A 47253-nucleotide genomic window follows, 5' to 3' on the forward strand; every position below is an offset into this window, starting at 1 on the left:
CGTGACTGGTCTCCTTGATTCTCGGCGAGAGAATTCTGATCACCGCGACGTAGAACGGAATGACTATCAGCGAGATCCACGCCAGCCGCACGTTGAGGTAGAACAGCAGCCAAATCACGAAGCCCAGCGACACGCCGTCCATCCAGATGTTTATCATCGCCGAGCCGACGAAATTCTGCGCCATCGAGATGTCGGAAATGAAGCGCGAGACCACCGCACCCGACGCCGTGCGATCGAAAAACGAATGCGACAGGCGCTGCACATGCAGATACAGCGCGTAGCGCAAATCGAAGATCAGCCGATGGCCCGCCATGCTCGCCCAGTAGTTGCGGTAGTAAGTCGCAATCGCCTGAACGGCGAAGAGCGCGAACAGCGCCGCCGTCAGAGCTTCGAGCTTGGCCGCCGATCCCGCGCCGAGATGAAGCGTCAAAGCAAGCGAGCTGCACCATCGGTCAATCATCTGGTTCAAACGCTCAGGATGCGGCTGCGGAACCAGTAAAACGTCGAACACATATTTGAAGGCGAGCGGAAACGCGAGCGGCAGCGTGAATTTCAAAATGCCCATGACGGAGCCGCCCGCCACCAGCCGTAGATGCGGCCGGACGTAAGCGAGAAAGCGCACCAGCGCGGTACGCGGAACGATACGGTCGAAGAGTCGCCCGAGCGCGCCGCGGCTACCTTGGTCGGGTTCGTCAGGTGCGTCTTTCGACGCCCGCGAGGAACAGTCGGGCGTCTCCGGCGCGCCGGCTATCACTTCGGAACCACGATTTGGCATCCCGCTACTTTAGCAGCGCCGCCCGACGCAGAAAATATGCGCGCGCGATACTCTGTCCGGGTGTCTTAGCCGGCAGCTGAAATGCGATCGATCATGGCCGGGATGCGGCTGCGCCCGGCATGGCCCGCCAGCCCTGCCGCCGCGATTCGCTCCATGTACTCGCGCACCACCAGCCTGATGAACTTCGCCGTCGCAATGCGCCCCTTGTCCACATTGGCCTTTTCGAGTCCGCCTCCACAGATGATGATCATCGGCTCCAGCAGCTCGGGACTCCCAATCAATCCGAGCAGAACGTGCTCAGTGTGGTCGAGGTAACCCTCCATCGCGCTCACTTCGAGCGGGCGATGCTTCAGATGGTAGCGGAGCTGGCCGAGTCCGTAGGCGGTCTGACGGCCGGCGTCCTGCATCGCGTAGCGCATGATCGCGCGATCGACGTTGGTCGGTGCGAAGGCCGCCACTTGCCGATATAACACGAGCAGGAATCCGGCAAGCGAGAGGTTGATCGAAACCGAGCCTTGCGGAAACTGATCCGCCCACAGCCATTCCTTGAGCCCCTGCTCCGCCGTCACGCTGGCGCGCCCCAGTCCCGCCCCGCCGTAGAGCGCGCGCTTGCGAAACGCTTCGAACAGGCGTGACGCGTCGAGCATCTGCGCGCACAGCCAGCTCTTCTGTTCGAGGAAGTCCTGGTTGATCAACGCAACCCACTTCGAGGGAAAGTCCATCGACACCATCTGGCATTCCTGCAGGAAGGTGTAGAGCTGCGCACACGCCATCTCGAGTTCGGGCGCGAGCGGACGAGCGTGCAGTTCGTTCCATGGGATGTCGGCCGCCGGCACCCATCGCCGCGCCTTGTCTTCTTCGTAAAGATCGGCGACGTTGTCCGACCATACGTCGGACTTGCGATTCACGACGTAGCCCATGTCGGGCAGCTTGCCGACCTTCTCGCTTCCGCGCGACACCATCGACTGACTCTTGCGGACATCCTCGGGTATATTGGTGTAGCCGTAGCTGCCCACGTCGAGGTCCTGGTAGGTAAGTCCGCGCCGCGGATCCGACGGCCGGCCTGCTATGCGTTCGGTCTTGGCCTCGTACCAATGCAGGCCTAAGTGTCCCTGCATCACCTTTTGCGCGGCTTCCAGGACCGTTTCATCGACCGTGTAATCCTTGTCAGCGTAAAATGCCACTTGGTGCTGCCTGTCCTATCCTTGGAGCTTGATGTCCTTAGAGCTTGATTCCCGCGTTTTCGGCTGCGGCCCGGCCCATCTCATACATCTTATAGAGCTTCGAACGTTCCTTGCGCTCCGGCATCCCGCATTTGTCCAGACGCTCGAAATGCTCCTCCATCTGCTTGAGATTGAACTGAGTAGTCACTCGAACGCCCTGTTCGATGTTTTCCTTCTTGAGCCCGCCGCCGGCCAGGATGATGAACGACTCGGTCAGCTCGGTTGCCGCCGCGCCGGCGAATGAAATGTTCTCGGCTTCGTCCAGGTGCGCGTGCAGAACTTCGCGTTTCTCGGGAAAGTGCTCGAGTACGTATTTGAAATGCTGCATGCCGTAGCCGACGTGACGCGCTTCATCCTGCATCACCAGGCGGAAAATCTTCTTGTCCACGTCGGTGGGCGACAGATATTCGCTGAATCGGAACATGGTAAGAACGTTGCCCTCGGCTACCAGGTGCAGCGCAACCGACATCTCGCTGAACGAATCGGCGTCGCGCAGATGCTTCAGCGCCATCTCGTTGATCGGACTGGCCTGCATCAAGCCCCAACCCGTCGTAAGCGCGCGCTTGCGGAAGACCTCCGCATGGCGCGCCTCGTCCATCGCCTGCGCCGCGATGAACGAACGGACCTCGATAAAGTCGGGGTTGAGCCGCGGCAACCACATCGCAGGCGTATCGGTCGCGATCATTTCCACTTCGGTGAGGAAGGTCATCAACTGCGAGAGCGCCTTGCCCGTCACCTCGGGCAGCTCGACTCCCTCGAGGCGGTCCCAAGGAATGTCGGTGGTGGCGTTCCACTGGCGCGATACCGCTTCCTCGTAATAGCTCTCGGTGTTGAACGCCCACAGCTCGCTCTTGCGCGAGACCCATGGCTGCGCGTCGGGCACGCCGTCGGGAATCTCGGCGCCGCGCGGCGCATAGGATCGATTGGCGCGAACCTTTTCGGGTATGTCGGTATAGCCATAAGTCCCGAGGTTAAGGTCACGGTAGGTCAGTCCGCGGCGCGGGTTGGCTTCCTCGGGGCTGATCTTCTCGGTCGCCGACTTCATCCACGACAGGTCCATCTCGCCGGTCCTGATCGTGTATAGCCACTTGTCGATGAAGTCCTTGTCCTCGGTGAAGTTCGTGGTCGAAAGGTATGCCATCGTCGCCGCGCCTCCGCGCTCTGCTTGAAACCCTAGAAGCTCACTTCGAGCTTGCTCGACAGATCGAAAAATTCCTGGATCGATTCCATGAACCGGTAGAGTTTGTCATGACCGTCGGGATCGTCGTAAACAATCTTCAAGCGCTCGCCGAAATGCGCCAGCGTGTTGATGTCGTGCGCGGAGTCGGCCTCGCCGTTGCGCCGGATGTTTTCGATCATCTCGCGCCACACCCGCGAGTCGCCCTCGATCTGAAAATCGACTTTCTTCAGATCGATCGCCGGCACTTCGCTGACGCTCTTGAGATCGAAAACCTCGAACTCGAGGATGAAGTTGCGCGCCTTGCCGTTGACGCCGACGGTTACGCCGAAGGTCGTGTCGATAAACCCCAGCCGCCGGAATTTTTCCTCGTTCGCGGCCATCTGCGCCTTGAGCGCTTCGAAGTAATCAGTAGAAGGAAAGCTAATCGCCATAAATCGATGAACCCCGCCAGTCTCCCAATAAATTGATCGATGCTGAATAAATCTAGGATTAAACGACCCAATAAGGCAAGCAAACGCCCAAGACGGCGAGCCAGAGCGCGACTGGCCGCGCCTCCCGTCTCGACCCGAATGTTCCCCGTCTCACCCGGGGACGCTCACAATCGCTTTGCGCTAGGCGTGGATTCGCGGACGCCGGCCAGACCACGGTGCGGCTTGCTCGATTTGCGCGGCCAGCCGGAGCAGCAAATCTTCTCGGCCGTACGCAGCTACGAGCTGAACCCCGACCGGGAGGCCCTCGCGCGTCATGTGCAGCGGGAGCGAGATGGCCGGATTGCCTGCCACGTTCCATGGAATCGTGAACGGGCTGACCTCGGCCATCCGCCGTCCGATGTCGGCTGGATGCTCGCCCGGTCCGAGCTTGAAGAATCCGAGCGGCGGCGCGGGAGTGGCTAAAGTCGAAGTGATGAGGATGTCGAATCCGCCGCTCCACCATCGCGCGGTCGTCCGCGAGAATTCGTTGATCCATTCACGTGCGACGATCAATTCGAGCGCCGACACCTGGCGGCCACGCTCGACGAGAAACCAGGTCCACGGATCGAAATCTTCGGCGACGACGGAGCGCCCAAGTATCCTTTCCGCGTCCACCGCGTGGCCGGCTTCGCCGGATGCGATCAGAACGCCGACCGGGTCGCCGATGCGCTCGTCGTCGAGCGCGGCGGGATGATTTTGCTCCACCTTGTGGCCTAGCGACTCCAGCAGCTTCGCGCAGTTGCGAACCGCGGCCGCGCAATCGGCGTCGATGCCCGGATGGAATGACGGCGCGCGATCCATGAAGCCGATTCTAAGCGGGCCGGGCGGGAGCGCTGCTTCGTCGCGATACGGACGCGCAGGAGCCGGCGCCGTGTAGGGATCGCCGGGCATGTAGCCGCCGACCACGTCGAGCGCCGCCGCCGCATCGCGCACCGATCGGACTAGCGCGCCTTCCTCGCCGAGTCCGTGCCAGATGTCGGCGTGAAGCGGTCCGATCGAAGTCCGGCCGCGCGAAGGCTTGAGCCCGACGACTCCGCAGAATGACGCCGGAATGCGAATCGAGCCGCCCGCATCGTTGCCGTGGGCGATCGGAACTATCCCGGACCCAACCGCCGCGCCCGCGCCGCCGCTCGATCCACCGACACCGCGTTCGAGATTCCAGGGATTGCGAGTAGCTCCCCAGGCGCGAGTTTCAGTCGCGATCGACGGACCCCATTCAGGCACCGTAGTCTGTCCGATCGCAATCAGGCCGGCGGCGCGAAATTTCGCGGCGACATTGGAAGTGGATCGCGCCGTGACCCGCGCGTCCTTGAACGCTTTCCATCCCCAGCTAATCGGCTCGCCGGCCACCATCTCGGACAGATCTTTCAGCAGGAAGGGTACGCCGTGAAAAATACCCGGTGGATGCTTTTGCCCCGTGGCGGCCTCGGCGCGCGCCTTGTCGAAGCGCGGATAGATCACGCAATTCAGTTGCGGGTTGATGCGTTCGACGCGTTCGATTGCTGCGTCAACCAATTCGCGCGCCGTGGCCTTACCCGTCGCGACGAGATTGGCCTGCGCGGTCGCGTCCATCCAGGCGAGTTCGTCGCGATTGAGAGTTGTAGTCATGGCGCTAACCCTACCGCGACCCAGCTGTTTCGTCCATCACAGGTAGAACCACCCTGCCCCATCGCACCGGGGATTACGTTGCGTGCGGCACTCACGCCGCCAAAGCACCCCTGCAGTTCAGGGTGTCATAGTTCAGCCTGAATGGACGCCGACGATAGTGCTATTGGTCATTTTGGCCGCAATTTGCGGATGTTCGAGCGAAGGAGCTGACATGAAAATCGGGAACTTACTTTGCGGCATTCTACTCGCCGGCATATTAATTGCCGGCAGCGCGGCGCCGGGCCGCGCGCAACTCCAGGTGCGGCTGCGGCCGCCGAATGTGACGGCCTACTGTTCGCCGGTTGGCTCCGGCGGCGCGTCAGTCAGCACAAGCTGCCCCGCGGCCGCGGGACTGACGAACTATCTCTGGAAAATCGACGCGACTTGCAGCAGCCCCGCCTCGACCGTGAGCGGAGTTGTGACCGTGACGGGAACTCAGGGCGGAACCTTGTCATATGAATTTGACGAGGTCGGCGGCGGCGCGCCGGAGCTGGACGATGCGTTCCCGCCGATTCAGGCGAGCGCGACGAACACGGCTATCGTCGTGACCGTTCCCGCAATTAGCGGCGGAGGAGCATGCGTTGCCTGTGCATTCTGCTCACAGCAATAGGCGCGGGGGTCGCGACGGCGCAGTATTAAGAACGACGCGCTCCGTTGTCGCGCTCTTTCTCGTTTTAATACTCGGTGCAGGGGTCAGCCCCTGCCCGGCGCTGGCGCAACCGGGAATCGACGGGACGCCCACCAAAGGCGTTGTAACTACTACCACCAGCTTCGCCACCACCTATCCGACCGGCTTTGGCTCGGCGAACGCGGGCGATTGCTGCATCATCCAGTGGTGCGGAAATGAAGCCCTTTCCACTACGGCAGGATGCAACCAAAGCGGCTCAGGATGGACACCTATCTGGACGTCGGGCGACTATGCATGGGGATCGGGAAATAATCGCGAGGCGCAATGGCTCACGCACGTCTATACGAGCGGTGACACAGCGCCTACGTGCAACCTTGCGACCAGCGGCAGCGGCTCTTACAACCTGTTTTGTTACAAGACCGCAAACGGATGCACATTCAGGCCAGGCCCGACGAATCAAAACAGCGCAAGCGCGATGACCCTGATTTCGGGACCTGGGATCACCGGCACGGCTGGCGATGCTCACCTGTTCGGTGGATGCGCGGCGGGCGCAAACACCTTCACCAATTACAACGACAGTCTCACTCAAGAAGTGACGCAATCGGAGAGCATCGCATCGTCGCAGGAGGCGGATGCAGTCATCGCCAGTTCGGGGGCGCAGCCGACAGCGCAGGCTACAACCTCGCTGAGTGCGTTCAACACCGGCATTGAGGCCGACCTTGAAGCGAGCGCTGTCCCGACCGCGACCGCCACGTCGACCCCGACTGCCACCGCGACTTTAACGGCAACGCCAACTGCCACTCCTACGGTGACGGCAACGACCACCGTCACTGCAACACCATCGGCAACTCCGACGAAGACGGCCACCGCAACTGCGACGGCTACTTTGACAGCGACACCGACCGGCACTGCGACCAATACGGCCACTGCAACTGCGACGCCATCGGCGACGCCCACTGCCACGCCGACCGGCGCGAGATCTCCCGCATTGATGCAGCACCATCTCGGGCAAGCATGGTGGTGGGAATCACCTTGGGTAGGGCGGTGACCGATGGCAATCCGTGAGGCATGCGAACGCCCCGTAGATGCCGGACGCCGGACAGAAGAGCAATCCGCGCCCAAGCTGGCCGGCGTCCGCAATTATCTACGCCGTCGAGCATCCCGAATTCGGGGTGACGCCGCAAAAGCCCGTATCGATCCCGCGCCAAGTCCGAAGCCGGCGATCCGTACCGGTATCGCGAGCTAGCCGAGGCGATGGAAGAAAAAAACCTGCGCTATCTCTCCGTGCCCGGCACGCACTAACGTACCGACGCTTGCTTGTTGGCGCCGCCGGTAGCCAGCTCGTCGTCGATGATCTCTTCGAACTTCGAAGCCGGCTGCGCGCCCGTTAAAGGCCGGCCATCAATAAAAAACGCCGGGGTTCCGTCCACGCCGACCTTCTCGCCGGCGGCCTGGTCGCTTTTGACCTGGCTGTCGTACTTCGCCTTGTCAAGGCACGCGTCAAACTGACCGGTATTGAGTCCGAGCTTCTTGGCTGTCGCCTTCAGATCGGCGGGCGCCAGCTTGCTCTGATCGGCGAACAGCGCATCGCGGAACTGCCAGAACTTGCCCTGGTCGTTGGCACATCGCGCGCCCTTCGCGGCGTCAAGCGCGTGTGAATGGAACGGCAGCGGGAAGTCCATGTGTACGATGCGAATCTTGTCGCCATATTTCGCCCGCAACTGCTTCAGAGTGTCTTCCGTTTTTTTGCAGTACGGACACTGAAAGTCGGTGAACTCGACGATCGTGACAGGCGCATTCATGCCGCCGAGCGCGGGATGGCCGCTGCTGTTCAGCGCGACGCGCTGGGGCTCCAGTAAAATCTTCACCGGCGCTTCCTTGCGCAGGCGTTCGAGCAGCGCCTGGCGGTTCATCATTTCCATCAGCTGCGGTTTGAGCTTGTCGAACGGCGCGGTGCCTGCGGACTTGTTCTTGTCGTAAAACTTCTTCGCGTCAGCTTCGGTCACGGCCGATTTGCCCGCGTATTCTTTCTTGAGGTAGTCATCGGCGCTCAGCTTGTCGCGCTGGGCGGCCTGCTCGATCAGGTAGTCGTTAGTCATCGACTCAAGCGTCTGGCGCCTGAGATCGAAAGTCTTGTCGGCGATCAGTTGATCGACGCGCTTTTCGAGCGCCGCGCGCATCTGATCGAGCTGCGGTTTGACTTTTGCGTCGAGGTCCTTCTCGCTGATTTTGTGATCGCCAACCGTGGCAACCACCGCGTTGGGGTCGTCGGCCCATGCGGGATGCGGGCCGATGGCCGCGCACACGATTGCGACGGCGGCGGCAATAGCGGTAACAATACTCCGCGCGGACCTGGGGCGAATTCGCCTCGACTGATTCATGTTTAGCAGCATCGTATAATGTTCGAACTCCCTCGTTAGTGATAACCCGCAAATACTAGCATGCGACAAGGGTGCTGTCGCGATGCTGAAAACGATGCATTTGCCCAGATCGCCGCGACTCAGCTAACCTGACATTTGCTTTGAAACCGAATATAGCAGCCTCAATCGGAATGCTGGCCGCGGTCCTGCTGATCTTTCCCGCGCAGGCGCGAGCGGCAGGCAACGAAAACGAAACCCGACTCAGCGTCCTGGTGGACTGTCATTGCTCCGATCCGGCCGGCGAAAGCTTTTGCTCCGATTTCAAGGACAAAGTTCGCGATTCAGTCGCATATCGGCTCGTCGATCACGCCGACGCATATGGTATCGGAGTGCATCTCTGGTGTGTGGACTTGTTTGCGGGACTCCCGGGAGTCGATAGCAAGCTTTCCGGCACGATGTCCGCGGTATCGGTCGCATTCACAATCTATTCCGACAGGCTACCGGGCGAAGTGTACGAAGATTCCTCCGTGTTTCGAGTCGGCAAAGGCGCTGCCGACGAGATGTCGGGCAGAATCCTGGCCGCCGTCGGTCAGCTTGCCACCGCCAACAAGGCGGTATTCGAGCATATCCGCGCAACTCCTAAGCCCGCAGCGACGCCGACCCAGCGCATCATCGAGTAGCGCTTCAAAAAGCCCGGGTTTTCCAATACCTTTTTAGCTCGCGCGAGAGTGGCGGAATGGCAGACGCGCCGGACTTAGGATCCGGTGCCGCAAGGCGTGGGGGTTCAAGTCCCCCCTCTCGCATTTCTTCGATTCCCCGCGAGGCCGTGAAGGCGATGACACCAAGCGCCGCTAAAATCATTGGCAGCATCGAAGAGAAAGGCCGCATCCGATGTCCACAGCTAATCATTTGACCGTCGATCCTTCGACTCGCCAGCCTTTCAAGCACCGCGGCACGTCGCCTATTTGATTGCCGCCCATGCAGCGGAGGCGGCCTGGAACCAGGCGTCACCAAGCTCGCACGCGAGCGTGTCGGTATTCATGCGGATCGGCTGGTTTGGCGCTTGGCTTTTTAGCCATAGATCCGCATAGGCCGCGATCGCATTTACCTGGGACTGCTGGATCGCATCCATGTCCATATTCGCCAGATAGGTAAACTGGGCGGCGGTCATACCGCCAGGCGCCGTCCAAATGCCGGCGGGATCCTTTACCGGACTGATCAGCGGATTCATCCTCACGATCCGGCTTTTTATGGGGTCCTTAAGCCCCTTGCTGGCGCCAGTCATGGCATATGCGAGATAGGATGCGATATCAGGCGGGTCGTCGAGAATCGAAGTCGCCAGCTTGTGCAGATCCGCAACGAGTCCGGAATCTGCGGGTGGCCGCAGGTACGGTGATGATGCACCGCCAGGAGGCGGCGCCGGCAACGCGACCGATCCAGTCCCCAGACTCAGCGCGACAATGTCCGTTGGATTTTGCCCCAGCGCCAGGGCCTCGGTGACCGCCGCCAGCACCGGGTTGTTGCATCCAGCGATGGCGCCATCCCAATACCTTCCCGGCCGATCGGGAAATTGCGCCGGCCCGTCAAAGTAATTGACGGGCGCGTTGGTCGAGGCGTGGAGCGCCTCGGCCAGCGTCACGCTGGCGGCGTCGCCGGTGCCCCAGGCTGCGCCCGAGGCCGGCGCAGAGCGGAAAAACGTGGCACGGTTGCGATCGTAATCGAAGCCGGTGATCAGCAGATGTATGTCCGCCGATGCCCCCGTGCGGCGCACGGCTGCCGCTGCGGATACCAACGGAGACGTTCCGCGAGTTGGCAAAAACCCCTGAATCGCCGGAAGTTTGTTCGCGGCGCTGTATTTGGGCCCCATTCCGGTGAGATCTCGGAGCGCTCGATCTCCCCAGGAAGTCGTGGGCGAGAAAATCGACTCGCGGTTCTGCTGATTCTGAAAATATGAGAGTAGCGCGCCGAGCGTCAGGTTCTCGACGAGGCCGCCAAGCACCAGACTTCCGCCGGAGTTAGCAGCGACCAGGTCGAAATCAGCGAGCACGTCGTGTCCTGACTTCTGGTCACTGTAAAGCGCGCGCAGCGCCATTACTTCAATCAGCGCCCAACTGCCGCCGCCATCAAGCGTCAGAATTCGGTAGGCCATGCCGTCCTCCCCGCTTCCTATTCCACAAAAAGTGGACAGGTGCAAGCTATTTGTGTCTTTCTGTCGATGTCGCGCGGAACGCTAAATCCTGACCGCGCGAGGGAACGGCGGCGGGGCGCTCGCGAGATTGCGAGCGCCCCGTGGTATGCGTGCTTACTGTTCGGGCGCCAGTTCGACGCGGCGGTTTTGCGCGCGCCCATCGGCAGTGTCGTTGGTCGCCACGAAGTTGGTCTTGCCGTAGCCGTGTGGATGCAGCCGGCTTTCGGCGATTCCATCCTTGATAAGGTAATCGACGACCGCGTTCGCGCGCCGGTCGGATAACCTCAGGTTGTAGTCCTCGCCTCCGATCGCGTCGCAATATCCATTCACGTCAATGTCAACGCCGGGATTGGCCTTGAGAGTTGAGGCGGCCTCGTCCAGCACGGCGGCATCGCCGGGACGGATGTTCGATTTGTTGAAATCAAAATGCACGCCGCGCAGTACCAGCTTCTCCTTCAACGGCGGAGGTGGGGGCGGTGGTGGCGGAGGCGGCGGGGTCGGAGGAGGTGGTGGTGGCGGAGGCGGCGGTTGAACGATCGGATCGCAATAGTAATGGCCCGCGACTCCGCCTATTACCGCGCCGATTCCCGCACCGGCAACCGCACCCGTGATAGTTCGCGAGCTCTCGCCGGGATTGCCCGCGTTGTCGCCGACAGCATAGCCAACGCCGGTGCCAATCAGCGCGCCGGCGGCGGCGCCGTAAACAGTGCACCAACTTAACTCGCGTTGCTGCGCGCATCCGCTCAAGAGCAGCGCGATGCCGGCCACGGCCGGCAACAGAAACGACGATATACGCGATTGAATCTTCATGTCCCCTCCCACAGGCGATCTATGCCGTCGCTCAGCGCCGTCCGCTCGATCAGACACCCACGCGCCGCGAACGGCGTCACCCTAGTTCAGGGACATGTCGGAACAATTAGTCGCGGATTAACAGAATGTGACGTAAATGCGGGCTGGATCTCGATCAGATGGTCAGACTCTGCGCTTCCCATAGCGCGCGGAAACGGCCGTCGCGCAGCGCGCTGAGCGACGACCAATTGCCCGACTCGACCACCTTCCCGCCTTCGACGACGTAAATCAGATCGGCCCATCGGATGGTCGATAGGCGATGCGCGATCAGTACGACGGTGAGTTCGCCGCGGCGGCTTTCGATCGCATCGAGCACCCGTGCTTCGTTTTCGGAATCGAGGCTGTTGGTCGCCTCGTCCAGAATCAGCATCGAAGGGCGGCGCAGGAATGCGCGCGCCAGCGCGAGGCGTTGGCGCTCTCCCTGCGACAGCATCATTCCACGATCGCCGACGATAGTATCGAGCCCGCCGCTTAGTCCCGCGACGAAATCGAATGCGGACGCCTGTCGAAGCGCCGCGAGCATTTCCTCCTCGCTGGCTTCGGGGCGCGCCCATTTGAGGTTTGCACGAATCGTGTTGTGAAAGAGAAACGTGTCGGGCGCCACAAAGCCGATTTGATCGCGCCATCCGCGCATGCCTTCGGGTCCGAGCGGCCGGCCGTCGAGTCTGAGCGTGCCCGAGTCGGGCGCGACGAGGCCCATCAGAATGTCGGCGATGGTACTCTTGCCGGCTCCCGACGGCCCCACCAGCGCGACGATTTTCCCCGCCGGGATCACCAGGCTCAAATCGCTTACCGCGGGCACCCGTCCCTCACTGTAAGTAAACGATACGTTCTCAGCGGCAAGTTCGCGGGTGAGCGACTGCCGATCGTGCAGATGCACCGCCGGCTCAGCGGCCGCGGTGCATCGGGCTTCGATATCCAGCAGGTTGGCGAACGATGGCAGCGCGTTGACGAAGGCGCGGTAGTGGTACTGGCCGCTCATGATTCGCGGCATCACACGCATGAACAGCAGCAACAGGAGCAGAATTGACGCCGGCGGCACTGCCAGGATCTGAAGCGATGCGAACACCACCATCGCGAGGATTACCACCGTGCCGAGTTCGAACCACGTCGCGGCGATCGCCTGCTGACGCGTGCCGTCCACGTTGGCCCGGGCAACATCGGCGCTCAGCTCGGAGAAAATCGAAAAATTACGCGCTTCCGCGCCATAAGTTTTCGCCGCTTTGAGACTCTGTAAATGCTCGATGGTGGCGGCGTAGAGCGACTTGCTGGAAGCGGAGATCTCCTCGCCCTGCTTTTCGATCGCATGGGTGCGGCCGCGAAAAACAAACGCCAGAAACGCGCCGGAGATCAGCACCAATGCAGTCATCCCGGCCGACAGCGCAAACGCGATTGCCATGTAGAGCATTCCGATCGCGACTTCGCCGATGAATACCAGTGCAAGATTCGTGGCGTAGCCGATTCGGCTGACTTCTGCGGTCAGCGCGTGAGTGAAATCCGAAGTCCTGCTCCGGCATACGAACAGCCAGTTCGCATCCGCAATCGCGTGGTAGAGGCGACGGCGCAGATGATCCTCGACTTCCTGCTGAACCGCATAAGTCCACACGCCCTGCATCTGTCCCAGCACCGTTCGCGCGCCAACCAGGATCACGAATATGCCAAGCAGAAGAATCAGCGACGGGTGCAGCCCCACCGAAACGAATGCCTTCGAAACCATCGCCGCGTAACGTCCCGCCTCGCCCTGTCCGGCGAGATTGAAGCCCGCCACCTGCAGGGTCGGAAGCAGCAGCGCGAAGCCGACCCCCTCGGTCAGCGAAAACAGGACCATCACGATGAGCACGCTGATCAAATGCCAGCGCGAAACCCGCACCAGCATCTTGACGTACGTCGCAAGCGTGCCCTTCGTCGGTGGGTTTGCGGGACTATCGGCCAACGGAGTCCCGCCCGCCAAGCGGCATGTATCGATCAAGCTCGAAATCTCCGATCACCACGATGCCGCCGCTCTCGAGCCATGCGTGGGCGCCGAAATGCCCGTCGACCGGTTTCATGACCCCGATTTTGAGTTCGCTGGGATAGCGGTAGCGCTTGAGCACGATGCCGGTCGCGAGCGCGCGAACCAGGCAGTTGCCGCCGCTGGGGACGGCCCGGCTGGCGGTGGCGACTGCCCACGCGATTTTTTCAGGTGATGGACGCACGGAGCTGGAGTTTGCGCGCATCGGATGGCTCATCGCGTCAGCAAGCCGGCGCGCACGAGCAAACGGCAACATCCACAGGCCCGCACGCACCGCCAAAGTCGCCGCCAGCGACTGAAACAGAAGCATCCGATCCGGCGCGGGCAACGCGAGGAACTTAGCTACCTTCTTCATCCGATCCCCGACCGTCCGGCGCCGGCTCGTCCAGGACCTGAATCAGGCCATGCGCCTGGAGTTCGGCAAGCAGTTGCATCAAATCGCGGCTGCATCGCTCGGCTTCGACGTCGAATTGCTCGATCAATGCGTTGCGAATCTCGGCCACTCGGCGCGGTTGCACAATCAGGCTCCAAATCATGGCGCCTACCGGGTCCAGTCCGAAGTAGGTCCCGCTCTTGAGATTCAGAATGGCGGCCTCACCCTCGAGATCGCAGGAAATCTGGTCCTTGGATGCCACAACGATGGATCCTGGCGAGATTGTCTTTTCCACGAATTACAACCGTCCAAGCGGCACAAGCGATGCGATGATTGCTCTAAACGCGAGAACCCTTTACATCGCTAGTGAAAGCGACACGAGTTTACAGAGCGTTCGCGCTGCGGGCAAGTCGGCGGCACGCGGGCTTACATCCCCTCCATAGCGTCAGTGAAGGCGTGCCCCACGGCGTTGAATCTCGTGATTTGAAAAAAAGGATAGAACACCCAATATTCATCAGGATCTTCAGAATCTCTCTTCAGATTCAGCGGCAGAGATCCGCGTGAAGTTGTCAGCACCACGACATGGCTGATCGTTGGATGGGAGTGGTGTCCGATTGTTCCCTGCATGTTTCGCAGCGCGGCTACCAGCGGACCGCTATCGCCAATCTGAATTCCGTCGACCGTCACGGACTCAATCTCGCCGTACAGTTGCGGCACCATCTCGTGCCAGGCCTCGTGCTCCACGAAAGCAACCAGCGCGAACTCAGCTCCGACAATACCCAGGAAGACCGTCCCAGCCGCTGCGAGTCCGAGGTGATATTTTTGTGGGAAGAACTTCAGTCGACTCCTGACCCATGGGATTGCAGCGACGATCCATACGATCAAGGCAACCGGCACGATCAGCGGCTGAACCGGGAAAACCGTCTTGTCGAGCAGATGCGCCAGACCGTTCATCTTGTTTGACCCTACCGCATTATCGGGCAGCCGGCCTGAGCCCCGCTGCGGGCAATCGACTGCTTCGCTGACGCGAGCCTGGGGCAAACTTCGGCGTCGAAGCGATCGAGAAACTTCGCGAGCGGCTTCAGTCTGCTTCGTCACCCGCGAGGATCGCAACTATTTCGTGAGCGGTCTGAAAGTCAACGTGCAGGGTTTTCACGCACAGCGTCCACGCATCGGCATTATCGCGCTTGGCGATGAGCGCCAGCAGCTGCGACTTGAGCGGCTCCTGGACGCGCGCCGCATACCCCTTGGCCTGCTCGCGACCTTGAGCCCGCATCCGCTGCAGCTTGGCAAATCGCTGCATCCCAAGTTCCGTTGGGCATGGCTGTGCCTCGTACCAGCGGCCATTTTCCTGCCCGATCCATTCGTTCACCGTGATGGTGCCACTGTCCTCGGTGCCAAATGCGATTCCCAAATAATGAGTCGCCGGCATTGGGTAAGTGGCGTACTTGTCCGGCAGCATCACATTTGCCGGCTTCTCGGTAACCGTCACCTGGTAGTTCTTGCTGATTGGAAGGTCGAATTGCTTCCTTATCCGGTCGTCAAGAAAATTCTGGTTCTGGCCGATGCATTTCATCGTGGACGGCGCGATCAGCTGCTTGAGCGCGGCGAAATCTTTCGCGTACATGGCATAGACGATCTTGCGCGCCAATTCCCGCTGCTGCGGCGTGCCCTTCTCAGCCTCCTTCTCAGCCGCCACGGCCTGGGCCGAACGGGTCGCAGCACCGTGCGGCGCAGCATCCGGCGCACGCATCGCCCACGGCGATTGCTGTGGCGCGGCAGACTGCTGCGCGCTGGCCGGGGTGGCTAGCGCGGCGGCGGCCGCCAGCGCCAGCATCGCAAATATTGTTCCCGAAGCCTTTAGCATCTCACTCCCTCATCGCAGAGTGCACGCGGGGTGGCACTCGACATTCAAATCGTCGATCAATTTCACTTTCTCACTTTTCACTTTTTCACTGAATCGCCAAGCGCGTGCAAGCCGTCCGCGAAACCGATGGCGAGATTAATCTTTGTCGGGGATCGACTTCAATTGCTCGAGCCATGCGGTCGCTACGCTGTCCGAGGGCGCCCGATAGTCGCCGCGCGGCGACAGCGATCCGCCCGAACCGACCTTGGGCGCGTTCGGGATACAACTGCGCTTGAACTGGCTCAACTGAAAAAAGCGGTACAGAAATGTGTGCAGATGCCTCTTGATCGTCGCGATGTCGTATTGGTTGCGGCGCTCGCGCCCAATGTCCGGCCACTGGCCCGCGTCCTTGTCGCGCCACGCATTGTAAGCGAGGAACGCGACCTTCGGCGGTGGGTATCCGAAGCGCAGCGTGTAGTAGAGGAAGAAGTCGTGCAGCTCGTAGGGGCCAAGCGTCGCTTCGGTGTCGTGGCTGGAATGTCCGTCCTCCGACGTGCCGGGGATCAGCTCGGGGCTGATTGGAGTGGCAAGAATCTCGAGCAACGTCGTGCTGGTTTCGCGGCCCAGGCTCTCGGTTTGCGCGAGCCATCGGATTACGTGCTGGATCAATGTCTTCGGCACGCTCGCATTGACGCTGTAATGAGACATGTGATCGCCGACCCCGTAGGTACACCATCCCAGCGCCAGCTCGCTCAAGTCGCCGGTGCCGATCACCAGCCCGCCGCGCAGGTTCGCCAATCGGAAAAGGTGGCTGGTGCGCTCGCCCGCCTGTACGTTCTCGAACGTGACATCGTAAACTTTCTTGCCTTTGGCATAGGGATGCCCGATGTCCTTGAACATCTGCATGCAACTCGGGCGAATGTCTATTTCATCGGTCGAGCAGCCGAGCGACTTCATCAGCCGGCGCGCCTGCTCGAGCGTTCGCGCGCCGGTGGCAAAGCCGGGCATCGTGACGGCGAGAATATTTTTGCGCGGTAAGCCGAGCCGATCCATCGCACGCGCGCATACCAGCAGCGCGTGGGTGGAATCGATTCCGCCCGAGATTCCAATCACGACGCGTTCCAGACCGGTCGAGCGCAGTCGCGTAGCCAGGCCTTGAACCTGGATGTCGAAGACTTCGGCGCATCGCTCGTCGCGGGTTGCGGGATCCGAGGGCACGTAGGGGAACCGCTCGTAGCGCCTTTGCAGCAGCATCTTCGCGCGCCGCGGCAATTGCGTCGAAAATGAAATCCGCCGAAACCGCCGCACTCGCTCGCGCTCGCGCTGAGCCGTGTCGCCGAAGGTGTTTTGACGCATCCGTTCCTGCGACAGCCGTTCGAGATCGATTTCCGCCCAGACCACTTGCGGCCCATCCTTGAAGCGCTCGGACTCGGCGACCAGGTTGCCGTTCTCGGCGATCAACGCGTGTCCGTCCCAGGCCAGATCGGTCGTCGATTCACCCGTTCCGGCCGCGCTATATGCGTACGCCGCAATGCATCGCGCGGATTGGCCGATGACCAGCGAGCGCCGGTAGTCGGCCTTGCCGATCGTGATGTTCGACGCCGACAGGTTCAGCAGCACCGTCGCTCCCGCCAGCGCCGCGTATGACGACGGCGAAATCGGAACCCACAAGTCTTCGCAAATCTCGGCGTGAATCGTAAGCCCCGGCTGCTCCTCGTGCTGGAAGATGAGGTTGTTGCCGAACGGAACCGCGCGATTCCCGGCCAACTCGATTTCGTCGCGGGTCGCGGCGTCGGCCGAGGCGAATTGCCGCGGTTCGTAGAACTCGCGGTAGTTCGGGAGATTGGTCTTCGGCACGACGCCGAGAATCCGCCCGCGATGAATCACGATCGCGCAGTTATACAGATGATGATCGATCTGGAGCGGCGCTCCGACCACGCTGACGATCGAAAGCTTCGCCGTCGCCTCGGCCACCACCGCGATTGCGTCAAGGCATGCGTCGAGCAGCGCGCGCTGCTGAAACAGATCGTCGCACGAATACCCGGTCAGCCCCAATTCGGGAAACAGCGCGAGCACCGCCTTGCGCTCGGCGGCGTCGCGGATCAGCGCGACGGTATGTTCGGCGTTGTAAGCGGGATCCGCGACGCGAACCGACGGCACTCCAACCGCGATTCTGACGAAATCGTGATTGTAGAGATTGAAAAAGTTTCCGTTCCTGGTCACGTCGTTTCCCTTGGACGCCGCACGGCCTTCGACCCGCCGTCCGCCGCCCATGCCAGCGCCCGTCTTATGAAGACTGTGCCGATTACGGACGGCCGGTACAAGATTGCCCGATCCGGCCGTGAACACGCGCCGCCGGCCAAATGCCCCGCCGCGTAAGGAAGGATGGCCCCCGGCCCCGGATCTAGCCTCTCTCTGTCAGAGAGAGGCCGCGCCGAGTCGTCGAGGCGCGGGTGAGGGTCCAATTACAGAGATGTCCTTTCTCTTTGCTTCTCATGACTGGCAGCCGCGACTCCTTCCGTCATCCCGACCCATCCCGTCATCCTGAGCGAAGCGAAGGATCTCGCGCGCGCAAGCGCGTGCCCCGCCAACCCCACCCCGCCGCCCCCCTGAGACCCTCGCATCCCATTGTCTGGCGGGTCGATCATTGCAATAACGGCTGTAGTCGAATGAAGCTTGCGACATTCACCCATGGCGGCGCGACGCGAATCGGCGTCGTCGTCGAGGACTCGATCGTTGACCTTGCGGCTGCGGCGCCCGAGTTGCCGCGCGACATGACCGCCTTCATCGTGGCGGGGGCGCCGGCAGCCGAGCGCGCGATGCGCGCGGGGAAGAATTCTGTCCACCGGATTGCGCTGAAGAGCGTCAAGCTCGAGGCGCCGATCGCCCGCCCCCCGGAGTTTCTCGCCATCGGGCTCAACTACGCGGACCACGTCGAAGAAACCAAGATGAAGCGTCCCGAGTTTCCGATGTTCTTCAACAAACAATCGAGCTGTGTGACCGGGCCGTACGATCCGATTCATATCCCGCGCGCGTCATCGGCGCTGGATTACGAAGGCGAGCTCGGATTCGTCATCGGCCGGCGATGCCGTCACGTGCCGCGCGATCGCGCGCGCGAGGTAATCGCGGGTTACGTGATCGTAAACGACGTGAGCGTGCGCGATTGGCAGCGCCGCGCGCCGACGATGACGCTGGGCAAGTCGTTCGATACGCACGGGCCGGTTGGCCCATGGATCGTAACCCCGGATGAGATTGGCGATCCGCACAAGCTGGACCTGCGCACGTTCGTCAACGGCGAATCGCGCCAGCATTCCAATACCAGGCATCTGATCTTCGATTGCTTCGCACAGATCGAGACGCTGTCGACGGTCTTTACCTTGTTGCCGGGGACGATCGTTTCGACCGGCACCCCCGGCGGAGTGGCTGCCGCGATGAATCCTCCCAAATGGCTCAAGGCTGGCGACGTGGTCCGAATCGAGATCGAGAAAATCGGCCACCTCGAAAACCATGTTATCGAGGAACCGGCCAGCACCGATTTAATCTGAGCGGGCGGTCCGGCCCGCCCCTGATGATCGTCAGGCTTTTGGCATCACGGCAAAATCCCGTCGCGCGCGTGCCGCGGTCTCCGCTCGGAGCCGAGGCGCCGATCGATCCAAACGATCTTGATGCCGCGAGTGTGGCCTCGTTGATTCCTGGAGTCTTTGGAATCGACCGATTGGGCGGATGCGCGCCTATGTTAGTCCAGGGACGAAACAACGTCAGTGACAAATTGTTGCATCGATTCTACAATGTGTAGCTGTCGGTTGACTGATAGTAGGAGCGCGCCGCGTATTCGGGACGTTATTGATCAATCGCTCGTGGCACATTGATTGCTTGCCCTAGCGAAGGGGTGGTTCGGAGGAGCGGGATGGAGGCTATCAACGCACGGGGAGGGCGCGAAGATGCTGCCAATGACATCAAAGGGAATCCGCTACTCTGAACCTGAAAGAGCCCAGGAAAGATCCTCGCCCCCTGGAAAACTGAGCCGCTTCCTCCTTAAATTTCGCCCACTCTGGAACGGAAGCTACGCTCTCGAGAAGCCGCGCCGGTCAATCGACCGCGAACTGCAAGAGCGCGAGCCAATAGATTTGCTCTAGCTGCCCGGCCTCCATCCCTCCGCTCGATAATCTTGAGCGTGCACCCCGCGTCGGGTGCCGAGCTGTACTCTCAGGACGACTGCCCGAGTCCGGGCAGGACCAATGGCCCCGGTGTCTCGAAATCCGCGAGGTCAAGCGCTTGATCCTGGTGAGCGCTGGGCTCGCGATAGCTGGCGCGCCGGAGGATCGCCGTCAGCAGTACGATAATCACAATTGGGGCAATTGGGATTTTGGCGCTCTGACTGACGGGCAATGATACGCGGGGCACAATCCACGCGACCGCGAGCACGGCCTTCTCATAGGGCAGGAACCCCTTCTCCAAACCCTCCATTGCCAGCCACGCTATCGGCAGCGCGAGCAACACCAGCTCGTATTGCAGGAGGTACGGGGAAACCATCAAGGTGCCAACCGCCATGGTGGCGGCTTTGAGCGCGAACGGACGGCTGCTTTGCCAAACCCAAACCACCGCACACGCCGCGCATATCGCAACCAGCGCCTGAAACACATATGCAACCTCGACGCTGCCACCCCACATCCTGATTGCGCCAAAAATGGTTTGCATGGTCGCGAAACTGGTTCCACCCCCTTCCAGTCCCCGTTCCAGGACAGTTTTCTGTGTGAACGCCATACTGCCGATAAACGCACGCCAGGCTGGTATGCCAAAGACCGCGAGCGAAGCCGCCGCGAACAGAATCGTGCTGACGGCAGTGGCCATGAGCGCACGCCATCGGCGACCTGCGATCAGTGCGAGCGGAATCAATATCGCGAGATGCGGCTTGTAAGCCATCAAGCCAAACAGCAACCCGGCAAGCAGCGGCCGTCGGTCGAGAAGCAGCAGACCGCCCCCGATAAGCGCGGTGGTCAGGAAGCCGTTTTGTCCGCACATGAAGTTGATGATGACCGCCGGAAATGTGATCGCAAGCCAAAGTCCGACCGGAATGGGAGCGATGCGCCTGAGAACGACCAGATAGCCGGCAAGCGTCACGGTCTCGAACACGACCCATGACGCGATGAATGGCAGCATCGAAAGCGGCAGCACGATAAGCAGGTACATCGGCGGCTCCATGAAGGGTCCACCGAAATCCTTAGCCCCCATTACCGCCGCCTCCTGCAGGTACAGGCGATGAATGTCGTAAACAGAGGCCGCATCGCCTTTGAGCGCCGCGATCGAAGCCGCGTAGGGAACTACAAAATCGCCTCCAACGAATTTACCACTCGCAAATATCAGGTGATGAGAGTGGAAGAGTTGAGCTATCGCCGCAGCCAGGTATGCAAGCAGCAGAACGCCCGAATAAAATGTGACGCGTTGGACAGTGAGCCAGGAAGGGTCGCGAAGCCAGTTGGTGAACCGGTGCGCAGAACCCAAGCGACCGTCCGCGGCCAGGGTGGGCGGCGTTACCGTGGCGGATTCCCCGGCGATATCGATCTTCGCGCGATTGTCCATCGCCAACCTGTTCGGGACTTCCTCTAATCCCTTAATCCTTCTGAACCATAACCTCAGTCGATTCGTCCGCGTATTCCGCAACTCGGCGCGATACCGCTGCGCTCGTAATAGCGCTGGTGATTCTCCTCGGCGCGGTAGAACTCCGCGGCGGATACTATCTGCGTGACGACCGGGCGCGCGAGTTTGCCGGATTCATCGAGTCGCCGTTTCGATTCCTCGGCGGCCCTGCGCTCGTGGTCATCGGAATAAAAAATTATGGACCGGTATTGAGTGCCGACGTCGGGTCCCTGCCGGTTGAGCGTCGTCGGGTCATGAATCTGCCAAAAGACTTCCAGCAGTTGCTCGAACGATACCCGCGCCGGGTCGTACTCCACCTGCACGACTTCGGCGTGTCCCGTCTTGCCAGTGCAAACCGCTCGATAGTTGGGCTTTGGAACCGTGCCGCCCGCGTATCCTGCGGCCACATCGACGACGCCTTCGACCGCGCGAAAAGCTGATTCAACTCCCCAGAAGCATCCGGCGCCAAATGTCGCGATTTTGTTCTTGCTCGTCATTTGATTACTTAACGATGAGAGCCAGCCCGAATCAATGCTCGCCTGGCCCCGGTGAGACCGTCGCCGGCACTGTGCGAACGTCTGGCGCTGTGCCATTATTCAAGCGATATGACAAGTATTATGGCAGGAGCTTGAGATGCTTTCGCAATCGACAAACTGGAGGCGCCTCGTGAACCTGATCCTTGATCGCAAACGCGCGAAAGTCGTTTTGCGGGCGCTGTTCGCTCTCGCAACTCTTCTTTGCATGTGGCTCCCGGCCGCGGCCGGCGCCGCGGAAATCAAGGTCGCTGCGGCGGCGGATTTGACCTTCGCGTTCCAGGACGTTGCCGCCCGATTTCAGGAGCAAACCGGCAACAGTATCGAGCTCAGCTATGGATCATCGGGGAATTTTTTCGCCCAGATTCAAAATGGCGCGCCGTTCGATCTGTTCTTTTCGGCCGACGTTGGCTATCCGAAGAAGCTCGAGGCCGCGGGCTTGATTGAACCCGGCACTATCTACGAATATGCGAGCGGAAAACTCGTGATATGGGTTCCCAACGCGTCGAAGCTCGACTTAAACCGCGGTCTTGCGGAGTTGCTCGATCCGGGTATTCGAAAGATCGCGATCGCCAATCCGCAGCACGCGCCGTATGGAGTCGCAGCGGTTGCGGCGATGCGCCACGCGGCGGTCTATGACAAAATCAAAAGCAAGCTGGTGCTAGGCGAAAACATCTCGCAGACCGCCGAGTTTGTTCAATCCGGCAACGCCGACGCCGGCATCCTCGCGCTCTCGCTCGCGCTCGCGCCCGCGATGAAGGATAAGGGACGATACGTCGAAATCCCGGCGACGGACTATCCGCCGATCATCCAGGCCGCCGCGATTTTGAAATCGTCGCGCAACCAGCAACTGGCCAACCAGTTTATGAAATTCATCAAGCAGCCCGATACAATAGCGCTGATGGCGCGATATGGTTTCTCGATTCCCAAGAACTCCGCTGCGGAGCGCAACGAAAGCGCGACGTCCGCGCCGCGCTGACCACCGATGGACTGGAGCGCGATTTTCCTGACGATCCGGCTCGCGCTGGTCGTTTGCGCAGTTTTGCTGGTGGTCGGGACGCCGATCGCGTTGTGGCTCAGCTTCACGCGCTGGCGATGGAAATTTTTCGTAGAATCGATCGTCGCGCTGCCGCTGGTGCTCCCGCCAACCGTGCTCGGCTTTTACGTGCTGGTCGCGATGGGTTCGAACAGCCCGGTCGGGCGCTGGTATCAATCTTTAACCGGCCACGGATTGCCGTTCACGTTCGAAGGCCTGGCGATCGCGTCGGTCATCTATAGCCTGCCCTTTGCGGTCCAGCCGATGGCGGCGGCGTTCTCGCAGGTGGATCGCAACCTGATCAACGCGTCGTCGATACTCGGCGCCTCGCGGATTCGCACTTTTCTTCGCGTCGTGCTCCCGCTTTCGGTGGGCGGCGTGGTCACCGGCTTCGTGCTGAGCTTTGCGCACACGCTCGGCGAGTTCGGCGTGGTGCTGATGGTGGGCGGCAACATCCCGGGCGTGACGCGCACGGTCTCGATCGCGATTTACGATCATGTGCAGGCGCTCGACTACACCGGCGCCAATCACATGGCGCTGCTGTTGATGGCGTTTTCGTTCGTCACGCTGTCGATCACCTATTCGCTCAACCGCCGAATCTGGGCGGTCTGGCCGCTGCATCGCTAGCCGGCGGTTGCGACAGATGGCATCCGGCAAAAGTAGCGAAAGCGACGGGACCCTGTCGGTTCGCATCGCGTATAGGACCTCGAACGGCTTCGCGCTCGAAGCCGAGTTCGAGGCGTCGGCCGGCTTCACGATGATCCTGGGGCCGTCGGGCGGCGGAAAGACGACTATCCTGAATTGTATTGCGGGGTTGGCGCGGCCGGACGCCGGCCGGATAGCACTCGGTGCGCGAATGCTCTTCGATTCGGCTGCGCGCATCGACATGCCGGTGGCGGAGCGTCGATTGGGATACGTGTTTCAGAATCTCGCGCTGTTTCCGCATCTGACGGTCGCGCAGAACGTTCAATACGGGATCGCGAAGATGCCGGCCGCCAAAAGGCGCGCGCGAATGATGACGATGCTCGAGTCGTTTCGCATCGCGCATCTGATCGCGCGCAAGCCCGGCGAGATTTCCGGCGGCGAGCGCCAACGGGTGGCGCTCGCGCGATCGATTGTGACGAATCCGGAGGCGATCCTGCTCGACGAGCCGCTGGTCGCGCTCGACAACGCGACCCGGTCGAAGATTCTCGACGACCTGCGCGCCTGGAATGCGGCCCACGAAATTCCAATCCTGTACGTCACACATTCGCCCGAGGAGGCCTTCGCGCTCGGCGAGCGGGTGTTAGTGCTCGAAGCGGGACGCATCCTCGCCCAGGGGATGCCGCAAGAGGTGCTCGCAACGCCGCGCCATGAAACGATCGCGCAGGTAGTCGGCTTCGAAAATGTTTTCGACGCGACGGTGAGATCGATCGCGGAGACTCAGGGCACGATGCTGTGCCAGTTGGACGGGAGCGCGACTCGCCTGGAAGTGCCGCTGGGGCATGCGGAAACGGGAGCGCGGGTGCGAATCGCGATTCGCGCCGGCGATATCATCGTTGCGGGCGAGCGGCCGCATGGCCTGAGTGCGCGCAACTCTTTTCCGGGCCAAGTCCTATCGATGCGCCGCGAAGGAGTGAGAGTAGTAGTCATGATCGATGCGGGGGGCGCGCCGTTCGAGGTGCATCTGACGCCGGGGGCGATCGACGCGTTGCAAATTGCAGATGGGAAGGAAGTGTGGCTGGTGATCAAGACCTACTCGTGCAACTTGGTGGAGCCCTCCGCGCGGTAGCTGGCGCTTGAATAGCTATGCGGCGCATCAGACATTCGCGCCGCAGATGTCCCTCACCCTACCCTCTCCCGACAACGGGCGGAGGAATCCGAGATGACCCTCAATCGCGCCGCGACGACTCGGCGCGGGATCGAAATCGTGGCTGCGACCGAACAGGCATCAGTAACTCTAATTTGACATCACCACATAAATAAGCGTATCTTCAGCACCGATGGACGATCGCGCAGCGATTTGGCAGCTGGAGAGGCGGGCTGGTATTTGCCGCTTTGTCTGCTTCGAGGCGATACAAGCCAATTAGACCAACTTTGGTGGAGGAAAAATCATGATCCGCAGGATTGGCATCACGATTGTAGCGACACTGCTCGCGGTGTTTGGGATCGGGCATGTACGCGCGTTCGTCACGCACGGCCAGTTCGGTTGCGCGGCGGCCTCAGCTCAACTGGCTTGGGACGACGGTGGCAGCGGCGCCGCGGCGGCCGACGACGGTTCCAGCGATGTCGCGGCGGCGGAGAACTCACCGGACAACGCGAGCAAAATCAAGTTCAATGGGTCGGGCACATTCGATACCACCCCCACGACGCCCTGTTCCGCCGATAAGTGCTTTTCGCTTACCGGCAGCGTCACCACGAGCGTAAGCGGGCTAGGGACGGGCGATGTAGCGGGTGATGGCACGCTCGACAACTGTAAAATAAACAAGCACGCCAAGAAGGAATGCTGTACGCTCACCTCGACTCAGACGTATTCATTTACGGACGGTGACTTAGACATTACGTTTGCGGGCACGATTTGCGGGAAGACGCCAACAAACATAAAGGCGAAGAACGCTCCGTTTGAGATTACCGGCGGCAGCGGGTTGTTCGCAGGGGCGAGCGGCTCGGGAAAGGGGACCTTCACCTACAACGAGGATACCGGCGCGGGCACGTTCACCTTTAAAGGCAAACTCTCGGAATAAGCGTATCCGCGATGCCATTGCCCGTTGGAGCGCTCGCAGGCTCGCCAAAATTACGGAGGATTTTGGTTGGTCGGGTTTAATGCTTCGTGAAAGCAGATTTAAGACGCCGCGCTCGAAAATTGATAATCTCCCTTAAAGGCAGTCGGGCTGCTGGACGAGGAGGTATCTCGGGCGGAGATCATCGGCACGTACAAAGTTGAGAGCTGCGGCAAAGCGCTTAAGCATGACCACGGCAATTTCGAGGTAACCGCCGAGTAGCAGCCATCAGCGCGGGCGAAGGCCGCCGTGTGCCAGTGGCACGTCCCGTGAAAGGTACACTTTCATCCGCGCCGGAGGTGCGGCCTCGCCCTGTCCTCTGCCGACGAACGAGCGAGGGAAGGAAGGATTCGGGATTCTTCGCTACAGCGGCTTTCGCTCTAGAATGACACAAAAAAAGAGCGGGCAAAGAAGGACATCTTGAAATTTGGACCCTCACCCGCGCCTCGGCGGCTTGGCGCGGCCTCTCTCTGTCAGAGAGAGGCTAGATCCGGAGCCGGGCGCGCGGGGCGGGTTTGGTGCCCCCTGGCAGATTCGAACTGCCGACCCCAGGATTAGGAATCCTGTGCTCTATCCATCTGAGCTAAGGGGGCAACCCCTGACAAGTGAGAAAGGTTACGCCGATGCGGGTCGCGGACCAAGGGGAATGCGCCGGGTCGATCTGTCCGGCCGGGATGAAGAACTGAGGGCGCGCTGAAGCTTAAAGTTGCTTCGGCGTCGTCTTGCCCGGGCCCTGGAGCGCGTAGTGCATAGCGTAGTCGGAGTCACCGCCGGCCTGCACCCACAGCGCCAAGTCGGCCAGGGTGGGATCCTCGCGAGCGACCGCCATGTCGCGCAGGATACCGACCGTCGCGGCGCGCTCGCTCTCGATCTGTTCGCGCTTGACGAGCAATTCATCGGCCTGCATCTTCTGCAACTGCGCCTGCGCGCGGATGAACTCGACGTTGGCGGCGTTGAGTTCGCGACTGGATTGCGTGCTTATGTAGCCGGTCGCCGTCGTGCCAGCCGTGCCGGCAAGCGAAGCCGCGCCCTCGACCCCGGGCGCCGCAAGCGCGGCGCATCCGGAAACCATAAACCCCAATGCAACCAAGGCGATGATTCGCGCTGACATGTTGTGAAGCGTATGACGCATTGCTTTTTACCGCGTGCGCGGGCCTATACGGACGCTACTGAGTAGAACCAGAAATCCCGTGCTCTATCCGTCTTAGCTAAGAAGACGCTCGGACAAGCGAAAAAGTTACGCCGACGCGGGTCTGGCGGCAGAACCCTCACCTACCTCGCTGCGGCCGGCCTCCGCGTGTCCGTGACACCTCCCGTGAAATAACGGGCGAGGTATCACAGAGGCGGGTTTTTTTCACCGGTCTCCCGCGAGAGGGGATAAGTCGCACGCAACGCTACATCCTAACTTGGGCGAGGTATCAGAGGGGCGGGACGGCGGAAAGAACGCCGGACTGTGCGAACCAACGCGCCAACAATGTTGGCTGGTGCGACGAGAGTGAGCAGGCTCATCGGAGCCGACAATTCAAATTGAAATCGTGCACAAGTCAAAATGAAAAGAATCGCGAAGCCGCAGATTCCCGACTTATAGCGAGTACATCTCTAAGTCTCTCTAAGTGCGCCAAGCGCATCATTAGCGAATGGTTTCGATAGCTGCTCCTGGGGCTTCGGGTTTGGCAAGCGTTTTGCTGACTGTCATCCGAATACCGCGGACAACATGAATGCGTGTCCGTCGAACATTCTGGATTGGAGGGGAGTTTGATGAACCTATTAGTAGGGAGGAATCGTGCGAGGCGCAGGCTGGTTTTAACCTTCAGCGCCAGCATGATGGTCTTGGCGGTTGCGTTGCATGGAGTATCGGCGTTCGCCGATGACGAATCCGGGCCGGCGGACGGCTGCGCGCCGTCACTGGTAAGCGAGGGTTTCTTTCCGCGCTTCGCTGACACTTACAGGATATGTTGCTTAACTACTTCAAGGATCCCGCTAACCTTCCTGCCTACTGGGCTAATGAAGGCAAGCCGGTTCCGACTCCGAGCGACCAGCCGCCCTCATACCGTGGCTCGCCGCCGCCGCTTGACGAGCCGCCGTTCGCATATTCGACTTTCCCCATTGGCGCAACCGAAACGATCGGTTACCAGGGCGGTTATAACACAAGCTACGCAAGTCCTTTGATGAATACGCTCTGGTGCGGCCCTTATGGCAAGTTCATCAAGAACAGCCGGGTTGAGGTCTTCGGCTGGGTCAATCCCGGCTTCAACGCAGTACGTCGAACAGCGAATTCCGCATCGGCCATCCGAGCGGCGCCAACAATCTGATCGGTACTGGCGGCAACGGTTTCGTCGCATACGACGTCTACCCGAACACGATTCAACTCGATCAGCTCACTCTGTATGTGCAACGGATGGCGGACGAGGTGCAAACCGATCACTTCGACTGGGGCTTCCGTCTCGCGAACCTGTTCGGATCGGATTACAAGTACACGTTTACTCACGACTACTTCAGCGACCAGTACATCAGGGCCCACAATCGATACGGCTACGACCCGGTTATGGCCTACGTCGATCTGTATTTCCCATGGGTCGCAGAGGGAATGAACCTCAGGATGGGACGGTACATTTCGATCCCGGATATCGAGGCCCAGCTTGCCCCTGACAACCTGATGGCCAGCCACTCCGACGTTTACTCGCCCGATCCGTACACCCAGACCGGCATCGTCGCTTCCATAAGATGGAATAAGAACTGAACGACTCAGGTTGAGTTTTCGGGCGGCAACGACGTTGCCTTTTGGGACGCCAGGAACGTCAAGCCGACACCCGCGTTTTGTGTCCAATGGCTCTCCGACAGCGGCAACGACGACATCTATCCCTGCATCAACGGCATCAACGACGGCAAGTACGCGTACAACAATCTCCAACACCTGGTTCTTACCTGGTACCACAAGTTCGCGGGGACGCAGTGGGATATGGCCACAGAGGCCTACTACATGTGGGAACGCGATGTGCCGAACTTGAAGAATCCGGAAGCCGCTAGCCTGTTGATACCAAACGCGAATGGAGCTTACTGTTCCGGGGGAGCCGAAGGGCCTCTTACCTGTACGGCCCCTGAGTATGGAATAGTGAACTATCTCAATTACCAGTTTCGCCCGAATGCGATGCTTAGCATCCGAAGCGAGTTCTACGATGACTTCAAGGGACAACGTTTTGGCTTCCCAACGGACTACTCCGAAAATACGATCGGTATTACGTGGTTCGTTGGCAGCGTGATCGAGATCCGGCCGGAAGCGAGGTTCGACTACTCATACGAGGTGCCGGCCTTTGATGGCGGGAGGAAATGGGGCCAGTTCACCTTTGATACAGACGCTATCTTTTTCTACTGAGATGAAGAGCGAACGACGCGATTGGATAACAAGTTGAACCCGGGGTGATACGTGCGCATGCCCTATCAAGGTGTTCAGGAGAGCAATTTCAGATGGGAGGTATAGATGCAAACTGATAGATGGATTAGATGGACAAGATCGCGCCTGGGACTCGCGGTATTGTCTCTGTGCCTGCTGGCGCCACTATCGGGCTGTTGGAATGCGCTGGACGCGCAAACCTCGGCCATGTACGGCGCGGCGATTGGCGCTCCAATAGGCGGCATTTTCGGCTGTTCTCTTGCTTATAGCTTTGCTAGTGCCCATCATGAAGGGACGGCTTTTGCGATTGGATGTCCGGTAGGTGTTGCGGCCGGTGCCGCAATAGGCGGGGCAATGGGCTATCTGATGTATGGTCCGCCGCCGAAGCAGTGGACGCCACCTCCTAAGCCCTCAGCATCCCCGCCATCCCCGAGTCGCGCAAGCCGCTCCGCTACCTCCGGTCAACCAGAAGCTGGTGCTACGCGGAGTGCATTTCGATTTCAACAAGTCGAAGATTCGCCCGGGTGATGCCGCGGTTCTGGATGAAGCCGCATCGACACTCAAGGCCAATCCGAACGTGATGGTCAACGTCAACGGCTACTGCGAAGCGGTCGGCGGCGAGGAATACAACTTGAAGCTGTCCGATCGACGCGCTGATGCCGTGGTGGACTACCTGGTGAAAGCCGGAATCCCGTCGAGCCAACTGATGGCACACGGCTACGGCAAGACTGACTTCGTTGCCACCAACGACACGGATGAGGGCCGCGCGCAGAACCGGCGCGTCGAGCTGGTACCACAGCAGTAAGCGATCACGCGGGCGGGCGCGAGATCCCGGAGAGGGAGCGCCCGCAAATCCAACCCCCTAACCCCCTTCCCTCGGTGTCATAGACCCGGGGGAAGGGGAAACCCTGCCGGCGGCGCTCAGCGCGATACTTCCGCGAGTGCGGTCAGGAATCGTTGCCTAGCCCATCCTTCGCGAAGCGGTGCGATGAAGAAAATCGCGGCGTTGCGCATCTCGAAGCGCCACGCGCCAGCGTCGCGCCGGTAGCGATCGAGGTAGCGGCCCGCGCCGACTACCGCTTCGCCGGAGGTCCGATCGACGGCAGTAAGCTCGAAATAGCAGTCGCCTGACGCGCGGTCGCCGTCGATGGAGACGCGATGATTGTGGACCGTGTGCGCCATGTCGCGCAGCGCAGCCGGCACCATCACGGTGAAGAAATTGCGCAGCTCGGCGCGCCCGCGCGAGACCATCGGCGCCATCCCGCCGCCAGCGCCGTGGAAGTCGCACGACGCGTCCTCGGTGAAGCAGCGTTCAACGAGTTCGTCGAAATGCCCGTCGTCGACGAGAAAGCAGTAAGTGGCCGCGAGTTCGCGAATCTCCTCGCGATCCTCGAGAATCCGCAGTCGTTGTTCGATGCTCGAGCCGGTGGTGTCCAAGGTTATTCCCTCCCGTTTGGTACGGATGGCGGCGGGCGTACTTCGCTACAGCATCGAGGCCGCGATCAGGCCCAGGTAGTTGTTCTCGCCGTCGGCGATCGTGCACGCGGTGGCGTCGCGCAGAAGCATCTCGGCCGCGTACTCGCGAGTCATCCCGTTACCGCCGTGGAGCTGCACCGCCATGGTCGCGACCTCGAAGGCCGCGTCGGAGCAAAAGACCTTCGCGGTGATCGACTGATCGAGGCGGGCGGGCTCGCCGCGCGAAAGCCGGGTGAGGTTGTAAACGTAAACGTCGCGCGAGAGCGCGTGCGAGGCGCGAACCAACGACGCCATGCGGAACAGCCGGGCGCGCACCGATTGATGCTCGAAGATGGGACGTCCGCCCTGGATGCGCGTCCTGGTGTAGGCGAGCGCGCAATCGAAGGCGGCGCGCGCGATCCCGGTCGCCATCGCGCCAACCGCCGCGTTGAAGGCGGTGAGAGTGCCCTCGACATGGGCGGGATAGGTTGCGCCCTGGGCGATCATGTAGCGGCGCGGGATGCGGACCTCGTCGAAAAAAATCTCGCCTTGCGGCAAAGCGCGGAATGCATGCTTGTCGAGCGGACGCCCGCGCGAAATTCCGGGAAGATTGAGCGGCACGAAGCATACGCCACCGTTGTCCAGAGCGTCGCTCGAGCCGAGCTGCACGTTCACCACGGCCACGGTTGCGATGGGTGCATTGGACACCCAGGCGGACTTCTGACCGCTTAAGACCCACGAGTCTCCGTCGCGCCGTGCGATCAGGTTGCCGCGGGCTTTTACTTTGAGCTCGGGGCGCATCACACCAAGATGGTCGGAGCCGTGATCCGGCTCCGTGATCGCCCAGCATCCGATAATCGAGGCACCGGTCTGACTGAAGTAAGGCGCGGAGAACTCGGCGATCAACTCGGCGTTGCCGGTCGCCAGCGCGGCCCCTGCAGGATAGGAGGCGAGAAAAATGACGCCGGCCAGCCCGACATTTCCCCACGCCAATTCCTCGAGCACGATGTGCGCGGTGGTGGGCGACGCCTCAAGCCCGCCAAGCGCGGCCGGTGCGCTCAGCTTGGTAAAGCCCAGTTCCGCCGCCTGGGCCAGAACGCTATACAGCGGCGAGCCGGGCGCGATGGCAGCCTCGGGCGTCATCCTGTCGATCGCAATGCCGGCGGGACGCAGGACCTCGGCGGCGAAACGGCGAGCGGTATCGCGGATTTGCAGCTGCTCGGCGGTCAGGCTCAGGTCGTACTCGAAGGCTTCGTACGATTGCGCGGCGGTTTCCATCTGTGGATGTCCTCGTTGGTGCGCTCTGGCAGGCGGTTGGACGCCAATCGCGGCGCTTGCCGCAATGGCACTCGCTATCGCGCGCGCAGTCAACCGGAATTTGCGTTTTGAGTCTGTGATTCCCAGTCCGCTATAGACCCGACGGCCTCCCTGTGCAAGGTTCCGGGCCGGTTTGTTCCACGGCCTTTGCCGACGCCGCGGGAAGCGCGTAGTCTTGAGCCGGACGTTTGTTTTCTATCGCTGTTTGTCGGGAACAAAATAAACAGGAGCCTGAACAATGAAACACACAACTAGTTCCGCAGTGGCTATTTGTGTTGGTATTGCGATGGTGTGGCTAGCCGGCTGTGCGTCCAGCACTCATGGCACGGAAACCGCGACGACCAGCGAATCCAGTACTACCAATCCGCGTGTGTTGGCGCCGGCCGTGAGTTCAAGCACTACCACGACTACCCAGCATGACAACGCCACCGTGCAAGGCACGTATACGCCTCCGGATAAGAACACACCATACCGGTGGTCCGGTACAAACGCTTACTACGTTCAGTGACGCACAACCGGCCTGGCAGGCTGTATTGCCCGGCATCGCGACGAACGACGATGTGCCCAATTAAGAGCTAAGTCATGGCAGAGTTGGTAAAGCCCCATCCCATCGACTGGACTGAGCGGCTGAAGAACTGGCGCGAGGCGCTGCTCACGATGAACCTGCCCGACGAGCGCATGGACGGCGTCTCGCGATGGCTTATCATCACGCGCGCAGGCGTCATCCCGATGACGCTGACGTCAGGACTTATCGGCGGGCTGCTTGCAATGCGCGCAACCAATCCTAACTGGTTATATTTCCTGCTAGGTCTGATCGGGCTGGGCGTCGCGCACGCATCCAACAATCTTATCAACGACTACTTCGACCTGACCGGCGGTATCGACACGTCGGAAGCGCCGCGCGCCTTGTATGCGCCCCATCCCGTGCTCGCGGGCTGGGTTACCCGGGCGGAACTCCTACGCGCGATCGTCGTGCTCAACCTGATCGACGCGGCGATCATGGTTTTCCTTTTCGTGGTGCGCGGATGGGCGGTGGTCCTATTCGCATTGGCCGGACTGTTCATCAGCGTGTTTTACGTTGCACCACCGGTGCGTTTAAAGCATCTCGGACTGGGCGAGCCCGGCGTGTTCATCGTATGGGGCCCACTGATGGTCGGTGGCACGTATTTCATCACGACCGGCGAATTACCAGCCTGGGTCTGGGTTGCGTCGCTTCCCTACGCGATACTCGTGACCAGCGTTCTGATAGGCAAGCACATCGACAAACTTCCCTACGACTCCACCAAGGACGTGCACACGTTGCCGGTGATCCTCGGCGAGAAGCGGGCTCTACGGCTCAACCAGGCGCTGATGATTGCGTTCTACCTGCTGGTCGTAGCGATGGTCCTGACGGGTACGCTCGGGTTCGGCGCGTTACTCGTGCTCGGCGGGCTGCCGATCCTATGGCGGGTGCTCAAGCTCTATTCGAATCCCAAGCCGGCTTCGCCACCGCCAGGATATCCGGTATGGCCGCTGTGGTATGTGTCGGCGGCTTTCGTACATACGCGGCGCGCCGGCGCGCTGTTCGTACTCGGTCTCTTCCTGAACTGGATCTTCGGAATGTAGTCCGCCGCCTCCGCGGTCGCTGTCGGGGTTATTCGAATGATTCGACGTAAGTATGCTGCGCAGCCCGTCACTACCAGAGTTGAACCAATGCCGCACATCGCGAGGCTATTGTCCGCGTTGTTGATCCTCGCGGCGCTGGTCGTCGCCAGCGGATGCCGCCATGCGGTGCGCGAGCAACGCGTGCTCGATCCCGCATCGCGCCGAGTCACCGCATCGGGCACAGTCGCCGGCTACGTCGGCGCATACGGCAGTCACGCATGGCTCGGCATCCCGTTCGCCAAGCCGCCGGTCGGGGCGCTGCGATGGCGAGCGCCGCAGCCTGCAGAAGCATGGACCGGTACGCGCGAGGCGCTCAATTTTGGCTCGGCGTGCACGCAGTTCCCAAGCCCGATCGGCGGCCTCGATACTGCTCGCCCGGGGCAGCCGGTCGGCAGCGAGGATTGTCTCTATCTGAACGTGTATGCGCCACGGGTTGCCGAGTCCGAGGTGCCCACGGGCAGCGCGCGGTGGCCGGTGATGGTGTGGATACACGGGGGCGGTAACTCGGTTGGTACCGGGGCGTTGTACAACGGCGGTAACCTGGCGGCGACGCACAAGGTCGTGGTGGTGACGATCAACTATCGGGTCGGCCCCTTCGGCTGGTTCCGCCATGCTTCACTGCGCGGCGAGGGCACCAATGAACTCGACCGATCGGGCAACTTCGCCATCCTCGATATCATCCGTTCGCTCCAATGGGTACGCGACAACGTGGGGGCTTTCGGCGGCGATCCCGGCAACGTCACCATCTTCGGCGAGTCGGCAGGCGCCAACAACGTGTACATGCTGTTGCTGGCTCCGCAAGCGCACGGCTTGTTTCATCGCGCGATCTCGGAAAGCGGCAGCGTCAATATGAATACCATCGCCGAGGCCGAGCACTTCACCGACGACGGCGAACCGGGTCGCACGAACAGCTCGAATGAAGTGCTGGTGCGGATGCTTATCAAGGATCAGCGCGCGGCCGATCGCGCCGCAGCCAAGACACAACTGGCCGCGATGAGCGCCACAGATGTCGAGGGTTATCTGCGCGGGAAGACGAATTTCGAGATCCTGCTGGCCTACATGCCGACGCCCGCAACCGCCATGATCGACATGCCGAAAGTCTTCGGCGACGGCGTGGTGCTGCCACAAGACGATCCGATGCAACACTTCACGCGCGCCGACGGGTACAACCGGGTTCCCGTGATCGTCGGAACCAATCGCGAGGAAAACAAACTGTTCCTGTTCGGCGACCCAAGGCGGGTGCGGCGCCTGTTTTGGCTCGTGCCGCGCCTGCGCGACGAGGCGAGTTACAGCCTCAGCGCCGAGTACATGTCCAGGTTCTGGAAGGCGTCCGGCGCCGACGAGCCGGCGGCAGCGATGCGGACGACTCAGGACAACGTGTTCGTTTACCGCTTCGATTGGCACGAGGAGCCGCGCGTGATGGGCGCGGATCTATCCATGATGCTCGGGGCGGCGCATGGTTTTGAGATCCCGTTCGTCTTCGGTCACTTCGATCTCGGACGCCAGGCCAACGTCATCTTCTCCCACGACAATGAACCCGGCCGCCTGGCACTCAGCAAAGAGATGATGTCGTACTGGGCCGAGTTCGCATACAGCGGAGCACCCGGCCGCGGCCGCGACGGCCAGCAGCCGGATTGGCCGGCGTGGGACATCAGCGCGCCCACCAATCCGAAGTTCGTCATCCTGGACACCCCGGCCGACGGCGGAGTACGGATGACGTCGTCGGGCACTCAAACGACAGCAGGCGTGCTCGCCGCGGTCGACACCGATCCGCGTCTGCCAACGCAGCGCGACAAATGCATGATCTTCCACGATCTGGTGAACCGATCGCGCACGTTTACCAAGCAGGACTATCCGACGGCCGGAAAGAGCGGGTGCGCGGCGTACCCGTTCGATACGTATCCGTGGGGCGGCTGAGGCCGCACGCGAGTATGCGATACTCCCGCTGATAGCTTAGATCTGTCGGTAGTGGGTTTTGCTTCAGGATAGCGCCAGTAGCCTCAAATTACGTTGCTCGGGTAGCGTGAGACAATTCTGAAAACGCCGGCAATGAAAACAAGTTCGCTTTGCGTGGTGCAACTCAAGATTGGCCAGCCTTAACGAGCGGGAGGTTCTCCGATTATGGTCGCCAAAAACATTGCGCACTTCGACGTCCACGCGGATGACGTGGAGCGCGCGAAGAAATTCTATGGACGTGTTTTCGGATGGCGCTTCTCTCAATGGGGGCCGCCTGATTTCTTCATGATCGCGACGGGTGACGAGGCTGATCCGGGTATCCACGGCGCCGTGCACGAGCGCCCCAAAAGCGAAAATCGTTGCGTCGGCTTTCAGTGCACTATCGCCGTTGATGATGTGGACGCGATCGCGAAGCTCGTCGAGGCGGAAGGCGGCAAAATCACCGTTGCCAAGATGACGATCCCCACCGTTGGCGAGTTAATCCAATTCAGCGATACGGAAGGCAACGTCGTGTGTGCGATGCGTTATTTCGACAAAGCGACGTAGCGACCAAGAATCGAAATTTCAAAACCACCCACTAACGATCTGTCTAATCCGGGTGCGAGCACAGGCGCGCGGCGCACCTCTCGTTCTTACTGCACGACGGCGACATCGCCCGCCCAAACCACGCGCGCGACGCTGAGCGCGGGCCCCGAGGCGATCAGTCTCAGCGGACCGGTCGCGGCCCCGGCCGGCTTAACGTGGAACGCCGCGAGCAGGCTTGCAGCACCGAGAATGACGACGAGCGTGGTGCGCCGCATCTTGATGCACATCTCCTTCACGCCTCGATGCGATAAATTTTAATCCGAAACTCGCGCCGATCTTCGAGGACGACGTTCGTTCCTGTGGACAATGATGCTGGCTCAGCATGCGGTTAGCGGTGCAAACATTCAAAATGGTTCCGCTCGTGACGCACCGACGGTGGCGTGATCCGCGAATCATTATTAGGATTCAGATGGTCGGCTCTAGCACCCCGAAGGAGCCGAAGGCACGCTTGGCCACATGCCCTCATGGTGAAGCCTACGCGTGCCTTTTTTTTAATTTTCCCAATTTGGTTTGAGGCGTGGATCGGCGGCGGCCAGTGAGGCGCCGCTGGTCTTGCACTCAGCTCTCCACGATACGGCCCGCGGCCCAGGTGCCGGTTTCGATCGCCGATTCGAGCCACGGCATCCCCATGTAGTCGCCCGCCAACCACACTCTGCCGTCCCGCGGCCGTGTGCGGCGGTACTCGGCAAGCGCCCGTGCGCGCCCGACCGGCGATTTCGGCATCCCCTCGCGCCAACGAACTACCCGCGTGAACTGCTTGGCGGCAAACGCTCCGGGGAACAGCCGCTCGACGTCCGCCGCAACCGCGCTCTCCACCTGTTCATCGGTCCAATCCATCATTCGCTCCGCGTTATCCGCCGTGACGAACAAGTTGAGCATTTCGCCGCCCCTGGCTACCCGCTCAGGGTCCTTGGCTGATTCGATCGTGACGGAAACGATTTCTCGGCGCGCGCCGCGCGGTATCATCATCGCCCACACATTGCTGAGCCCCGGATCGTGCGACCAGTCGCGCTTGGTCGCCAGCCCGACCTTGATCACCGACCCATAGGGCGTCGCCATGAGCTCGCGTTCGATCTTGTCTCCCGCGCGATAAATTCCGGCCGCGACCGAAGCCGTAGTTGCCAGCACCACCGCGTCGGCGTGAACCGTCTCTCCTGACAGTCGCACCGTCACGCCGTCGGGCGCGATTTCGATCGCCTGGACGGGCGCCTCGAGTTTAACGTCAACCCGCGCCGCCATCGCGCGCGGCAGCGAGTCGTTGCCGCGCGCCAGCGTCAGTTCCTTGCTCCGGCCGTTGGCGGTCATCGCCAGCACCGCCAGCGCGCACGCGCGCGAGGTTTCCTCGATCCGCTGCATCATACCGCCCGCCAGCACCGGCTCGAGGAGGAACTCCGCCCCGCGGCCAAAGCGCGGCGCGCTCCAACTCGCGGCATCCTGGTCGTCGTACGCCGCCCACGCCGAGTAGTTATCGAGCGCCGGCCATCGCAAGCTGGTGGTATGCCAGGTGAATCGGACAAGGTCCCGCACCCGGAGCAGTCCACTGGTCAACGCATACAGGGCGAACAGCATCCCGGACGGCATCCGATGCGGTCGCCCATCGTTGAACACCGTTATCCACGGACTGGTCGTTCTCAGTTCGGCCTGGAGTCCCATCTCCTTGATGAGTCCCAATGCGTTGCGATAGGTGGACGTGAAGAATTGCGTCCCGCGCTCGTACAGGTAGCCGTCATGGGTCTCTGAACTCGTGCGGCCGCCGACGCGATCGCTCGATTCGAATACCGTGACCTCGGCGCCCGCCTGGCGCAGGCGGATCGCGGCGCTGAGTCCCGCGATGCCCGCTCCCACCACCACTACGCGCCGATTAGCCATTTTGCCCATCGATTCCGGATTTCCGTTTTTCAAATTGAGTGGTAATGTTGAATCGGTGACCGCCGGTCAGTCGTGTGCCGCCGGCAACAATACAAAGGCCGGAGCTTGAGGATGCTGACTTTAATGGTCATTTTCCGGCGGGCACATTCTCGAAGACCTTTTCCGCTTCGTCTCGAGTCAGGACCGTGTCGTAAAGACCGACCGCCTCACCCTCGTGCTTGTCGATGCCGGTGTAAGTCAGGCTGGAATCCTCATAGCGCTTGAATTTGAACACCGCATCATTCATGAGGCCGCTGTTGAAGACCCCAAGGCTCACAAGGAGTTCGAAGTCCTTCACGGTCAAGCCGGTGACCTTCTTGAACAAGGCCGGTTCCAGTTGCCTGATGACATCCTTCAGACATCGCTCGCGGTAGTCGGTCAGATACATGAAGATCGGTATCCGTGTTGCGAACTTGACGAGTTTTTCCTGAACCTGCTTCCGCAGACTTTTGTACTCCTTTTCCTCCTCCGTCAGTTTCCTCTTCTCTTTGGCGGACAGCTCTTCATCATTGGCCTCCTTGCGTGCCTTCTTGACGGCTTCCGACTTGTTGATGATAGTCTCGATTTCCTGATTCAGGTTCCGGAAGCCCTCAATACTCATGAGGGCGGTCATCGCTGCGTTGCTGTCCATGAGGCGCTTCAGGGTGCCGTTGTCAACGTTCACAAGCAGTGCGCTTTCCCAGCGCCGCGCCAGCAGTGTAGCTGTTGTCCCGCTCATTGCCATGTCGAGGATGCCGGCGGCATCAATCTGCTTCATCGAACTTCCGTCATAGGCCAGGACCGGCAGGAAGCTGATGAATTCCTCGACCTTCTTTTCGGGATTGGACTCGTTAACGTTCAGTCGGCAACTGTACTCCGCGATTTGCCGCAAGGCTCGGTCCGGCGCGAAGTCGAAAACGTAGCATTCCTCCTTGATGATCTGTTCCTTGTTTGGCGCCGCGCCATCCGGGTTTTTGACCGTCCAGGGTGATTGCACTCGGAATGCGGCCTGAAAGTACGTCTCCGGGCTGGACGAGTTGCGCAGCATCAGAATCCCCGTCCACGGCCTCACTGTTACGCCCGTTATCAGTTTCATGCATGAAAGAGTAATGGTTTTGGTTTTCAGCGGATCGTCCATTGCCTCCAGCACGGGTGGCAGGGCCGCCGCGCCGATCCCTGCGGCGCTTCCCGCAGCTACAACGATCCGGTAGTCGTGGTAGAAGTGGTTTTGTTTCTTCGCCAGCAGGTTCCGCATGGCATGACATGAGGCGACGCTCGGCAGGAACCAAAACGTGTGCGAAAGGACATTCAGCAACCGGGCATCCGAAAACGGGAATGGCGGCTTTTGTGCCCCGAGTTTGAGATTGTCCACGCTGGTCGCCATGAACGCCCCACGGATTAAATCCAGCCACTTCTGGACCTCGTCCTGATACGTGAACTTTGCATTCTCGCCGATTCCGGTTGCCGAGAAGAAAACATTGAGATCGAATTCGTTGAACTCGCCCTGCATTGCGATGTCGCGGATCGCATCCGGCAGTTGATAGGTTAGCAACACCATGCGCGGGAGCGCGGCGTATGGGTTGTCAGGGCCGTTCCATTCCAGCTTGGCTCGCTGCTCATCCGAATATGTCCAGTTAAAGATCTGCTCCTCGATGAACTCGCCGGACGCGATCGCTCGGAACGGAGTGCCGGACAAGTAGAGATAGCCATTCGTCGTGATCGGCATGATTTCTTCGTCGAAATATTCGATGCCCTCGCCCTGTCCGAACTCAGCTTCCTTCTTGTCTTCGGACTCAAACAGGTCCTTCGCATTCTCGCGCCAAGCGCCGTAGTGGTACTCATCAAGGATGACGCAATCCCAGTTGAATTCGCGGACCCATTCGTTCTTGGTTTTGATTCCACCCGTGCTTGGGTTCCGCCCAAGGTAATCTTGAAACGATCCAAAGCAGACGAAAGGCTTCTTCTTGTCGGCATCCTCGTAAGAAAGGCCGCCCGGCTTGATAAACTGCCAGCCCCGAAAGTCCTCGTGGCATTTCAAGTCCTCTTCCCAGGCGCTCTGGACGGCGGGCTTAAAGGTCAACACCAGCACCCTGCGCCAGCCCATTTTCTTTGCCAGTTGATACGCGGTAAAGGTCTTTCCAAACCTCATCTTGGCGTTCCAGAGGAAGCGCGGAGGCTTGTTGTGGTTCTCTTTTCGGAAGCTCTTGAAGTATGCCGCTGTTTTCTCAACCGCCGCTTTCTGCTCGGGCCGCATCTTAAAATCGAGCGAGCGATTTTCCTCATTCAATCGTCCGGTCCTGACGGCAATGACCGCCGCCTTCGCCTGATCGATCGTACACCTATACCATTCGCCGCCGGCATTCTTGATGCCGACAATGCGCAGGTAGCGGTGAACGTCGTGGTCCGTGAACACCGTGCCGTCATTTCGCATGGCGGGCTCTTCCAAATGAATCCGATAGGGCGGCTTGCCCGGCGTTTTTATAGGGTAAATCTCTCCGAGGCGCTCCCCCGCCGTTCTCGTGGTGTAACCCACTTTGAGCAAACCGGAATACTCCGAGTTGGTATCTTCGTAGGCATAGATCGTCGGCCGTGATGTCGGCCGGGGAGGAAAAAAATCCTTACTCACCGTTCGTCCCCATCGGGCGAATCTTCGATTCGATGAACGCGATCTCCTCTCGGTTTAGCCCGTAGCGTTCGTAGAGTGACTCATCTGTCCATCGTTTGGTCATGTCCAAGATAGGGATAAACGCATAGGTGTCTTTGGTGATTCCGTGGGAATACATGAACAAGGACATTAGAAAACGGAAGAAGCGCGTTTTCATATACGCCAACAAGTTGTCGGCCCGTTCCTGTGTCGCGTAGCTCCCTATGACTAGGTATGTTTCAGTACATATTGTTCCGGGAGGTAGAATGACGGTCTTTGCGAGAACCCTTCGCGTACCGTCAGTTCCGGGATTGCCTGCGTGTTCATGTCCAGAGCGAGACGAAATTACCTTCCATTTGTCGATCATCTCAACCCCGACTGTAATATCTTTCCGCCTGTAGGGCCCTTCGCCTTTTTGCCAATGCAGTATAATGTCACCCTTCTTTTGTGGCTTCACATAGGTGCGCAGGCCGAATGGTTTATAAGAAGAGACCTGTTCGCTCATCCGTCCTTCACTTCGAGCTAGTATCTTTCGGATGATGGGAACCGCTTGACTATGCCTAATGAACGTCCTGAATTCATTGAGGTTTCTGATGCCAGCCGCTTCGACTCCACTGTGCATATTGACTATTTCGCACGGGCCTTTGTAGTCTCTTTCCCATAAGAAATAACATATCCCTCCAGCTACACTTACTCCTGGAAAGACTTCGGAAGAGTTTTCGAAATCCACAATTTTGCGAATGTGATTGTCGTTCAGCATTTGGCTGCGGAACTCATCCAGCCCCTTGCCCCCTCCAAACCAGCGCGAAGGGATAATCATCGTGAGGTAGCGCGGTGCCAGTTTCTTGGCCTGCTGAACGAAATCCTGATAGATAGGTGAAGCGCTCCGTCCGAAACCGCCATCGCTCAATTGATACGGCGGATTACCGACGATGACGTCGAATTTCATGTTGAATAACTCCTCAGGACTTTCGGTGTGAATGAATTGGTAGGCATGAGTTTCCAGTTCCGAGCCCCGTTCGTAATTTTCCTCGTTTGCACCGCAGAACACGCAGTGCCCACTTTCCCAAGCGTGTTTTACGCGCTTGAACCGGATGTTCCCGTCCGGATTGTCGAAGGTCTCGCAAACGGAATACTTCCCGTTGGCAGTCTTGGAGCAATACACAGAGCGGCGGGATAGCAGTGCGGTCAATTCCGTGAGGGCAAGGCCGTAGAGCTGGTTCTTGAAGATGTGGTTCATCCGCTTCTGTCGGTCGGGAATTTGCTTCTCCAGCCCATTGTCCAGGCGCCTGGCAATCTCCCGTAGGAACACGCCCGACTTAGATCCGGGATCGAGAAACTTGGCGTTCCGGTCGCTCCAGAGGCCGGCGGGGAGCAGATCGAGAATCTGATTCGCCAATTGCGGCGGCGTGAAGACTTCATCGCTGCTTAGGTTTGCCAGACAAGTGAGCACGTCCGGGTTATAGTTATTGCTGCTGAACATTGGCGATCTCCAGAAAGTGCGCCAGCGGATACTCCTTTGCCGGCCGGGGGATGAATACGTCTTCGCCGAGGTCGGAAAAGAGGGGAAGTTCCTTCATGCCCTCGTGCGTCAGTAGCTCACGGAACGTGAAGTCGCGGCGCTTCAGCATACTGCCGTTGACGGGAGACCATTCCGAGAAGACGATGTGCTCCGGCTCCTCGCCCACGGTCTTGAGCGTCAGGGCGTCGCCCCAGATGATATTGCGCTCAAGGATGAACCGGACGGCCTCACGGCATTTGTTCTTGGCTTTGTTCTTAAACAGGCGGCTATAGTTCCATTCAAAGACGCCGAATAGCCGGTGTCGGCATTGCTGAACATTGTCTTGCAGAATGTCTATGCCGTAGATCGATGATATGGCGAGGATAGCAGAGCGTTCATATTCCAGTTGCGACCGGCCGTAGCGGTTTTCGACGACTCGGAGCTTCCGCTCCAGGATCGCGGTCAGGAAGTTTCCGTTTCCGCACGCCGGTTCCAGGAACCGCGACTCGATGCGCTCAGTTTCCTGCTTCACCAGATCGAGCATCGCATTGACCTCGCGGTGGCCAGTCAACACCTCGCCGTGGTCCAAGACGCGCCGTCTTGATACGACCTGCTTATCCATCGGTGAAGGATTCCCTTTTGACCGGAATTAAAGCTGCGGTTGGCGATTCCTAAAGCCGCAGAACTTGTGCTCGATGCGGGCGGCTTCGGCCTCATCGTAATTGATTCTGGCGATCTCCGATATCCGGTTCCTCAAAGTGGCGCCAAGGCGAGCAGAGCTAATGCTCCAGGGTCACCTGCCGGTCGAGCAACCTCGAGAGCAGGTCCGTCCTTCGCTCGCAGGTCCACAATTCGAGGTCGGCCTTCTCGTTGCTGGAATCGACTCCGATGATGAGTCGGCCGGGAGAGTAGCGAACTTCGATATTCTTGACGACGCTGAAGTGGCTTCGGTCCAGCGCGTCGGCAACACGCAAGATGGCGGCGAGACCGCGGGCCACCCGCCGTTTCGCGGGCGCCAGGCCGTTCATTTCGGGCGAGTCCAGCTTCGGTGCCTGCTTGCGGTGGCCACGCGCCGCCTGCGCGATCACCTCGACTTCGCCCGGATCGAAACCGAACAGCTCCGCGTTCTTGATCAGATAGTACGAGTGGCGATTGTGGCGATCGTGATCGATCGCGTGCCCGATGTCGTGGAGCAACGCCGAGTATTCCAGCAACTCGCGCGCGCTCCTGGGCAGCGCGAGCACCGGAGCAGTCGCATCGAAGAGCTTCAGCGCCAGCTTCGCGACCTGGCGCCCGTGCTTGTTCACGCCGGCGAAGCGGGCCGCCAACGCATTTACCGAGAGCCGGCGCACGTCCTCGCCGTAGCCGCGAATGGTCGCGCTCGCGAGGCTCAGCAGCAGGCCCTCGCGCAGCGCCCACGTGCACGCGACCAGCACCGGCGCCCCTGAGCGCTTGAGCACAAAGTCCACCAGCGCGGCCGCGGCCGGCATCAGATCAATCCGCTTCGCGTCGATGCCGGGCAGCTCCGAGCGCAGCGCCGAGTTTGCCGAGACCAGGTCGCCGGCGAGCTTGCTTACCTCCGCGGCCGTCGCACTGGCGCCGTGCAGTCGCTCCAGTTCATCGCCGCGCGCGGCGCGCGCCATCGCGATCAGCGTGTTGATAGTGCCCGAGGTTCCGATTGCGCGCACCACGCCCGCCTTGCGCGCCTTCTTCATCAGCGCGCCGATCTCGTCATTGATATGGCGTTCGAGCCGCTTGAGCTGCGCGCGGCTGGGCGGGTCGTCGGTAAGGTAGCGCTCGGCCAGACGCGCCGCGCCCAGCTTCACGCTCTTCATCCACAGCGGCCGGCCGTCGCGAACCAGCACCAGCTCGACGCTGCCGCCGCCGACGTCGATCAACAGATGCGGTCCGCCCTCGAGTCCGAGCGCGTGGCGCGCGGCAAGAAAGATGAGCCGCGCCTCCTCGGCGCCGGAAATGATCTGCACGTTGAGACCGGTCTCGCGGCGGATGCGCCGGATGAACGAGGCGCGGTTTTTCGACTCGCGCACTGCGCTGGTCGCCACCGCGCGCACCTTGTCCACCTTGCGCAGGCGCAGGATGCGATTGAAGTTGACCAGCGCGCGCACCGCGAGGTCCATCGACTCGGGCATCAGACGGCCGGTCATGAATGCGCGCCGGCCCAGCCGCACCGTCTCCTTGACCCGATCGACCACCTCGACGTGGCCATCGCGGCCGACGTCGGCGACGATCATGTGCACGGAATTGGATCCGACATCGATCGCTCCAAGCCGCATGATCAGAAGCTAACCCCTCACGCGCGCAATGTCACCAGCGCGGCAGGGGTGAGCCCTGCACCGCAGGGCCGAGCCCTGGCCGTGGCGACGGCAGCGCAGTATTAAGCCGTAGGCAGGGTCCGCGCCCGCCAACGGCGGGCGGCCTTAATACTGGGTGCAGGGGTCACCCCTGCCGGCCTGTTAGAACTTTTTTTGAGTCATCCTGAGCGAAGCCGAAGGAACCCGGATCCGGGATTCTCATCCGGATTTGCAGGCGGTTCGCCTTGCGCTAAATTCATCGGTGAAGCGATCGCCGGATATCTTGAAAGCCTCAAGCAACACGGCGAGCCCATCCCGCCTCCGATTGACGAAGCCATGGTTGACGTGGTCGTTTGAGCAGGCTGCCTCGGGTATCCGGCCGCGAAGTGATCCGCGCCCTTGAACGGCTCGGCTATGAATTCGATCGGCAGCAAGCGAGGTCTCGCTCAGATGGAAACAGCCCGGCCCAAATTTAATTCTCCAGCTTCGGTGTTGTCCGAGCGCGCAAAGGAGCAAGGCAACAAGGTCTGCACCCTTTTCGAGGAACAGCGCATCACTTACGCCCAGTTGAACGAGCGCATCAACCGCGTCGCGGCGGGGCTGCTTGGCCTCGGCGTCAAGCCCGCGGAGGGCGTCGCGATTATGATGCCCAACCGGCCCGAGTTTCTGTACGTTTTCTTCGCCACGCAGAAACTTGGCACCTGCGCGGTCCCGGTCAATATTGCGCTCAAGGGCGAGGGACTCGCCTACCTCCTCAATCACTCTGAGGCGCGCTCGATCGTCATCGCGTGGGACCTGCTCGAAAGCCTGGCGGCGATTCGCAAGGACCTCACCCTCGCGATCCGGGTGATCGTGGACACCACCGAAGCGCCGCCGGGATTTCGGCTGCCCGCCGGCGCGGTCGCGCTCGACGCACTGATGAAGGCGGCGACCGCGCCGGTGGCGACCGCCGAGCCCGCGGTTGAGATCGATCCGCAGGCGCCCGCCGTGATGATGTACACCTCGGGCACGACCGGCCTGCCCAAGGCCGTGGTGATGCGCTACCGGGCGCTGAGCGGACCGATGCTGGATTTCGGGGCGTTCTATCGCGACGACGATGTCCTCTATACCTGCCTGCCGCTGTTCCATGCCAACGCACTGTTCCTGACCGCGACCAGGGCGCTAGTGAGTGGGCGCACACTGGCGCTTTCGCGGCGATTCAGCGCCAGCCGTTTCTGGGACGAGATCCGCCGCTACGGCGCGACCACCTTCAATGCGCTCGGCGCGATGATCCCGATCCTGCTCAAGCAGCCGCCGCGCCCCGACGACGCGGATAATCCCATCCGCCTGGTGATGAGCGCCGCGACGCCGGCGTGGGCATGGGAACAGTTCGAGAAGCGCTTCAACCTCGTCATCTGGGAGGGCTACGGCGCGGTGGACGGAGGAGGATTCTCGCTGCTGAATCTCGGCACCTCGCCGAAGGGCTCGATGGGCAAGCCGCCGCCCGGCACCGAGGCGCGCGTGGTCGACGATCAGGACAAAGAGGTTGCCGCCGGCGAGGTCGGCGAACTGGTCTTCAAGGTTGACGATCCGGAAGCGCGCCGCGTCGAGTATTTGAAGAATCAGAAAAGCTCCGACGCCAAGGTACGCAACGGATGGTTCCACACCGGCGACCTCGCCTGGCGCGACCCGGACGGTAACTTCTACTTCGCAGACCGCAAGACCGATTCGATGCGCCGGCGCGGCGAGAACATCTCCTCGTACGAGGTCGAGAAGATCGTCAACCAGCATCCCGCCGTGCTCGAATGCGGCGCGTTCGGCGTGCCCTCCGATCTCGGCGAAGACGACGTGATGATTGCGGTCATCTTCAAGCCCGGCCAAAGCACCACGCCCCAGGAGCTGGCCCGCTTCTGCTCGGAGCGGATGGCAAGTTTCATGGTGCCGCGCTATATCGACTTGCGCGAAAGCCTGCCAAAGACCGAAACCCACAGGATTCAGAAGGCACAACTAAAGCAACAGGGTATCACCCCGACGACGTGGGATCGGGACAAGAACGCCCTGGTGGACGCAACACATTGAGGAGCTGAGTAAAACACGCATGGAACTCAAGGAAGCAATCGGCATCAGACGCACTATCCGTTTCTACAATCCGTACCGGCCGGTCGAGCGCGAGAAGATTCAGAAGATGCTCGAGGCCGCGCGACTCACCTCGTTTTGGGGCAACGTGCAGGCGCTTCGCGCGATCGTGATGTTCCGCGATTCCTCGCCACCGGAAAATTGGGCGGCGGTCATCGCCCCACTCGGAACCAGCCAGTTAAAACACTGCCCGGCCATGATCCTATGGTACTGGGTGGAAGAGGCCATCTTCGACCGCAAGGCCGGCCACCTGACCCAAGGCGAGCGGCTCCATGAACTGGTCGCGGCGCGCGTGATGGGCGTGGACGAGGCCGCCGAGCACAAGGCGCTCGATCAGTTGTTGATTCCCTATTTCCGCATGAACGCCGAGGAAATGCTCAAATCCGGACTTACCGAGATGGATTGCGGACAGGCGATTGCCCTGGCCACCCTGGTCGCCTACGAGGAGGGCCTCGGCACCTGCTGCATCGGCACCGGAGAGCTGGGCGGCGTACGCGAGCGCAAGATGCGCAAGGCGTTCAATCTGCCAGATACCGCCCATCTGATTGTCGTGATGAGCGTCGGCTATCCGCTCGAGAGCCGCGAGGCGGGCGGCCAGCGGCCCAAGCTACCCTTCGAACAACTGTTCTTCGTCAACGAGCACGGCAAGCCATTCGCGCGCGATCCCAAGGTGGTCGAGGAACTCAAGCGCGACAAGATGATCCAGGCGCAAGCTCCCCTGCCATGGCGGCAGCAGGAACTAGAATTCGTCCACAAGGCGTTGGATATACCGACGAGCTTCATCCCTTCGGGCAGCAGTTCGTAGCCGCTAGGGAAGCTCTGCACAGGTTGCTGCGCAGAGGTGACTGACAGAAGTGATCATGAGGATTGGGTTCAGCGAAGTGGCATCGAGGGGCGGATGGCGCCGCGGTGGTCGGCACCGCGGCTGGTG

Annotated in this window: 43 protein-coding genes and 2 tRNA genes; 18 read left to right on the forward strand and 27 right to left on the reverse strand. The window is 60.7% G+C overall.

Annotated features, from left to right (window positions below; genetic code table 11):
- From ABSB13_RS05725 to ABSB13_RS05745, 5 genes are all read right to left on the reverse strand, one after another.
- A partial coding sequence (locus ABSB13_RS05725) for an ABC transporter ATP-binding protein (protein WP_428106321.1) occupies positions 1–775 on the reverse strand: 775 nt, incomplete at its 3' end.
- A 65-nt stretch (positions 776–840) separates the two neighbouring features.
- Positions 841–1959, reverse strand: coding sequence for a hypothetical protein (locus ABSB13_RS05730; protein ID WP_428106324.1), 1119 nt, complete (start codon positions 1957–1959; stop codon positions 841–843).
- 37 nt (positions 1960–1996) lie between these two features.
- Entirely contained in the window at positions 1997–3139 is a 1143-nt protein-coding gene (locus ABSB13_RS05735; RefSeq protein ID WP_428106327.1) for a ferritin-like domain-containing protein, read from the reverse strand.
- Between the two features lie 32 nt (positions 3140–3171).
- Complete coding sequence (locus tag ABSB13_RS05740) at positions 3172–3609, reverse strand: hypothetical protein (RefSeq protein ID WP_428106328.1); 438 nt, start codon at positions 3607–3609, stop codon at positions 3172–3174.
- A gap of 180 nt (positions 3610–3789) precedes the next feature.
- Entirely contained in the window at positions 3790–5256 is a 1467-nt protein-coding gene (locus tag ABSB13_RS05745; protein WP_428106330.1) for an amidase, read from the reverse strand.
- A 211-nt stretch (positions 5257–5467) separates the two neighbouring features.
- Between ABSB13_RS05745 and ABSB13_RS05750 the strand changes: the two genes are divergently transcribed.
- Positions 5468–5905 carry a hypothetical protein gene (locus ABSB13_RS05750; RefSeq protein WP_428106332.1) on the forward strand — a complete coding sequence of 146 codons (438 nt, stop codon included), beginning with the start codon at positions 5468–5470 and terminating at the stop codon, positions 5903–5905.
- Positions 5877–6971, forward strand: a complete 1095-nt coding sequence (locus ABSB13_RS05755; RefSeq protein WP_428106333.1) for a hypothetical protein — start codon at positions 5877–5879, stop codon at positions 6969–6971. The genes ABSB13_RS05750 and ABSB13_RS05755 overlap by 29 nt, the downstream gene beginning before the upstream one ends.
- A 250-nt stretch (positions 6972–7221) precedes the next feature.
- Here ABSB13_RS05755 and ABSB13_RS05760 read toward each other — a convergent pair whose 3' ends face one another.
- A complete protein-coding gene (locus tag ABSB13_RS05760; RefSeq protein WP_428106336.1) occupies positions 7222–8304 on the reverse strand; it encodes a thioredoxin domain-containing protein in 1083 nt (360 codons plus the stop codon).
- A 140-nt stretch (positions 8305–8444) separates the two neighbouring features.
- On the opposite strand from ABSB13_RS05760, the gene ABSB13_RS05765 reads away from it, so the two are divergent.
- Together ABSB13_RS05765 and ABSB13_RS05770 are read left to right on the forward strand one after the other, a co-directional pair.
- A complete protein-coding gene (locus ABSB13_RS05765; protein WP_428106339.1) occupies positions 8445–8963 on the forward strand; it encodes a hypothetical protein in 519 nt (172 codons plus the stop codon).
- 42 nt (positions 8964–9005) lie between these two features.
- Positions 9006–9086, forward strand: a tRNA-Leu gene (locus tag ABSB13_RS05770).
- Positions 9087–9244: 158 nt separating this feature from the next.
- Here ABSB13_RS05770 and ABSB13_RS05775 read toward each other — a convergent pair.
- The 8 genes from ABSB13_RS05775 to ABSB13_RS05810 form a co-directional block, all read right to left on the reverse strand.
- Positions 9245–10432: a patatin-like phospholipase family protein gene (locus ABSB13_RS05775; protein ID WP_428106341.1), complete on the reverse strand. Its 1188-nt coding sequence runs from the start codon at positions 10430–10432 to the stop codon at positions 9245–9247.
- A gap of 153 nt (positions 10433–10585) precedes the next feature.
- Positions 10586–11281 carry an OmpA family protein gene (locus ABSB13_RS05780; protein ID WP_428106344.1) on the reverse strand — a complete coding sequence of 232 codons (696 nt, stop codon included), beginning with the start codon at positions 11279–11281 and terminating at the stop codon, positions 10586–10588.
- 154 nt (positions 11282–11435) lie between these two features.
- Positions 11436–13253: an ABC transporter ATP-binding protein gene (locus ABSB13_RS05785; RefSeq protein WP_428106346.1), complete on the reverse strand. Its 1818-nt coding sequence runs from the start codon at positions 13251–13253 to the stop codon at positions 11436–11438.
- A complete protein-coding gene (locus ABSB13_RS05790) occupies positions 13243–13686 on the reverse strand; it encodes a lasso peptide biosynthesis B2 protein (protein ID WP_428106348.1) in 444 nt (147 codons plus the stop codon). Before ABSB13_RS05790 ends, ABSB13_RS05785 begins: the two co-directional genes overlap by 11 nt.
- On the reverse strand, positions 13670–13966 hold the full coding sequence (locus ABSB13_RS05795; protein WP_428106350.1) for a PqqD family protein: 297 nt from the start codon (positions 13964–13966) through the stop codon (positions 13670–13672). Before ABSB13_RS05795 ends, ABSB13_RS05790 begins: the two co-directional genes overlap by 17 nt.
- 164 nt (positions 13967–14130) lie before the next feature.
- Positions 14131–14658, reverse strand: a complete 528-nt coding sequence (locus ABSB13_RS05800; protein WP_428106353.1) for a hypothetical protein — start codon at positions 14656–14658, stop codon at positions 14131–14133.
- A 127-nt stretch (positions 14659–14785) separates the two neighbouring features.
- On the reverse strand, positions 14786–15571 hold the full coding sequence (locus tag ABSB13_RS05805; protein WP_428106355.1) for a hypothetical protein: 786 nt from the start codon (positions 15569–15571) through the stop codon (positions 14786–14788).
- 135 nt (positions 15572–15706) lie between these two features.
- On the reverse strand, positions 15707–17824 hold the full coding sequence (locus ABSB13_RS05810) for an NAD(+) synthase (RefSeq protein ID WP_428106358.1): 2118 nt from the start codon (positions 17822–17824) through the stop codon (positions 15707–15709).
- 395 nt (positions 17825–18219) lie between these two features.
- Here ABSB13_RS05810 and ABSB13_RS05815 point away from each other — a divergent pair, with 395 nt between their 5' ends.
- Positions 18220–19095: a fumarylacetoacetate hydrolase family protein gene (locus ABSB13_RS05815; RefSeq protein WP_428106360.1), complete on the forward strand. Its 876-nt coding sequence runs from the start codon at positions 18220–18222 to the stop codon at positions 19093–19095.
- A 661-nt stretch (positions 19096–19756) separates the two neighbouring features.
- Here ABSB13_RS05815 and ABSB13_RS05820 read toward each other — a convergent pair.
- Together ABSB13_RS05820 and msrA are read right to left on the reverse strand one after the other, a co-directional pair.
- Positions 19757–21130 carry a glycosyltransferase family 87 protein gene (locus tag ABSB13_RS05820; RefSeq protein WP_428106362.1) on the reverse strand — a complete coding sequence of 458 codons (1374 nt, stop codon included), beginning with the start codon at positions 21128–21130 and terminating at the stop codon, positions 19757–19759.
- Positions 21131–21183: 53 nt separating this feature from the next.
- A complete protein-coding gene (gene msrA, locus ABSB13_RS05825) occupies positions 21184–21684 on the reverse strand; it encodes a peptide-methionine (S)-S-oxide reductase MsrA (RefSeq protein WP_428106364.1) in 501 nt (166 codons plus the stop codon).
- Between the two features lie 169 nt (positions 21685–21853).
- On the opposite strand from msrA, the gene modA reads away from it, so the two are divergent.
- From modA to ABSB13_RS05845, 4 genes are all read left to right on the forward strand, one after another.
- On the forward strand, positions 21854–22699 hold the full coding sequence (gene modA, locus ABSB13_RS05830) for a molybdate ABC transporter substrate-binding protein (RefSeq protein ID WP_428106366.1): 846 nt from the start codon (positions 21854–21856) through the stop codon (positions 22697–22699).
- A gap of 6 nt (positions 22700–22705) precedes the next feature.
- The gene (gene modB / locus ABSB13_RS05835) at positions 22706–23383 is read left to right on the forward strand and encodes a molybdate ABC transporter permease subunit (RefSeq protein WP_428106368.1); all 678 of its coding nucleotides are present in this window, start codon (positions 22706–22708) and stop codon (positions 23381–23383) included.
- A 16-nt stretch (positions 23384–23399) separates the two neighbouring features.
- Entirely contained in the window at positions 23400–24527 is a 1128-nt protein-coding gene (modC, locus tag ABSB13_RS05840; protein ID WP_428106370.1) for a molybdenum ABC transporter ATP-binding protein, read from the forward strand.
- A 322-nt stretch (positions 24528–24849) separates the two neighbouring features.
- Positions 24850–25479: a hypothetical protein gene (locus ABSB13_RS05845; protein WP_428106373.1), complete on the forward strand. Its 630-nt coding sequence runs from the start codon at positions 24850–24852 to the stop codon at positions 25477–25479.
- Between the two features lie 552 nt (positions 25480–26031).
- On the opposite strand, the gene ABSB13_RS05850 is transcribed toward ABSB13_RS05845, so the two are convergent.
- Positions 26032–26108: transfer RNA gene (locus ABSB13_RS05850), tRNA-Arg, on the reverse strand.
- Positions 26109–26215: 107 nt separating this feature from the next.
- Positions 26216–26647: a hypothetical protein gene (locus tag ABSB13_RS05855; protein ID WP_428106375.1), complete on the reverse strand. Its 432-nt coding sequence runs from the start codon at positions 26645–26647 to the stop codon at positions 26216–26218.
- A gap of 820 nt (positions 26648–27467) precedes the next feature.
- Here ABSB13_RS05855 and ABSB13_RS05860 point away from each other — a divergent pair.
- From ABSB13_RS05860 to ABSB13_RS05875, 4 genes are all read left to right on the forward strand, one after another.
- Positions 27468–27827 (forward strand): hypothetical protein, encoded by a 360-nt coding sequence (locus ABSB13_RS05860; RefSeq protein WP_428106377.1) that lies wholly within the window; start codon positions 27468–27470, stop codon positions 27825–27827.
- On the forward strand, positions 27827–28255 hold the full coding sequence (locus ABSB13_RS05865) for an outer membrane beta-barrel protein (RefSeq protein WP_428106411.1): 429 nt from the start codon (positions 27827–27829) through the stop codon (positions 28253–28255). The genes ABSB13_RS05860 and ABSB13_RS05865 overlap by 1 nt, the downstream gene beginning before the upstream one ends.
- Positions 28256–28495: 240 nt before the next feature.
- The gene (locus tag ABSB13_RS05870; RefSeq protein WP_428106414.1) at positions 28496–28888 is read left to right on the forward strand and encodes an outer membrane beta-barrel protein; all 393 of its coding nucleotides are present in this window, start codon (positions 28496–28498) and stop codon (positions 28886–28888) included.
- A 493-nt stretch (positions 28889–29381) separates the two neighbouring features.
- On the forward strand, positions 29382–29711 hold the full coding sequence (locus ABSB13_RS05875) for an OmpA family protein (RefSeq protein WP_428106380.1): 330 nt from the start codon (positions 29382–29384) through the stop codon (positions 29709–29711).
- A gap of 116 nt (positions 29712–29827) precedes the next feature.
- Here the strand turns inward: ABSB13_RS05875 and ABSB13_RS05880 are convergent, their stop codons facing one another.
- The 3 genes from ABSB13_RS05880 to ABSB13_RS05890 form a co-directional block, all read right to left on the reverse strand.
- A complete protein-coding gene (locus ABSB13_RS05880; RefSeq protein ID WP_428106381.1) occupies positions 29828–30343 on the reverse strand; it encodes a nuclear transport factor 2 family protein in 516 nt (171 codons plus the stop codon).
- A 45-nt stretch (positions 30344–30388) separates the two neighbouring features.
- A complete protein-coding gene (locus tag ABSB13_RS05885; protein WP_428106382.1) occupies positions 30389–31639 on the reverse strand; it encodes an acyl-CoA dehydrogenase family protein in 1251 nt (416 codons plus the stop codon).
- A gap of 357 nt (positions 31640–31996) precedes the next feature.
- The gene (locus ABSB13_RS05890; protein WP_428106384.1) at positions 31997–32119 is read right to left on the reverse strand and encodes a hypothetical protein; all 123 of its coding nucleotides are present in this window, start codon (positions 32117–32119) and stop codon (positions 31997–31999) included.
- Positions 32120–32260: 141 nt separating this feature from the next.
- On the opposite strand from ABSB13_RS05890, the gene ABSB13_RS05895 reads away from it, so the two are divergent.
- The 3 genes from ABSB13_RS05895 (at position 32261) to ABSB13_RS05905 (ending at position 35824) form a co-directional block, all read left to right on the forward strand.
- Entirely contained in the window at positions 32261–33283 is a 1023-nt protein-coding gene (locus ABSB13_RS05895) for a prenyltransferase (protein ID WP_428106386.1), read from the forward strand.
- 87 nt (positions 33284–33370) lie between these two features.
- A complete protein-coding gene (locus ABSB13_RS05900) occupies positions 33371–35239 on the forward strand; it encodes a carboxylesterase/lipase family protein (protein ID WP_428106388.1) in 1869 nt (622 codons plus the stop codon).
- Between the two features lie 204 nt (positions 35240–35443).
- On the forward strand, positions 35444–35824 hold the full coding sequence (locus tag ABSB13_RS05905; protein ID WP_428106391.1) for a VOC family protein: 381 nt from the start codon (positions 35444–35446) through the stop codon (positions 35822–35824).
- A gap of 86 nt (positions 35825–35910) precedes the next feature.
- On the opposite strand, the gene ABSB13_RS05910 is transcribed toward ABSB13_RS05905, so the two are convergent.
- From ABSB13_RS05910 to ABSB13_RS05935, 6 genes are all read right to left on the reverse strand, one after another.
- Positions 35911–36090, reverse strand: coding sequence for a hypothetical protein (locus ABSB13_RS05910; RefSeq protein WP_428106393.1), 180 nt, complete (start codon positions 36088–36090; stop codon positions 35911–35913).
- A gap of 331 nt (positions 36091–36421) precedes the next feature.
- The gene (locus ABSB13_RS05915) at positions 36422–37732 is read right to left on the reverse strand and encodes a protoporphyrinogen/coproporphyrinogen oxidase (RefSeq protein WP_428106395.1); all 1311 of its coding nucleotides are present in this window, start codon (positions 37730–37732) and stop codon (positions 36422–36424) included.
- Positions 37733–37859: 127 nt separating this feature from the next.
- Positions 37860–40376 carry a DEAD/DEAH box helicase family protein gene (locus tag ABSB13_RS05920; RefSeq protein ID WP_428106397.1) on the reverse strand — a complete coding sequence of 839 codons (2517 nt, stop codon included), beginning with the start codon at positions 40374–40376 and terminating at the stop codon, positions 37860–37862.
- Complete coding sequence (locus ABSB13_RS05925) at positions 40369–41877, reverse strand: Eco57I restriction-modification methylase domain-containing protein (RefSeq protein WP_428106400.1); 1509 nt, start codon at positions 41875–41877, stop codon at positions 40369–40371. Before ABSB13_RS05925 ends, ABSB13_RS05920 begins: the two co-directional genes overlap by 8 nt.
- Positions 41861–42517, reverse strand: a complete 657-nt coding sequence (locus ABSB13_RS05930) for a DNA methyltransferase (protein WP_428106403.1) — start codon at positions 42515–42517, stop codon at positions 41861–41863. The genes ABSB13_RS05925 and ABSB13_RS05930 overlap by 17 nt, the downstream gene beginning before the upstream one ends.
- A 157-nt stretch (positions 42518–42674) precedes the next feature.
- The gene (locus tag ABSB13_RS05935; RefSeq protein WP_428106405.1) at positions 42675–44189 is read right to left on the reverse strand and encodes a Ppx/GppA phosphatase family protein; all 1515 of its coding nucleotides are present in this window, start codon (positions 44187–44189) and stop codon (positions 42675–42677) included.
- Positions 44190–44699: 510 nt separating this feature from the next.
- Here ABSB13_RS05935 and ABSB13_RS05940 point away from each other — a divergent pair.
- Positions 44700–46265 (forward strand): AMP-binding protein, encoded by a 1566-nt coding sequence (locus tag ABSB13_RS05940; protein ID WP_428106407.1) that lies wholly within the window; start codon positions 44700–44702, stop codon positions 46263–46265.
- 19 nt (positions 46266–46284) lie between these two features.
- Positions 46285–47127 (forward strand): nitroreductase family protein, encoded by an 843-nt coding sequence (locus ABSB13_RS05945; protein ID WP_428106409.1) that lies wholly within the window; start codon positions 46285–46287, stop codon positions 47125–47127.
- Positions 47128–47253: the final 126 nt, after the last annotated feature.

This window comes from Binatus sp. (SeqCode), from assembly GCF_050013435.1.
Lineage (GTDB): Bacteria > Desulfobacterota > Binatia > Binatales > Binataceae > Binatus.

What these genes read in the sequence shown, in the direction of transcription:
- ABSB13_RS05735 (WP_428106327.1), bottom strand. Translation starts at nt 3,139, where the DNA reads ATGGCATACCTTTCGACCACGAACTTCACCGAGGACAAGGACTTCATC.
- ABSB13_RS05740 (WP_428106328.1), bottom strand. Translation starts at nt 3,609, where the DNA reads ATGGCGATTAGCTTTCCTTCTACTGATTACTTCGAAGCGCTCAAGGCG.
- ABSB13_RS05745 (WP_428106330.1), bottom strand. Translation starts at nt 5,256, where the DNA reads ATGACTACAACTCTCAATCGCGACGAACTCGCCTGGATGGACGCGACC.
- ABSB13_RS05750 (WP_428106332.1), top strand. Translation starts at nt 5,468, where the DNA reads ATGAAAATCGGGAACTTACTTTGCGGCATTCTACTCGCCGGCATATTA.
- ABSB13_RS05760 (WP_428106336.1), bottom strand. Translation starts at nt 8,304, where the DNA reads ATGAATCAGTCGAGGCGAATTCGCCCCAGGTCCGCGCGGAGTATTGTT.
- ABSB13_RS05775 (WP_428106341.1), bottom strand. Translation starts at nt 10,432, where the DNA reads ATGGCCTACCGAATTCTGACGCTTGATGGCGGCGGCAGTTGGGCGCTG.
- ABSB13_RS05780 (WP_428106344.1), bottom strand. Translation starts at nt 11,281, where the DNA reads ATGAAGATTCAATCGCGTATATCGTCGTTTCTGTTGCCGGCCGTGGCC.
- ABSB13_RS05790 (WP_428106348.1), bottom strand. Translation starts at nt 13,686, where the DNA reads ATGAAGAAGGTAGCTAAGTTCCTCGCGTTGCCCGCGCCGGATCGGATG.
- ABSB13_RS05800 (WP_428106353.1), bottom strand. Translation starts at nt 14,658, where the DNA reads ATGAACGGTCTGGCGCATCTGCTCGACAAGACGGTTTTCCCGGTTCAG.
- ABSB13_RS05805 (WP_428106355.1), bottom strand. Translation starts at nt 15,571, where the DNA reads ATGCTAAAGGCTTCGGGAACAATATTTGCGATGCTGGCGCTGGCGGCC.
- ABSB13_RS05810 (WP_428106358.1), bottom strand. Translation starts at nt 17,824, where the DNA reads ATGGGCGGCGGACGGCGGGTCGAAGGCCGTGCGGCGTCCAAGGGAAAC.
- ABSB13_RS05815 (WP_428106360.1), top strand. Translation starts at nt 18,220, where the DNA reads ATGAAGCTTGCGACATTCACCCATGGCGGCGCGACGCGAATCGGCGTC.
- ABSB13_RS05820 (WP_428106362.1), bottom strand. Translation starts at nt 21,130, where the DNA reads ATGGACAATCGCGCGAAGATCGATATCGCCGGGGAATCCGCCACGGTA.
- msrA (WP_428106364.1), bottom strand. Translation starts at nt 21,684, where the DNA reads ATGACGAGCAAGAACAAAATCGCGACATTTGGCGCCGGATGCTTCTGG.
- modB (WP_428106368.1), top strand. Translation starts at nt 22,706, where the DNA reads ATGGACTGGAGCGCGATTTTCCTGACGATCCGGCTCGCGCTGGTCGTT.
- modC (WP_428106370.1), top strand. Translation starts at nt 23,400, where the DNA reads ATGGCATCCGGCAAAAGTAGCGAAAGCGACGGGACCCTGTCGGTTCGC.
- ABSB13_RS05845 (WP_428106373.1), top strand. Translation starts at nt 24,850, where the DNA reads ATGATCCGCAGGATTGGCATCACGATTGTAGCGACACTGCTCGCGGTG.
- ABSB13_RS05855 (WP_428106375.1), bottom strand. Translation starts at nt 26,647, where the DNA reads ATGCGTCATACGCTTCACAACATGTCAGCGCGAATCATCGCCTTGGTT.
- ABSB13_RS05860 (WP_428106377.1), top strand. Translation starts at nt 27,468, where the DNA reads ATGTTGCTTAACTACTTCAAGGATCCCGCTAACCTTCCTGCCTACTGG.
- ABSB13_RS05870 (WP_428106414.1), top strand. Translation starts at nt 28,496, where the DNA reads ATGTGGGAACGCGATGTGCCGAACTTGAAGAATCCGGAAGCCGCTAGC.
- ABSB13_RS05885 (WP_428106382.1), bottom strand. Translation starts at nt 31,639, where the DNA reads ATGGAAACCGCCGCGCAATCGTACGAAGCCTTCGAGTACGACCTGAGC.
- ABSB13_RS05895 (WP_428106386.1), top strand. Translation starts at nt 32,261, where the DNA reads ATGGCAGAGTTGGTAAAGCCCCATCCCATCGACTGGACTGAGCGGCTG.
- ABSB13_RS05900 (WP_428106388.1), top strand. Translation starts at nt 33,371, where the DNA reads ATGCCGCACATCGCGAGGCTATTGTCCGCGTTGTTGATCCTCGCGGCG.
- ABSB13_RS05905 (WP_428106391.1), top strand. Translation starts at nt 35,444, where the DNA reads ATGGTCGCCAAAAACATTGCGCACTTCGACGTCCACGCGGATGACGTG.
- ABSB13_RS05910 (WP_428106393.1), bottom strand. Translation starts at nt 36,090, where the DNA reads ATGTGCATCAAGATGCGGCGCACCACGCTCGTCGTCATTCTCGGTGCT.
- ABSB13_RS05915 (WP_428106395.1), bottom strand. Translation starts at nt 37,732, where the DNA reads ATGGCTAATCGGCGCGTAGTGGTGGTGGGAGCGGGCATCGCGGGACTC.
- ABSB13_RS05925 (WP_428106400.1), bottom strand. Translation starts at nt 41,877, where the DNA reads ATGTTCAGCAGCAATAACTATAACCCGGACGTGCTCACTTGTCTGGCA.
- ABSB13_RS05930 (WP_428106403.1), bottom strand. Translation starts at nt 42,517, where the DNA reads ATGGATAAGCAGGTCGTATCAAGACGGCGCGTCTTGGACCACGGCGAG.
- ABSB13_RS05935 (WP_428106405.1), bottom strand. Translation starts at nt 44,189, where the DNA reads ATGCGGCTTGGAGCGATCGATGTCGGATCCAATTCCGTGCACATGATC.
- ABSB13_RS05945 (WP_428106409.1), top strand. Translation starts at nt 46,285, where the DNA reads ATGGAACTCAAGGAAGCAATCGGCATCAGACGCACTATCCGTTTCTAC.